Origin of the sequence: Rhizobium sp. CCGE531, from assembly GCF_003627795.1 — a bacterium.
Classification (GTDB): domain Bacteria; phylum Pseudomonadota; class Alphaproteobacteria; order Rhizobiales; family Rhizobiaceae; genus Rhizobium.
In genome coordinates, this window is record NZ_CP032684.1 from 1,797,923 (window position 1) to 1,855,593 (window position 57,671).

Below are 57,671 nucleotides of genomic sequence, written 5' to 3' on the forward strand. Positions count from 1 at the left end.
CTTTGACGGCGATCTTGAAGGTTTTGCAGCGGGCCCAAAACGGTACACGCTCCGAGCGACTGCGGCTGGCGATAAACGACGAGCAGATAGACTTCGCTTTTGAGGAGGTCGAGACTGGCCTTGCGGCGATTGATAGCGAACTCGGCCAAGTGGGCAAAGAGCGGCCAAAAAGGGAGGCGCGGCCTCGCAAAGGTTTTGCCGCCCATCTCGAACGCATCGAGGAAGTGATTGAGCCGGAGATCCCCGACGACTGCCAAGGCTTGGAAAAGGTTCTGATCGGTGAAGACCGATCCGAGCGGCTCGACGTCATACCGCCGAAGTTCAGGGTCATCGTCACACGCCGCCCGAAATATGCGTTCCGCGAACGTGACGGCGTGCTGCAGGCTTTGGCACCCCCGCATATCATCGAAGGTGGGCTGCCGAGCGAACGGTTGCTGGCTTATATTGCTGTGTCGAAATATGCCGACGGCCTTCCGCTCTACCGGCAGGAGGCGATCTATCTGCGCGACAGCGTGGTTCTCAGCCGCTCTTTGATGGCCCAATGGATGGGGCATCTGGGCTTCGAGCTGCGGATCTTGGCGGATTACATCTTGGAGCGTATCAAAGCCAGTGAGAGGATATTTGCAGACGAGACGACCTTGCCGACGCTGGCTCCCGGCTCTGGTAGAACGATGAAGGCGTGGTTATGGGCCTACGCTTGCGATGACCGACCGTTTGGCGGGTCTGGCCCGCCGATGGTTGCCTATCGCTTCGAAGACAGCAGGGGTGGCAAGTGTGTCGCGCGTCATCTCGCCGGGTTTAGTGGCATCCTGCAAGTGGATGGGTACTCGGCTTATACCAGCATGCTCAAGGAGCGCGGCAAGTCCGGCAGCAATGAAACGATCAAGCTGGCCGGATGCTGGGCACATTTACGCCGAAAGTTCTACGAGCTGCATGTCGGCGGCATTAATGACGCTGCAACGGCGTCGATCACAGCGATGACGGGGCTTTGGAAGGTTGAAGACGAGATCCGCGGCAGTGATGCCGAAACGCGCGCGAGGCGCCGTCAGGAGACGTCCGCTGGCATCGTCGCCGATCTCTTCCACTTGTGGGAGAAGGAACTCTCCAAAGTCTCCGGAAAGTCCAAGACTGCTGAGGCGATACGCTACGCCCTGACACGCCGGGAGGCGCTGGAGCACTTCTTGACGGACGGTCGCGTCGAAATCGACTCCAACATCGTCGAGCGTGCCATCCGGCCCCAAACCATTACGAGGAAGAATAGCCTCTTTGCCGGTAGCGAGGGAGGCGGAGAGACATGGGCGACGATCGCCACACTTCTACAGACGGCAAAAATGAACAACGTCGATCCGCTTGCCTGGCTATCTCAAACGCTCACCCGCATCGCAAATCGCTGGCCAGCCGCTGATATTGAGCTGCTCATGCCATGGAACTTCAACGCCAACGCTACCGGCTAACCGCTTACATTGCCTCAGCCACAGCCCGCGCTTTAAAATCATCGGACCAGCGGCGCCGAAATTGCCGTGGGGCGCCCTCAAGCCGTTCCGGAACAGCCTCGATCATATGGAAGTTTCTAGTTCCAGAGCTAGGCGCAGACATAGAAGCTCACAGTTTGTGAATCGTCTGTCCGCAATACAGCGGCCAACGCTACTGACGCCAGATGGGGTCAGCTTGTCGCTTACACACAGACGTTCGCCCGAGAGGGTGATCCGGATCGTTCCCGTGGGAACGTTAGCAAGGCGATCTCGTTAGCTGGCACGATCCTGGGCGAATTCTCCGAGGTCGTTCAACAGATTGAGATGCCTCGCTCTCCTAACCCCATCATGCGGCGGCTGCGCGCCGACCGCGAAGAGAGCGAGTGGCCCGCGGGGCGACGTGATCCGGATGACAGGAAAAGCTTAACCTCATCGACCCCAATCAGAGAAGCCTGCTAGCGTCCCTACCGCGACCACTGGGTATCGCTAGCTCGCTGGTGCAACGCCAGCCGGTCGAATGGGGACACGGAAACTCCAAAGACTGAGAAGCGAGGATTGCTGCTTGGCAAGTGATACAAGCGTCGGAGTGTTGGATATCCAACGCTAATTCCGAATGCCTCCCGTGCTTCGATCGAGGCTGGCGCGGCATCTATAAGCAGTCTCGGCCTGTGAAACTCTGTTCCTTGCTCTCGCAATATCTCGCTTACCAGCCTGTGGCCGAACTCGTCAACAGCCTTGTCAGTCAAGGAAAGCGGCATAAAGGAAGTATCAAGCATGATGGGCGTTCCGTCGGCTGATATGATTGTTCGTAAACAAAGCATTGCTCCACATGGAGGTTTGAACACACTCAAGGCAGGAATTCTAATTCTCTCTCTTGTTACTGAAATCAACTGAATCCTAGGTTTTAGCCGCACGCGCTGAGGTTCAGTGAGTTCGCTGAGGAAGAAGTCGAGGTTGCAAAGCATCCTACAGCTCTCTCGCACAAAGGTTCCGAGCCCTGGACTCGTTCGCAATATTCCAGCTCGCTGAAGGTCTTGGAGCGCTCGCTTGATAGTTATGGCACTTACTTTGAAATCTCTCGCCAACTCAGCAGTAGATGGCAGCTGCTGCCCTGTCTTATAGTGGTTTGCGAAGACGCGCTGCATGATCTCTTCTCGGATCTTCTCGTGTAGCGGCCTATGGACACTCCGCGGCATTCGGCAAGCTCCCAAAAGTTGCGTGAATCTGACCCTGGTCTGGTTTCTGAGCAACACCATGTTTGCGACAGCTAAACGCGCCTGCGACGTAAAGCTCGCCTCCCGTAAGGCTGGTACTCACCAGTGCCAGCAAGACACACGGTCGGGAAACACGATGCGCTCGTTTAGAGCTCACGTTCATTTCCCTAAACCAATTCTAGTTCGAAGATGTTTTGAGTCCCTGCCGGGCCCTGATAAGTAACGTCTGTATCTCGAAAGCCCGCATTGAGATATACGAGCCTGGCAGTCACGTTGCGGACATTGACGCCCAGCATGAGTCGTTTGATGGACGGCCGATTCGCCAAAATCCATTGCGCGGCAAGTTGAGCGGCCGCCCTGCCATACCCATTGCCCTGGTATGCCCGGCCCACCCGGAGACTGTGCAGAGTGAAAACCTGCGGCGGCGCCCATTCCGGAACGGCCGCTCCCTCGCGGAGGATAAAAAAGCCAACAGTTTCATCGCGGGCCACTATAGCGAAAGCGTGATGCAGCCCAGGTGTCGAGGCATTTCGAAGCTCTAAAAAGGATGCTTCTAGAGGATCGACAAATTGTTCTTGCTCGGCCTCCAACTGTAGATGGGCAACTTTCGAATGGTCAAAGGGAGATAGCTCCTGCAACGTCGTTACCGGATGGGCGTCAGCCGCTTCGGCGCTAAGTGGGAGCGTGTCGGATTCGAGAGTGAGTCGATTGACCGGTTGTCGGTGTGGGCTCACTGATTGGCTAGATAAACGTTCGATGCTGCCCGAGAGTACATCACGGAGTGTTCGTCTCCCCCAAGGATAGGAGGACCAAGCCGTCAATTCTTCTGTGGGAGCCGCGACTTCAACTGGTTGTTGCCGCAGGCTCCCAGACCAGTTAGGAACAGTTGAGAGCCACTCTTCATCATATACAGTTTCGACGTACCTGTGACCTTCATCAGGAAAGATAGCAACGACTTTCTTTTCGGGATTCTTGCGAGACCACCAATCGGCGACCTTATATGCCGCACCGCTTGTCGGGCCCATGTATAGCGAGTGATCCCGAAGAAGCTCGTGAGTTGCATCAAAAACCTCGGCGGGCGTTACCCAATGAACTTCATTGAAGTGGCTGTGATTAACATTAGACGGAATGATCTCACCCCCTAGCCCGCTAAGATCTTCTTGCGTACCGATTGGTTGCCCAAACAGAACGGAATTTGGAGTATCAACTCCAACGACATGCAAATCGGGGAAGGGGACCCTCAGGAACTTGGACGTGCCGCACATGGAGCCCCCCGAGCCTACGGGACCAACCAAGCAGTCGATCTTTCCCAGTCGGTGGATAAGCTGTTCGGCGAATTTGGCGTATGAGAGCGGGTTATCCGGGTTGGAGTATTGGGAAGGCCAATAGCTATTGGGTGTCATTTTTAGGAATTCCGCGAGTCGGTTCAACCGCGCCTGTTGAATTCCACCGGTGAGCGCGGGCTCCTTGACAATTTCTACGTGTGCGCCAAGCCGCATAAGCCGCCTATGAAGGTGTCGGTCGAGCCCCCAGTCGCTAACCAGTATACATTTGTAACCATGCTGTACCGCAAGCATAGCCAACGCAAGACCGAAAGTGCCGGACGAGGACTCGCAGATTGTGGCGCCTGGTTTCAGTAATCCTCGCTCCACTGCTCGCTCAAGGATGAACCGCGCAGGGAGCAGTTTCATAAGAAAGAAGCTGGCGCCATACAGACCATCGCTTAACTTAGCGATTCGGGGATTCTCGAAATCCTCAAGATTCCGCATTAAAGTTCGGTTCGACACATCTGTTCTCCAAAGGTTGGATTTCAGTGAGGGATGATTGAGGACTCAAAACCCGAGATTCTCAGGTCATGCCTTGCAAGCTCTACGTTTCCCGCGCTCTTCTCTTTCGTTGGGTCGAACATCAGGCCAACAACTGTTCCGCTGTGTGCGACCTGTATACCAACTGCACCATGACGAGCGCCGATCGCTTCGATCTCGTGCAGCCTCGGTTTTCTCAGGAACCTCTCATTGATCCGGGCGCTTGCCGTGGCAACTCGGCCAAGCAGATCGAGATCGGAAGCTTCGAGCGCTTTCCGCAGGGCACTCCGCAGCGGGCGGAAGAGTTCAATCTCGGAGGAGCTATATCGCGCAGACTTGAATGCCAACGTATCAATGGTTTGGCCGGCTGCCGTATCGACGCTGATCAGGTCTATGGGAGGGAGCGGGTTCCTGAATGCCTCGATCACCTTGCCCTCGCGTTGCGCGAAGAGCACAGCCACCTGCGAAAACAATGTAGAATCGCATGCCATTTCGGCACGCACCGCGATTTCCATCACAATGTCGGGCGTTGGCGGGCTGTGCAGAGAATCAAAAACTGCCAAGATGCTGGCTAGTACATCAGCAGTGGACGAACCCATGCCGCGTCCAATGGGAATGTTGCTGGCAATGGCCAGGTGCCCACCGGTCCCGCCTCTCCCAAGCGTTTCGAGCGAGAGTTCTACGGCCAGCTTTGACTTTTTGCGATGTATGGGCGTGACCGACACTCCGGCTTCATCCCGCGGCCTAAATTCTGCCTTCGAGTTGAGGTGGCGGCATGGCAACGAAATGAGACCTCGGTGCAGGTTTCCTTCCCAGTCCTCAAAAACGCCCTGGATGAGCTCGCCATGGTGTCCGATAGCCTCACCGTGTCCTTCCACAATACGCATGATTGGTCTTCCCAACAGCTAGGCGCTCAATCTTCTGGTCCAGGGTAAATGAACGTGGCGATCAAAAAGCACTGGGCGCTATTATTCGTGGAACACGGTACTGCAAATGTCGTGCCAACTATGAGTGTAGAGCTGAGGAGGGGCCGAGATGATAATCTTCAATGGTTAGAGTAGGAGCGAGAACACCAGTGATAACCACAGTGTCGCATAGTCGACAAATCGGACGTTGGTGTCAGTTGCTTTTGTTTCCCAGGAGTTCCACGAAATCCATTCGTGAGGATGCGTTAGCGCGAGCTTGAAGGCCTTCCGATGGAAGTTTCGGTGGAGCTGTTGAGGCACGATCGACCTTCCGTCGAAACTTTCCGTTGTGTCGACTAAATCGCCGCCTGCCACGCATCTGCGAACGCGCATACGGCAGCGCAAGTATTTTTACGAGCGCTTACGCCAGGCTACGACGCGCTCGATTATCTTGTTGCTGATCGCATATTTCTACCTTTCTTGATTGTCCCCGTCGCGATCCGCCGCCTGGCCGATCGCCGGAAGCGGGGACATCATGTCGGGACACCATCACCAGAACCAGGAAGCGATGTCGCGCGGCGCGCGCATGCTGCGCACCGCGCTCGGGACGTCGATCGCCCGTCACCTCGAAGACCCTGCCGTCGTCGAGGTAATGCTCAATCCGGACGGCCGGCTCTGGATCGACCGTCTAAGGGATGGGCTTGCTGACACCGGCGAGACATTGCTCGCCGCCGACGGAGAACGCATCGTCCGTCTTGTCGCCCACCACGTTGGCGCCGAGGTGCATCCCGGGAACCCACGTGTCTCGGCGGAGCTTCCGGAAACCGGCGAGCGCTTTGAAGGCTTGCTTCCTCCCGTCGTTTCGGCAGCCACCTTCGCCATCCGCAAACCGGCGGTCGCCGTCTTCACGCTCTCCGACTATGTCGATGCCGGGATCATGACCGAGGCCCAGGCAGATGTGCTGCGCCTCGCGGTCGAACGGCGCAAGAACATCCTCGTCGCCGGCGGCACCTCCACCGGCAAGACGACGCTCACCAATGCGCTGCTCGCCGAAGTCGCCAAGTCTTCCGATCGGGTGGTGCTGATCGAGGACACGCGCGAGCTGCAATGCGCCTCGCCGAACCTCGTGTCGCTCCGAACCAAGGACGGCGTCGCCTCGCTGTCCGATCTGGTCAAATCGTCCTTGCGCCTCAGGCCCGACCGCATTCCGATCGGCGAGGTGCGTGGCGCCGAAGCGCTCGATCTCCTGAAAGCCTGGGGCACAGGCCATCCGGGTGGCATCGGCACCATTCACGCCAATTCCGCAATCGGTGCGCTGCGGCGGCTAGAACAACTGGTTCAGGAAGCGGTCGTCACGGTGCCCCGGGCGGTGATCGCCGACACCATCGACCTCATTGCCGTGCTCTCCGGCCGCGGCGTTGCCCGCCGGCTTGCCGAGATCGCGTTTGTCGACGGGCTCGATCCGGTGACCGGCGACTACCGCACCCTCAACGCCCACCTTCCTCCCGATCACCAACCGCTCCCGAAAGGAGAAGACACATGACCTTGCCCGCAGCTTTTCTATTTGAGAGAGCCCGCCGACGTCTCATTTTGGCGACCACGCTGGCCTCCATCACGTTGATGACTGCGCTGCCCGCGCATGCCTCCGGTTCGTCCATGCCCTGGGAGGAACCACTCGAAAAAATCCTCGAAAGCATCGAGGGGCCAGTCGCCAAGATCGTCGCGGTGATCATCATCATCGCCACGGGCCTCGCACTTGCGTTCGGCGATACCTCCGGCGGCTTCCGCCGGCTGATCCAGATCGTTTTCGGCCTGTCGATCGCTTTTGCGGCGTCGAGCTTCTTCCTCTCCTTCTTCTCCTTCGGCGGCGGGGCTTTGGTCTGATGGCGGCGTTCGGCTCTGAACATGATGAGATCCGCGGCTATTACGCACCGGTCCGCCGCGCGCTGACTGAGCAAATCCTGCTTGGCGGTGCGCCGCGGGCGGTCGCGATCGTCAACGGCACACTCGCCGGCGCCGTCGGTCTCGGGCTTCGCCTCTGGCTTGCCGGACTGGCAATCTGGGCGATCGGCCATTTCGCGGCGGTCTGGGCGGCGAGGCGCGACGCGCAGTTCGTCGATGTCGGCCGCCGGCACCTGCGCTATCCGGCGCATCTTGGCGTGTGAGGTCCGACGATGTTGAACCTTGCCGAATACCGAAAGAAGAATGCCGGCCTCGCCGATTTCCTGCCCTGGGCGGCGCTCATTGCCCCCGGCGTCGTCCTCAACAAGGATGGCTCGTTCCAACGGACCGCGCGATTTCGCGGGCCCGACCTCGATAGCGCCACGCCAGCAGAACTCGTGGCAACGACTGCACGCCTCAACAACGCGCTCCGCCGTCTCGGCTCCGGTTGGGCCGTCTTCGTCGAGGCGCAGCGCAATCCCGCCAATGACTATCCCGAGAGCCTGTTTGCCGACGCGGCCTCCGCCCTGGTCGATGTCGAGCGGCGTGAGCAGTTCGAGGAAAGCGGCTTGTTGTTCGAGAGCAGCTATTTCCTCAACTTCGTCTGGCTGCCGCCGGCCGAAGAAGCCTCACGCATGGAGGCCTTGCTCTATGAAGGGCGCGAACGCTCCGGTGTCGATCCATGGGAGCTGTTGAAAGGTTTTGTCGACCGCACCGACCGGGTGCTGCATCTCTTCGAAGGCTTCGTGCCGGAAGCCGGCTGGCTCGGAGATGAGGAGACGCTGACCTACCTGCATTCGACCGTTTCGGTATCACGCCACCGCGTGCGGGTGCCAGAAACGCCCATGCATCTCGATGCGCTGCTCGCCGACCAGCCGCTGGCCGGCGGTTTGGAGCCGCGGCTCGGCGACGTCCATCTGCGCACGCTGACGGTGATCGGATTTCCGACCATCACCTTTCCCGGCATTCTCGATGATCTCAACCGGCTCGCCTTCTCCTACCGCTGGTCGACACGCGCAATCATGCTCGACAAGACGGACGCGACGCGCCTTGTCACCAAGATCCGGCGGCAGTGGTTCGCCAAGCGCAAATCGATTGCTGCGATCCTAAAAGAGGTGCTCACCAACGAACAGTCTGTACTCGTCGATTCCGATGCCGCGAACAAAGCGAACGAGGCCGATGCCGCGCTGCAGGACCTTGGTACCGACCAGATCAGCGAAGCCTACGTTACCGCCACCGTCACTGTCTGGGACGCCGATGCGCGCATCGCCGAGGAAAAGCTGCGGCTCGTCGAGAAGATCGTCCAGTCCCACGATTTCACCTGCATCGCAGAAACCGTCAATGCGATCGAGGCCTGGCTCGGCAGCCTTCCCGGCCATGTCTACGCCAATGTCCGCCAGCCGCCGATCTCGACGCTGAACCTCGCCCATATGATCCCGCTCTCGGCGGTCTGGGCCGGGCCGGAGCGCGATGAGCATCTCGATGCGCCGCCGCTCTTCTACGCCAAAACCGAAGGGGCGACGCCGTTCCGCTTTTCGCTGCATGTCGGTGATGTCGGCCATACGATGGTGGTCGGTCCGACCGGTGCCGGCAAATCCGTGCTCCTGGCGCTGATGGCGCTGCAGTTCCGTCGCTATAAGCATAGCCAGGTCTTCGCCTTCGACTTCGGCGGTTCAATCCGGGCGGCGACACTCGCCATGGGTGGCGACTGGCAGGATCTCGGCGGTTCGATCTCGGATGGTACATCGTTTCTCAACATGGTGGCGCTGCAGCCGCTCGCCGGCATCCATGACACGCCGGAACGCGCCTGGACGGCCGACTGGCTGGTCGACATCTTGATCCGCGAAGGTGTGCCGATCACACCGGAGGTCAAGGAGCATCTCTGGACCGCACTGACCTCGCTTGCCTCCGCGCCTGTTGCCGAGCGCACCATCACCGGCCTGACCGTGCTGTTGCAGTCGACGACGCTCAAGCAGGCGCTTCGGCCCTATTGCATCGGCGGTCCTTATGGCCGTCTGCTCGATGCGGAGATGGAATGGCTCGGCAATGCCTCCGTCCAGGCATTCGAAACCGAAGGCCTGATCGGGACGGGGGCAGCCTCTGCTGTGCTCGCCTATCTTTTCCATCGCATCGAGGCGCGCTTCGATGGTCGCCCGTCGCTGCTCATTATCGACGAGGGTTGGCGGGCGCTCGACGACGGCGGCTTTGCCCAGAAGATCAAGGAATGGCTGAAGACGCTGCGCAAGAAGAATGTCAGCGTGGTGTTCTCTTCCCAGTCGCTTGCCGACATCGAAGCCTCACCGATCGCACCGGTGCTGGTCGAAAGCTGCCCGACACGCATCTTCCTCGCCAACGAGCGCGCTGTCGAACCCCAGATCACGCACGTCTACCGTCAGTTTGGCCTCAACGACCGGCAGATCGAGATCGTCGCCCGTGCGACGCCGAAGCGTGACTATTACTGCCAGTCCCGGCGCGGCAACCGGCTCTTCGAGCTGGGCTTGGGCGCGGTGGCGCTGGCGCTGTGCGCCGCCTCCGATAAGGCCGCCCATGCGGCGATGAATAACCTCGTCGAAGACGGCGAACGGCCCCGCTTCCTGGAAGTCTGGCTTGCTGCCCGCGGCCTCTCCTGGGCCGCCGGTCTCGTGCCAGTCCTCGCCAATGTCGCCGTGCCCGCTGAAACCGATGCCGGTGACCAAATTCCAATCCAGCCATCCCCTGAAGAGGAGACCATTCGATGACCCGATCTGTTTTCCGCACCGGCCATGCCGGCCGCACACTCGCCATTGCGTTTGCCACCACGATGCTGGCGCCCATAGTTGCCGTCACGGCTCTGCCGAGGCCGGCCCATGCGCTGATCGTCTTCGATCCGAAGAACTATACGGAAAACCTGCTGTCGGCTGCACGCGCGCTGGAGCAGATCAACAACCAGATCACCTCACTCCAGAACGAAGCGCAGATGCTGATCAACCAGGCCCGCAATCTGACCAGCCTGCCGACGTCGATGCTTTCTCAGATCGAGGGCAATTTCTCCGAGATGAAAAGCCTGCTCGATCAGGCCGAGCAGCTTGCCTACAACGTCCAAAACATCGATCAGCAGTTCAGCACTACCTACGAGACCTTCGCCACCAGTAAGAACAACGACCAGCTTGTGACGTCGGCGCGCGAACGCTGGCAGCAGTCGGTCACGGCCTTCGAGGATTCCCTGAAGACGGGCGCCGTCGCCGTCAATGGCATCGCCAGCACCCAGGCGCAGACTTCTACCTTGGTCACCGCCAGCCAGTCCGCCGTCGGCGTTCTGCAGGCGGCTCAGGCCGGCAACCAGCTGCTCGCGGTGCAGGCGAAGCAAATGTCCGATCTCACCGCCATGCTGGCTGCGCAGGGCAGGGCGGAAGCGCTCGAGAAGGCGCGCGAAGCCGCTGCCCAGGAGCAGGCGCGCGAGCAGTTCAGCCGCTTCATGACCGGCACCGCCTATAGCCCGTCCAGCGTCCAGATGTTCCATCAGTAGGGAGCTTCCGACCATGGATCTCAAGATCGCCGCCCGGATGACCGCTGTGCTTGCCATTGGAGCAGGACTGACCGCGACGCTCATGGCGATGAGCCAACGACAGGGACCGGAAGAGACCCCCGTCTTCCGGTCGCTGGATCCGGGCGGCGAGCCTCAGATCGACGGGACCCGACAGGAACTGCTGCGCTGCCGTGACCTCGGTCCCGAAGCGCTCAAGGACAAAGCCTGCCTGAAAGCCTGGATGGAAAGCCGCCGCCGCTTCCTGAAACCTGCAGAGTCCGACCGGCCGACGGCGCCGGCATCGAGTGCCGGTGGCACGGTGAAGCCATGAACAATGTCGGCATCATCGATCGCTTCCTGGAGACCTTCACCTCCTATATCGATTCCGGCTTCGGCCTGCTCGGCAGCGAAGTCACGTTCCTCTCTTCGACGCTGATCGCGATCGACATTGTGCTGGCCGGCCTCTTCTGGGCGTGGGGTGCGGATGAAGATGTCATCCAGCGTCTCGTGAGGAAGACCCTCTATATCGGCTTCTTCGCCTACATCGTCGGCAACTTCAACAATCTCGCGCGGATCGTTTTCGAGAGCTTTTCCGGTCTTGGTCTGAAGGCGGCTGGCGCCTCGCTCTCGAGCACCGAGCTCCTGCAGCCCGGCCGCGTTGCCCAGGTCGGTATCGATGCCGGCAATCCGATCCTGCAGGCCGCCGGTGACCTGATGGGGTATGTCAGCTTCTTCGAGAACTTTGTGCAGATCTTCGTGCTCTTGACCGCTTGGGTGATTGTGCTTGTCGCCTTCTTCATCCTGGCAGTCCAGATCTTCGTCACGCTGATCGAGTTCAAGCTCACCACGCTTGCCGGCTTCGTGCTGATCCCCTTCGCGTTCTTCAACAAGACCGCGTTCCTCGCCGAGAAGGTGCTCGGCAATATCGTCGCCTCCGGCGTCAAGATCCTCGTGCTCGCCATCATCGTCGGCATCGGCTCGCGTCTCTTCAGTGAATTCACCGCCGGGTTTTCCGATCAGCCGACGATCTCCGAGGCGCTGTCGCTGGTGCTCGGCGCGCTAGCGCTGATGGGCCTGTCGATCTTCGGACCAGGGATTGCCACTGGCCTCGTCTCCGGCGCACCGCAGCTTGGCGCGGGGGCAGCGGTCGGAACCGGTCTTGCGGCCGCGGGGCTTGGTGCCGCCGGCTATGTCGGCGCCCGCGCGGGCATCGGTGCGGCGGCCGGCGCCGTCGGTGGGGCGATGCGGGGAGGGGCTGCCGTCGCCGGTGGCGCCAGCACCGCCTACGGCCTCGCCAGCGCCTCCTCCGATGCTGGCAGCGCCGGGCGCGCCGCGGCAGGTTTCGCTGGTATGGCCAAGGCCGGCGCCGGCTTTGTGATGAGCAAGGCGAAAGAAGCCACCGGCCGGTCCAGCGAAACGCTGCGGTCGAGCTACGGGGCAGGGCAGTCGGCCGCCTGGAAGGCCACGGGCGGCGGCAACGATGTCGGTGCCGGCGTGGCAGGTGCTGCGGGCGAGAGTGCAGGCGGAGCCGCGCAATCCGCGTCGCCACCGGCCTGGGCCGAGCGCATGCAGCGCAAACAAGCCTTCCAGCATGGTGTCAGCACTGCCGCCCACTCCGTCCGCTCCGGCGATCACGGCGGCGGTTCCATGTCCGTTTCCCTCAATCAGGATGACCACAGATGAACCCGTTCAAACGCGCCTCCGTGCGCTATGCCCGAGCGCCAGAGCCCGAAACACCCTACAGACGAGCCGCCCAAGTCTGGGACGAGCGGATCGGCTCCGCCCGCGTCCAGGCGAGAAACTGGCGGCTGATGGCTTTCGGCTCGCTGCTGCTCGCCGGCGGTTTTGCCGCGGCGCTGATCTGGCAATCGACACGCGGAACCGTCGTTCCGTGGGTCGTGCAGATCGACAGGATTGGCGAGGCACAGGCGGTGGCGCCGGCAATCGCCGACTATCACCCGACCGATCCGCAGATCGCCTGGCATCTCGCCCGCTTCATCGAAAACGTCCGCTCGATCCCGGCCGATGCCGTGATCGTGCGGCAGAACTGGCTCAGCGCCTACGAGTTCACGACCGATCGCGGCGCCGTGGCGCTCAACGACTACGCCCGCGCCAACGACCCGTTCACCAAGGTCGGCAAGGTGCAGGTCGCCGTCGATGTCTCCTCCGTCATCCGCGCCTCGCCCGAGAGCTTTCGCGTCGCCTGGGTCGAGCGCCGCTACGAGAACGGGCAACTGTCCACCACCGAGCGCTGGACCGCCATCCTCACCGTCGTGATCGAACTGCCGCGCACCGCCGACAAGCTGCGCGCCAATCCGCTCGGTGTCTACGTCAACGCCATCAACTGGTCGAAGGAGCTTTCGCAATGAAGGGGGCAATCAGAAAATCCATGAACAAGACCCGATCCGGCCGCGCCACGCTGTTCGCAACAATGCTGCTCGCTTCTACGGCGCTCGCCGGCTGCGCAAAGAAATACATCCCGCCCGAGATCGACTATGACGATGCCGCACCGGCGGTGAAACTTGCCGATCCGGTCGGTCCAGTGAAGGTGGTCGAGGTGGCAAAGCCGCTACCGCTACCCGGGCAGTTGAAACCGATCGAGGAGGTCAGGAAGAAGCCGGAACCGTCCGATCCGAAGGCGCGGATCGCCGCGGCCAACGAGGCGGCGCGCATGCAGCCAGTCCGTGAGGGCTTCATCAACGCGGTGCAGGTCTATCCCTTCGCCATCGGCGCGCTCTATCAGGTCTATGCCGCGCCTGGCCAGGTCACCGACGTCGCGCTGCAGCCGGGTGAAGAGCTTGTCGGCGCCGGCCCTGTGGCTGCCGGCGACACCGTGCGCTGGATCATCGGCGATACCGAAAGTGGCTCAGGCGCGGCCAAACAGGTCCACATCCTCGTCAAGCCGACCCGATCGGAGCTCCAGACCAATCTCGTCATTAACACCAACCTGCGCACCTATCATCTCGAACTGCGCTCGACGGAAAAGACCTATATGGCCTCTGTCTCCTGGCAATATCCGGCCGATCAGCTGATCGCGCTTCGCCGCCAGAACACCCGCGCCGCCGAAACTCAGGCGGTGGCGGCGGGCATCGACATCTCAAAGCTCAACTTCCGCTACCGCATCGAAGGCGATGGCGCGCCCTGGCGGCCGCTACGGGCCTTCGATGACGGATCTAAGGTCTACATCGAATTCCCCTCCGGAATTGCCCAGGGCGAAATGCCGCCGCTCTTCGTCATCGGCGCCTCCGGCAATTCCGAGCTCGTGAACTACCGTGCGCGGCAGAACTACTATGTCGTCGATCGGCTGTTCGCCGCCGCCGAACTCCGGCTCGGCGACAAGGACAGCCAGCGCCGGGTGCGCATCGTGCGCACCGACGGCCGCCGGATTGCCAATCGCACGGCACTGTTCTCCTCGGAGAAAAGCCGATGACAGGTCCGTCCGATCTTAAGGCGGAGTTCCGGCTGCGGCCGGAGCCGGCGCGCGTCACCCGCCTGTCGCGAAAGGTGCTGATCGGTCTCGGCGCCGTATCGAGCCTCGCTATCGCTGCGGCCCTGTTTTTTGCGCTCGACACCGGCCGGCGTGGCAATCAGACGCCGGATGAACTCTACAACACCGAAAACCGTACGCCGGCAGACGGGCTCGCCAATCTGCCGAAAGACTATACCGGCATCCCGAAACTGGGACCGGCGCTCCCCGGCGACCTCGGCCGCCCGATCCTCAAGGCGCAAGAGGAAGGCAAGCCCGTCGTTGTACCAACCATCCAGACGCCGCGCGTCGATCCGGAGGAGCAGCGGCGCTTGGCCGAAATCGAAGCCGCGCGTCTCGCCAAGCTGTTTACCGACAGCCGTGGCGAGAACGCCGACAATCAGGCGCTCGATACGCGCAAGAGCGCGACCGACCCCAATGCTGTGCTGACGCAGCCTGATGCCACGCCGCCGCTCGACGCGGGCTCAGCCCAGAACATGCAGGACCGCAAGCTCGCCTTCGTCAATGCCGAAGCCGACCGGCAAACTGTCAGTCCGGATCGCGTTCAGGAAAAATCCTCTCCCTTTATTTTGCAGGCCGGATCTGTGATTGCCGCTGCCCTGATCACCGGCATCAAGTCCGATCTGCCGGGCTCGATCACCGCTCAGGTCACGGAAAACGTCTATGACAGCCCAACCGGCGCGCACCTGCTTATTCCGCAGGGCGCGAGACTGATCGGTCAGTATGACAGCCAGGTCGCCTTCGGGCAGTCGCGCGTGCTGCTCGTCTGGAACCGCGTCGTCATGCCGGATGGCACGTCCATCGTGCTCGAGCGCCTGCAGGGGGCTGATCCGCAAGGCTTCTCCGGGCTCGAGGACGAGGTCGATTATCATTGGGCGCAGCTGTTCAAGGCGGCTGTGCTTTCAACCCTGCTCGGTGTCGGCACGCAGATCGGCAGCGACGACCAGGAAAGCGAAATCGCGCAGGCGATACGGGAAAGCGCGCAGGGGACGGCGTCGAATGTCGGCCAGCAAATCGTCAGCCGGCAACTCAATATCCAGCCGACGCTCACGATCCGGCCAGGTTTTCCGGTCCGCGTTATCGTGAATCGCGATCTTGTGATGCAGCCCTATGGAGCCGCGAAGGTGCCGACATGACCAAGTTGAAGCTCTCCACCATTCCGGATGATAAGCCCGTGAAGCTAACCGTAGAACTGCCAGCGGCGGTGTTTCGGGATCTGCAGGCCTATGCGGCGATTTTGGCGAAGGCAAACGGGGAGGCCACCGCACCGGAGCCAGCTAAACTGATTGTGCCGATGATCGATCGGTTTATGTCCAGTGATCGGGATTTTAGAAAAGCGAAGCGAAGTTACCCCATCCAGCCGAAGAACAGAGCTCCCGCAACATGATGGTCGCGATTGCCTTTTGGCCGCGGCTTTCCTCGCGCAAAAAAACCGACATAGAAAGGGACTTGGCCAATCAACTATCAGCGAACTGAGCGGTTAGATTCGATTCAGCCGCTGGCTTGAGTGAAATCTGTAGGTCGGCTAATTCTGTAACCACATCATACTCGAAGCCTGAAAACAAGTTGATCAATTCATCTTGGCGGGGCTGACCGAATGCCAATCGATAGGTCGCCAGTGATTTCTTCAAGCTGTCGTAGCGCTCGACCTCTCTGCTGAAAGGGGGGATGAGTACAACGCGTTGAATTTTTTCTTCGCCGGGGTACAGCCAGAAAGGCACGATATCGCCAGCGTGGCCCTCGGAGATCTCTAGCTTCCGGGCGGCCTCGAACATGCCCTCCCACGGTGCGATATGACCATCCTCGCTCAGGGCGAAATCGCCGAACCTGGCAGCAATGTTGCGCCGGACAGCATGGTTTTTGAACCGATGAACCCGACCTTCCCGCTGCTCGATGTCGACGGGATTACGCGGCAGGTTCCAGTGGACGATCCTGGCACAATAGGGGTGGAAATCCAGCCCCTCTTGGCCAATGGAAGTCGTCGCCAGAACAAACGGACGAAAAGGCGATTTGAACGCAGCCTGCACGAGCGTCGTGCGGCGAACGCCCTTCTCATCCTCTGCTTTTGTCGCAAATCGCATCGCAAAACGCGCACGCACCTCGAATGTCTTGTCGTGCAAGCGGGAGCGCCCAGCGGTCCAGTGATCAAGCGTTATCTGAGCCGGCCGCAAGGCAACGACTTCGACGAGCTTCGTAGCAATCAGGGCTGCTCGTTTGTCCGCTACCAGTTCGACGCCACGCTCAGCTTCAAGTACGAGTTGGAGATACTCATCCAAGACTGCCGATAAGTCGTGCCCTGCGGCATGCGCAATGATCTGGCGCCAATAATTCAGGGGCGAAGTTTCCTCCAACAATGCCCGGCTTTCTGCCTGATTATACAGTGTCCGGAAGCCGAGAGCGATCGAGACTGACGCTTCGAGAAGAGCAGGATGGTCTAGTGGTAGTTCCGGACATAGACGGCCAAGTGCTCGAAGAGCACAGGTTGCCGGTGATCCAAGGGCAAAGTCCGCGAGTTTGTGATAGATATCTCGGACATCGTGATCGTCCGAGTGATCTTCGGCTTCGAGCGCGTTCGTGAGCACCTCAATGGTGCGTGCCATAGCCCCGTGTTCCTCGTGACCATCGTGCTCAATAGCACCCACCCTGCTCCAGTCCACGCTCCTTCCCAGATTGTCTTCCAAATTGAGGGGGAGGAGTCGGTCGGATTTCCCGGATAGACGCGATAGTTGCTCCTCGTCGATGCGCTCGGTAAGCACTCCAACCGCCTGGCGGCGCAGCTCATCATAGCTTGTCGCACGTCCAAGCTGGCGTTCCATTGCCAAGGGGTCTACCCAAGCCGCCAGAGTAGGGGACGGGCATAGCATTGGCATCATCTCCTCGATGCCAATTGGGCGGCTGGTGCGGCTAACGAGATCGCCTGTCATGCCCATGCGACGGCTTGCTTCATGCGACAGAAGCGCAGCGATCGCGTCTGGAACCATGGACCAGTCTGAAAATATGAGCGACTTCGTTGCCGGGACCTGCTCTCCGTATGATGGGCGAGACGGTGGAAGCCACAACGCGCGATCAAGTCCATGCTCGAAGGCTGTGTCGGCCACCACGCGCATCCTCGCGTTTCTCAGCGGAACCTCTGCATAAGTCTCAACCTGCTCCTTGCTGATGAGGAACGGAGCAGCCGCCTTGATCGCGCTGCGCAGTTCGCTGGAGGGCTGCAGTTTCAGCGCCTGCAGTTTCTGACGAAGCTTGTAGTCGCGCATGAAATTGAGCAGGTATGGCGACGACTTCCAATACTCGACGATACCCGGCGCGCTGACGATGGCCGCCACCTGGCCAATAGCCTTCGCCTCCTTGAGATCCTCCGTCTCGATTGTCAGTTCTGGTTTGGTTTCCTTGACCAGAGCGTTGCGGTCGTCGGTGGAATCCACGCGCTCGGTCCGGGCGATGACCTCGCCCAGAATGTGCTGGACCCGGTCGCGCTGGACACGGGCGTGAACCCTCGTCTCGGGCATTGCCTGCAACGCACGGCGGAAGCCTTTAAGCTCCCGTTCGAGTTCTTTAATCCGCACCTCACCATCTTCCTCCCCGAACAGGAAGCGCATGGTACGCAAGAAATCACCGTAGTGATCGCCCTCTTCCGGATCGTCACTGTTCAATGTCAGCATGCGGTATGGTGTAGCTGATAGCAGCAACAGGCGCGCTTTCGAGCCGTCAGCGCCGGAGTAGGAAAAGAGAGCACGAGCGAGCTCCGCCGCGGCGGCCTTTTCGGGCGCCGACTGCTCATCGTGCTCGTGCAGCAGGTCGGCAAACCGCTGAAATTCGTCAAGGATTATCAAATCCGGACTCAAGGCATCAACACAAATCCGAGCCAGGATACGGCGCAACTCTCCGATCATGACCGCCGGCCGCTGATCAGGAGGATAAATTGGACTCTTTTTGCTCCTAGCCAATTCCGAGGCGGCACGAATTCGCATTATGAAATCGTCTGCGACAGCCACGTTGAAAATCCTGGCGATTTCTTCAGATATTTTCTGACCACGCATCCAGTCGGTCCAGCCTGGCCAGTTTTCGGCATCGACACCGCCGCGGAAAACCCGCTGTATGCCCTTGTGTCGAATGCCGATCCTCTTCCTCAGCATCTCGTAAATGAGTGCGCGCTCCTTTGCGGTACCGAGCGATGACTTCAGATCAAGTGCGGTTCCCGGGGTGAGACTGATCAGATTTATGGGTCGGGAGGCAATTCCGCCGTCCTTCTCGATTTCCAGTGGCAGCAAGGTTAGGCGGGTGTTCAACGGTTTTGTCGCCGAACCGATGACGTTGAGCGACTTGATGTTCTGCTCGGCGATCGCCTGGTTTGAGCAAATGTAGACGACGTCGATACGATCAACCTTGCCGGTCAGCTCTTCAATCGCCTTCGCAATGACGCCTCGGGCCACCATGGTCTTGCCTAGACCAACCTCATCGGCCACGAGAAACTGCCTCGTCGTCCGCGGGTCGGTGAAAAGACGTCGAAACACATAGTTGACCGTGGCCCGCTGAAAGGGCTTGAGCAGCGTCAGATGCTCGTCTGCTTGATAGGTCATTTTCGGGTGCCCTTGGTCGTCGCGAGCGGCGCAAAGCTGGCCCACAACTTTAGAAAATCTTCGGGGACGATGCTCTTGCCCGTGTCGGGGTCTCTCAGGTGTTCAATAAGCTGATCGATCTCAGCAAGCTCGTCACCAGCGAGCGCCAGAGCCCGCACCATTGGCTCCAGCAGCGCGTTTCCACCTTGACCAAGGCGTCGAAGCCACTGACCCTCGCCTGCCTTATCGCTCTCCAGGAAACTGCCTTCACCCAAACTTCCGAGAAGCATGCTCAGATAGCGGAAGAAGTTCTCGACATTGGCTATGTGCGCGCGCAGCACTGCAGCGTCCCGTCCGTCGGGCAGGCCAATGAGCCGGGCGCCCAGAGTGAATGCAATCGACACACCCGTTTCCTCGTCCCGGAGCCGCATCCCCAGCCAACGCGTGACATAGCTCAACGGAACAGAGCTGACAGCCATCCTCGCGGCTGTACCACAGAGCAGCGGCGCTACGTCGTAGCCCTGTTCATTGGCAACCGTGATTGGCCGAATGAAACATTTCACGCCCGCTGGAATTTCAATCGGCGCTGTGTTGCCGGCAACGGCCAGTTCAAGGCCAACCCCTTCAGCCAATTGTGTACAGTGGAGATCGAGCGGCAGGGCTGAGATCTTGGTGCGTAATTTCTCGAGGACCTTTTCAGCAAGGGCAGTAGCGTCCTGCTCGACTGGCGCTGACGGCACGTAGGGCGTCAAAAGGCGCTGAAACCCGTCCGAGAATAGTGTCTCTGCAATGGAACCCATTCGGCTTTTGGGACCATCAAGGGTCGCCATGACTTCCACGTTTTGCGTCCGACCGCCCTGGGCAGGCACCAGTGCAGCAGATGTTGCGTTGGCAGAGCCAAGGTGGATATGCAGACGGGAGCCACGTTCGACGATGTACACCTTGGCATGCAGACCTTCGAGATCGGTGGCCCCTGGGTCGTCACGATCTTCTTCCTCATATCGTGTCGCCCGGTCATCTAGCGTCTGTATCTCAAAATGCTTGCGAACGTCAGGCTTGATGCAGTCTAGCTCCTCAGCGCGAGCGACAAGCTGACAGGCGGAGGGTTGGTCGTAACCCTGGGAGAGGCGTGTAAGCGCGTTACCGCTGACGAAAGGCGACAGGATAGCAAGGCGATCACCCTTTTGCGGAGCCCATACGCTTGAATTCAGACCATTGACAGCAAAGCTAACCTTGGTCGCCCCCGCAGGGAGATCCTCCCAGGTGCAGCGCTCTAGGTCGCGCAATAGCGATGGAAGAAATTTTGGCGCCGCCGGACGAGTGGCCGAATTTGCCAGGCCCGGAAGGGCACGAAGAAGCTGCGCAATCGGTTCATTGTCATCATTGACATGTTCTTGAACCTTGCCATCGAGGCAAAGAGCCAAATCCCAGCACCTGTCATTCGTCAGATTTCGGGAAAGAACCGCAAGCCGTATACGCGTAGGCTGCCCCTCGCGCTCAGGTTTGAAACGAATGCACCAAAGTTTGGGATGGAAAGCACCGCCGCCTGGAGCCGAAACCTCGATGATCGTCTTCTCGTACAGTGCCGTCAGCCGTGCTGCATTCGGGCGAGCCTCCTTAATGCGGCCCCGATCACAGTAAATAGCCATTTTGCCGGCCATTCGCTCTACGCTTTGCAGCAAAGCCAGCGGGCTTCGCATCATCTCGTCGCGGTTTTCGGCATCTCGAAAAACGATTGTGATTGGAATGGTGAGGGCAGTTTCGAAATCGAGAGAGTAGGTCGTCGCTACGGCGTTGTCGAACTGGTATTGATCGGGCGCCCGCATGAGTGCCGTGTAGAGCTGACGATTTTCAGGGTGAAAGGCGGGTTCAGCCGGCATCGGCGAGTTCTCCAAGATAGTTTTTGGAAATTCCCCACCTGAAATCGAGACGCGCGTCGCCGGAGGCGCCCGACCACCTCTCCAGCGGTGCATCATGCAAAAGCCGCGCCTTCAATCGCTTGAGGCTTTGTTCTCGAAGCTTCAAGAGGTCGATGGCGGAACTATCGGTTTCCAGGTACCTTGCCCCCTCTCGGGCTATCGATACCCATGCTCGGATAAAGTCTCGGGACGGTTTCGTCAGAGTGTGGCTGGTCGTTCCAATCAGGCTAAAGAGATCGTCTAGATCCCAGCTGTTCAAGTCGAGGAATTCGAGGTTGGTCTTCCAATCGTCGAGACGCGAGCGGTAATGCTCTATCAGCGCCGGTGCATCACCGTGCTTCTTCGCGTGCGGTCGCTCTGCGGCACGCAGCGCTAGCAAGAGATTGTAGAGCAAGCTTGCGCCATACATCACGCCGGAAAATCTCTCCGCGTGGCGCAATAGCGCGCGATTGGGCTTTGAGATGGTGCTCTCGCTCACCTGCCATGGCCAATCCTGGCTGAAGGACTTGCCCGTCGCAGCCAGTTCATTCAGCAGGCTCGGCTTCGCGTTACTGGCGATGCGGTCGCGCAGGAAGTCCGCTTCCTTCGGCGTCAAAGCGAATGTTGCCTCCTCAAACAGATTTGCAGGCGCCTTTGGCAGGCTTGATGACCAAAGCTTAAGGTCGTGATCCTTGAAAATTTCAGGACCATAGGACAGGAAGGTTGCCTGCGAACCCATCATGGTGCGGATACCAAGACTGTTCAGACCCGCCCAGTACACACTTGAGGCAAGTCGCTTGAGGTCTCGGCCGGCATCACGGCCGATCACACCGACAGTCTCACCGCCGCGAAGCAACGCTTCGCTCAGCCGAAATTCAAGATCGCGCGCAATATTCGTCCGTTCTGCCTGCGTTGCCTTGCGGCTTTGCGCCTCGCAATAGGTCCACGGAATGAACAGCATATAGCGCAGCCGTGTCTGGATGGTGCTGGTCCCTGGAAAAAGAAGATCGGCAAGGCCATCGCGCACGGTTCCTAAACCCAACTCGTCGCGAGCTTCCGGTTGTTTGAAGAGATCGATGAGCGTTTGAGCGCGTCGACGTTCCTCCGGGTCGAAATCAATCCAAGCAAGGTAGGACATGTGCATCCGTCTGGGCAGTAAGTTAAAATCGGCGGCTCGCTCCTGCGGCGGTGTTGTCACCGCTAAGAAACCAGCCGAACAGGCATTCCGCAGGCTGCGGTGATCTCGTCGTCAAGATGGCGGCAGGGGCGCCTTTGGGGGATTAACGGCGATTACGGTCGCGCTCGTCATCAGCACGATCAGGCCCAGCTCGGCACCTGTCATTTCGAGATAGGCATGAACCTGGTCCCGGTACTGGTCCAGTGTCTTTGCATCTGGATCCACATCGCTCTTCCAATCGACCACCACGACAGGGCGACCTTCGTGGTTGACCGTAAGAGCATCCGCGATGCCTGCCGTTGCGACAATTTCATTGTCTTCTGCACGGAGGGCATAAACGGGAAACTCGGCAAGCAGACTTGACCGCAGGGGCGCGATTTCCGGCAGCGCCAGCGTCCGGCTAACGCAGCCGCCCAGTTCTTCCGGCACGAGTCCGGCGGCCGAATTGGCGACCGGAACCTTGCCGAGCGCGCGGATAAGTTCTTCGGCGCGCGTGGCGAGCGCCGCGGGCCCGTCGTCGGTTTCGCCGGTCAAGACTTCTTCCATCAGCTTATGCAGGATAAGCCCGCGCTCGCGACCACCCTGCGGGGAGGCGGGTGTTTCGAGCTCGGTCGGCGCACCTTGGTCTGATCCGCTCCAGATATCCGGTTCCTCTTCCTGCAGTATCGCCCCGGCCGCATTCTCGTCGCGGCTTGGCGCAAGCCATGTCAAGCGCATTTGCCGATCGGCGATCGCGCCGGCCTCGGCGGCGAAGGCCTCGCGCGTCTGGTCGTTGCTCGGGCCGCCACTGACCACAACGGGATCCGGCGGCAGGTGCGACGCGTCCAGCGCGGCGAGCGCTGCGATCGACAAGTCGACGAGACTGATCCATGCCGATTTTGAAGGCGTCACGTCGAGTCGCGGAAGAACCAGTAACTCTCTGGCACGCGTCGCGGCGACATACCAGAGACGTACGCGTTCACGGTCGAGCTCGTCCTTTTCTGCCTGCCGCGCGGTCTCATAGCCGGTCGGCGGGACCCCGAGAATTGGGCAGTAGAACGTATCGTTCTGCCGGTCGATCACCGCGCTGTCCGGCGGCATCACACCGGTCATTGTGTTGATGGGAATGACGATCGGCCATTCGAGGCCCTTGGCCGCGTGCATGGTGAAGAGCGCGACGGCTTCTTCCTGAGCGTCTGGCCGGCCCTCGACGGCGCGGGCCTCGTCGGTCCAAGCCGCGGTCATCGCCTCGGAGAATGCCCGCAAGCCGCGGACCGGATAGTTCGTCGACAGATTGAGATAGAGATCGACATTGGCGAGCGCGCGCTCGGCCTGGCCGCGGTGTCGTTCGAGGAGGATAGGACGCACGCGCAATACATCTATGGCCTGCGAAAGAAGCGCGTGTGGTGTTGTGCCGTTGCTACGCCGATGAAGCGCCTGCAGCTTTTGAAGCACGTCGCGAGCTACAAGATGACCGATATCCGCCGGATCGACGCCAAGATCGAGACGAGGAATCCGGTTGGGTTCGTCCTTCGAGCGCGGCAAGGTCCAGCTGATGTCCAGCAGCTCTTCTTCACTCAGCCCGACAAGTGGGCCGCGCAATAGCGCACCCAGTGCCAGGGTGTCACGGCGATCTGCCAGCACGCGGGTCAGCGCAATGAGATCCTGAATCTCCTGCCGGCGGAAAAGGCCCTTGCCAGCCTGTGTCGCCACCGGAATGCCCCGCCGCTCCAGCGCCTCTTCATAGCGCCACAGGTCCGCGCCGGTCGGGGCAAGGAGAGCGATATCGCCAGGCTGACACAGCCGGTCCTCACTACTTTTTCGGTCGAAAATGTGGTGGCTGCCGATTAAGCGGGCGCACAGTTCGGCCACGGCATCGGCTTCCGCGTCACGCTGCTGTTCGGCGCTGGCCTTGCCGTCTGCGTCCGCGACTGCAATGTCGAGGGCGGCGACGCAAAGGCCTTCGCCGCGATCGTTGTGGAAAGGGTCGAGCGCCGTGAAGCCGGGTTGTCCATCCGCTGACAGGATCGCCTCGAAGCGCTCGTTGACGAATGTGAGGATCGAGGCGCAGGAGCGGAAATTGGTCGAGATTGACACCAGGCCGTCTGCATCCCGTGCCGCGAAGGCCGCGCGCGCCTGGACATAGGCCCCGACGTCTGCGCCGCGAAAGCGATAAATTGCTTGCTTCGGGTCGCCAACAACGAAGAGCGCGCCGGGACGAATCCGAAAGCTGGTCCAATCCTGAGCCTCGTCTGCAGCATCGCCACACAGGCGCCAGAAGATTTCCGCCTGCAGGGGGTCTGTATCCTGAAACTCATCCACGAGAACGCGGGCGTAGCGCTGTCCAAGCGCCTGCCGTACCGCCTCGTGGTCTCGGAGCAGATCACGGGCAGCGTATATGAGGTCATCAAAATCGAGCTGGGCGCTGGCGCGCTTGCGCTCTCGGTAGCGTTCCAGGATTGGTCTTGCCTCATCGATAAGCGTCGCGAGCACCTGGCCGGACGCGGCCTGTAGAAGCGCGGTCCAGGCGGCGCAGCAGGCATCAAAAAGGCTCTCTGCAGCATCATTCAGCCGGTCGCCGTCGGCCTTGGAAAGCCCTGCCTGCTTCGCCGCGGCCACCCATTTGCCCTTCTTGCGATAAGATGAAAAGCCGCCAGCCTTGGTGCACAGATCGGGATGGGGGCGTGAGACTAACAGTCCGACGAGACCTGCAGGCGTTGATGCATCAGCTGAATTTGGCAAGCGCGTCGCCATTTCGGAAAAGCGAGCCGCGTAGACCTCGGTCTCCGGCTCGGTGACGCCGGCTGCCCGCATGAAGGCAGAGAGGCTATCGGCCGTTTGGCGAAATGCCTGCAAATGCTGGGCAAGTGCTGTTACCGCTGGCGCGACGAGGCTCCTGCGTCGGCGCAAAGCTTCGGCGATCTTATGCATGAGCGCCACGGTCTCGCCAGGACTGTGCAACACCATTTCGGCGAGGATCCCACTCTGATTGCCCGACAAGCGTTCTCGCAGCCAGTCATCGACAATTTCGAGAAAGGTGAGATCCGCCTGGTTGCGGTCCATGACGGTTGCACCGGGATCGATATCCGCCTCGGCAGGGTAGGGCTTGATTAAACGCTGACAGAAGCCGTGGATGGTCGAGCAGGTGATCTCGTCGATGGCCGCGCTCGCGACGATGAGGTTCTCGCGCTGCGCTTGCGACAGTCCGTTCGGCAGCCCGACGCGGAGTTCGGGCGCAATGCGACCTGCGGCGAGATCGGTGACGAAGTCCCGCACGCGGGAAAGGAGTTCACTCGCGGCGAGTTCCGTGAACGTAACTGCCGCGATAGCGCGCGGTGCAACACCCTGCGCCAGCATGACTGCGATGCGCCCTGCCATGACCGCGGTCTTGCCCGAACCCGCGCCGGCTTCAACCAGGATCGAACGGTCGTGTCCGCTGATGGCATCGCGCCTGGCGTCATCGTCCTTGAGAATTCTCTGCATGGTATCCATTATTCCGCCTCCCACACCAGAGCGACTTCGCCAAGCCGCTGGGTCGCGGCGGATTGCTTGCGTTTGCAGTAGGTGGCGCTGGCATTGGCCGGCAGAGCGAAAGCTAGATCGTCATAATCGCTGCCCGTATCCGGACCGGGCAAGGCGGCGCCACTCGCAAATGCACTTCGCGCCGCCCGCAGATGCTGGACAATTTCCGTCAGCGTGGCTTCTGGATCATCGAGCTGAAGGTCGATCGCTTCGCGCGGATAAAGCAGTGATGCGCTGATCGCTACATGATCGCCCAACAGCGCCTTCACAGCGAAAGCGTAGAGGCAGCGCTGGAGTTCGCGTCCGCCGTTCAGCCGAATTTCGCCTTTGGGAAGCTTTCCGGTCTTATAGTCGCGAACCAGCGCCCGGCTTCCGTCGCCGGCAATATCGAGCCGATCGATGTAGCCGGCGATGCAAAACCCAGTGTCTGGAATTGCCACGGGCAAGGTGGCATCCCAAGGTAGCTCTGCCGTCGACTTGGGTTCTGACCCACCAAAGGGCACTTCGCCATAGGAACGGCTGCCCGGCAGATGCACGTCGCCATAGGCAAGCGCCTGACCAGCCAGAAGGCGAACGTCAGCAAGTGTTCGGCCCCATATGACATTGGGGGGAACGGGGCGTTCGCTTTCCCAGTCGATCGCGACCGCGTCCACAGCCTCGGCCACGGCTCTCTCGATGGCGGACGCATTGGCGGAAGCCAGACCACCGGCCATTTCAAGAGCCCGCAATGCGCGATCAAGCACCAAGTGAATGAGGTCGCCGGCCGCAAGCGCATCAAGCACCAGCGGTTCAGCGCTGCTTTGCGGCGACTTCCAGCCGAACGCGTAGCGCCAAAGAAAACCGAGCGGGCTGCGCAGCAGGGTTTTCAGCGAACTGGCCGACTGGGTCCGCGCGAGAATAGCGAGAATGAGTGGATGATCAGGCTGGACGAGGCCATCATGAGCGGTGATGTCGGCCGTGCGCCAGTCCCGCCAGCAGCTGCGGGCGCCGATCGCCTGAGGATCAGCGGCAAACTCCCGCGGGCGAGCCATCAGTCGGTCGGTTTCGCTGAAGGCATGCTCAGGAATTGCGTTGCGGCGCAGATAAGCTTCATCGCCGTAGGCGGCAAACAACGGGCTGCGGCCGAGTAAACGGCCGTCGCTGTCACGACGGGCGCGGGAAAGCACCACCTCACGGGAGGTGGTCGCAAGGATCGTTTCGAAATCCCTGCGATCGGCGAGGCTGACGGGAAGAGGGTCAAGGTCGCCAGTCGGGATGATGTGATCGGGTATCAGCCTGTCTTCAGCAATCCCGCGCGGCCAACGCGAAGAGTTGAGCCCGATCAGCCGAACGAAGCGTCGAGGCGATGCGGCAAGCGCGCTTGCCGGCATCCACGCGACCGACACGCAGGCCTGCAGCCCGTCGTCCTGCTTCAATGCATCAAGGGTGGCGTCAACGGACGTGGCAGGCCCGGCAAGCAGCGCCTTGCGCCAGATGGACAGCGCCCTGCCTTTGAGGAAAACCTCGCCTATCTCCTTTGCGGCATCTGGTCCCTTGGCCAGTAACTCAACCACTGCCCGCAACGCTGATACGTGATCCGTGCCATCGGGCCAATCTTCCGGCTTGAGTCGTGCGAGCAGACGATTCCACGCGGCAGCTGTCGATAAGGGCGCATCGCTCGGCAGCACTCGCAGCCATCCGTCGGGAAGACCAGACAGCGGCGTCGATTCTCGGCACAGCGAAGCCAAGCGGCGCAGACGTGATTGCGTGAGCCCGCGCACGACGACGTCGGCAAGTGCCGCAGCCGCCTGTCCCTCGCGCGTCGCGACGGCGCCAACGCCGTGAACGAAATGCAGGTCGAGATTGGCGTCGGCGCGCAAGGCCAGGAAGTGGTCGTCATAATCGGCCGGAGAAGCCGTCGCGATGGCGATTTCGGAAGGCGAGATGCCCGCGGCGAGCAAGGCACGCGCCCAGCGCATCGCCTCAATAGCTTCGTGGTAGGCGGTCGCGCAACTAATGGAACGGACAGCCGGCTCTTCGATCCTACCATGGGCGACGGTCACGCCGCAATCGCCGAGCCAGGCCGGAACGGAGCGCGGTCCGGCCGTCCATCGCACCGGGATGCGCTCGGCAAGCTGCTTGACCAGCGGACGCCAGCACGGAGACAGTTCCGTCAGACCGACGATTTCGAGGTCGCCGAAAATCGCCGGTGCGTGAGCAATGCGGCTGCTTGCAATGCCGACGATGTCGACGGGGCGCATCATTCCGTCCGGAAGTTGCGCAAGGACCGCAGCCTCCAGTCCAGCCATGGCGCCAAGACGCGGATGGTCGCCTGCCCGAGCTGCGAGTTCGATGCCTGCGCGCCATGCCTTGTGCAGCGAGTCGGCCGCCGCGCCAATCATGCCCGGCAGCATCTTGATGCTTTCGAGTTCGCCCATCGACGTTTCTGGCAAAACCACCTGGATGGCCGTGCGCAGGCTTTCCTCGTCAATCGGCCGGGCGAAGCCGCCTGCAAGTCGCACAGCGGCTTGCTCAAAAGACATGATCTGGAGGCCGTGACGACCGTCTCGCGCCGCCGCAAGCCGGGCTTCCCGCATAGCGAGGCGGCCATGGACGACAAGTGTTGACCGACTTACAGTGGTCATGATGTTTCCTTTCCTCATCAACCCGTTTCCCGGTCGGTTTCGCTGTGCCGTCGGACCGCGCGAACGCCCGCTTTTCAGGCCGCACGGTCCTTCTTACGAGGTACAAGCAACGGTTTGGAAGTAGACTTTGGCGCGATATGCTTGCGCCGCAATGTAACTCACAGGTTTATTGCTTAGGTGCTGATATCCACGTCCAAATCCGTTGCCAGATACCGCGCTGGGGCGTTGCCGGAGCGGTATGGGCAGGAGGTTCGACCTTTGCCGGCTGGCCGTAGAAACGCTCCTTAGCGGCGCGATCGCGACGACGCTCAGCTTCGACCTGTTCCTCGCTCCACGGGCCTGCTTCGATAATCTTGCTTCGATCGATCACATAATGTGACCGGCACTTCAGCGTCCAATTACCGATCGACGGACGAAGGGAGATGGTTTCGCCGTCGAATGTCATCTTCCAGTCCGTCGGTGTGAAGGGGACGATCACTTCCTCGCCGCAGCCGCAGCAACAACTATGGGCTGACGTCGCATAGTCCATCGACACGTAGAGGACACCAGCCTGCAGACGCTCGGGAATATGTTCGACGAAGCGGTGCTCAAGTCGTTGGTACCGGATCATGCGAGGTCTCCGTTGATCAGCATGTTGCCGTCGGTCGTGTAGGTGCAGTGGTGTTCCTGCTCCAGATCGCGATAGAAGCCGCGGATCTTCTTCCACTTCACCACCGCGAGAACGGCATTGAGTGCGTTGAGGTCGGCCACCTGGATGTTGGAGGCGTAGATGTCCTTGGCGCCGCCGCCCACAAAGGAAATGCGCTGCGGCACGTGATCCCGCTTTTCGGGCGTGCTGGCGGTCACCCGCAGGATGCCACCCAGCGAGCCTTCATCAAGCTCAAGACCCATCCCGACATCGATGAAACCGGCGCCGATTGCCTGGAGTTTCTCCACGATCGACTGCTTGGCCTCACCCGCATCAAGGGAAAGGAACGCGAAGGTCACGCCGTCGAGAAGGTGGAGGTTGTCAGCGTTCAGAGCGACATCGTTCGCTACGATGTTGCGGTGCATGCGACTGTAAATGCGCTTGAGATATTCGACCTTCTTGGGCGCGTCCCGGAGCTCGTCCAGGCTGGGAGCACCTGGCGCGCGGAACGCATTGTGGGTGAGAAATTCATCGCTGTCGAAGATCCGGATTTCGCAAACCGGTGTTTTCGCGACAAGGTCGAGAATGTAGCCGCCCGTGCCGCCGAGCCCGATAATGGCGATGCGCTCGCCCACGAGCCGTCCTGTCAACGCGCCGATACCAACGCGGTCGGAGGCGGTCTCGACGTAGTTGAACACGCTCTCTTCCTCCTGTTCGGGCTCGCGAAAGGTGCGTGCGGTCGAACCGGGCTTCAGCACTGCCGCCGGCCCCGCGATGATGTTCGCGTAGCTTGTCATCTTATGGTGATAGTCCGCATAGCCGCCTTCCGGCTTGCTTGAGAAGCTGTGCGTTGCCTTCAAACCATGGCCAAGGTTGAAGGCGCCGCTCACGTGCGAAATCCCTTCAATTCGAACGCCATCGGCATGGCAAGGGAAATCACCGTCCCAGTGAACGACATGCGTGTCCGGCGTACGTGTCTGATCTCCGGCCAATGTAAGGCTGGAGATTAAGGTGCCGATGCGCAGCTGTCGGCGCTCGTCGACATAAGGGATCTCGCGCATTACGAGATAGCCGCCCTGCTGCTGGACGAAGTAGCCTTCGTCCAGCAGGCGCTTGAGGTCTGGATTACGATTGAACAGTGCGCGTGACATTAAATACCGTACCCTTCTTCTTGACATCGACAGAGCCGCCGGCTCCGAGTTCTCCGGCATGGGGGGCCGACGCCGCGTGCCGATAAGTCATCGAGAAGACGACATTCGGCTCGTGCTGACCCGGAAAGGCGAGCTGGACGACCTGCTCGAACGCCACCGTCCGAGCGTCCACCGTGCGGCGGCGCGAATTGACGATGATCTCAAAGGTCACGGGCGGCTTGGGCGCGGTGATGAAACGCTCGATGCCAGCGACCGTCAGGTCGTCCAGCTCGTTCTGTTCGATCAAGCGATCTTCGCCGCCCGGAACTTCGAGGAATACCGCCTCGTTGTCTCCCGGCTTGGCCAGTCCATAAAGGACCGCACCGCTGATGACGGGCTTGCCCCAGCGCATTTCGTCGTCGTTGAGGGTCAGCTTGAATTCGCGATCCGACTGGAAAGCAATGAAGCGCTCAGCCCCGCGCTCGCGCAGGTCAAAGGGTTCATTCAAGCGTACATCCTCGAATTCGCCCGACGGCAAGATCGCAAAGAGGCTGTAGCCGTGCCGAGCATCGAGAGACGCGGCCTCCAGCACCTGCCGGCCGAGCGGCACGGGATCGCTCACATGACGCTGTTGAAAATTGAGGTCGCCCTCAGCAAGGAGAAACCGATATCCCCGCGCCGGTCGAAGCGCCCGGCCTTCGCGCAGGGCGTCTCCGACATCGTCATATTCAAGAAGTTCTTCCGTAGTCATACGTTGGGTCCTTATGTTTTCGCCGCGGCGACGCCGCGGCTCTAAGGATCCAATCGGAGCGACATTCGCCGACCGGTAAGGTCAGGCAAACTTTTTTTTCAGCGGCCCTTGCGGGGTCGAACCACAGATGAAGAAAGCGGGACAGTTCGGGCATGTGAATGAGGAAACCGTGGCAGGAAACCGCCCCCCGCGAATTTCGCCTAGAAACTTTGCAAGCTTGTCTCTACGCCCCGACAATTCACGATCGGACAGGGATAGGGGATGCGCTTCAATGTCCGAAAGGTGGACCAACTCTGCGACGGCGCCCGGGAAGGCCTGCTTGACGGCGAGGATTAGGGCCGCGGCCCCGACATCCTTGCCCTCGGTGGATCGCATGTGACCTGTTCCAATGCGGCGAACCGCGCGGACTCCATCGGGTCGCACCAGCACCTCGTCCGGCTCGACGAGGATTTCCTCACCTCCAACTATGAGACTGACTGCGGTGCGCACCTCGAAGACCGCTCCCGCGCGGCTGGACAAAAAGAAGCGCAGCATCGCCATGGCGAGATCGAGGAATTCCGCACGATAACCATGATCGGAAAGCCCTTGGCTGACGAAGGCTGCTTCCGCTCGATCTTGCAGCTCCCGCTCCGAAAGAGACAAGCCGGACGCGACCACCGCCCCAACCACCGAGCGGACTGCCTCATGCAGCTGCATGAAGGCAGTCGTGGTTCGACGTCCACCGACCTGAAGGACATGCGTGTAGAAAAAGCGACGTGGACATGACTCATAAAGAGCGATTTGCGGTCCGCTAAAGCGAAGCCGCCCGTCGACGATCATTTCAACGCTCTGCGCGTCTGGGGCCGGGGGAAGGGGGCGAGCTGGCATGATCGTGCGGCGCATCAACGTGGTCCCGAGGCGGTCGAGGAACGGCGAGAGTGGCCGATTGTGCCCATTGCTTTTCTCTGTCGGTGCATAGAGGAACAGGCGGTTGCGAGCGCGTGACAACGCAACATAGAAGAGGCATTCCTGCTCCTCAGCTTGGCCGGCCCGGAATGCATCCAGGGCGCTGCCGTCCGCGCCAGTGATCATGCCCGTCGGCGCCGGGCACGGTGGAGCCTGCGGCGTCCGTGGGATTGTATCGCTGTTAAGTCCAAGGATATGCACAGCTTCGAATTCCAGGCCCTTGGCGCCGTGGATCGTCATCAGTCGCACGCCGTCGAGATGCTGTGCTGCTGCCGGCAGCTGTCGCAGGTCGCGGTCGTCGCCCAGGCGCACCAGTCTGCGCACGCGGTCGAGCAGGCGCGTGACAGGCAGCCCGCGTCCCGAGGGTTGTACGCGCACGAAATTCAGGAACTGCCAGATCGCAATACCGCGTGTGCGATCGCCGAGGTCCGACGATGCTCCGAGACGTGCCGTAATCTGCGTGCGATCGAGAAGCAGCGTCGCGAGTATTGTCCACGGCGAGGCGGCGTCGCCGAATCCATCCAGAGCAACAGCCAAGTTCCCCAGCGCCCGACGGCCTGCCTCGCTCAATTCTGGGATGGAGGCGAGACTCTGCAGCCAACTTGCCGGAGCGGGATCTGTTGCTCTCAAATAGGCGAACACAGCCGCGACGTCCGCGAAAGACATAGCGAAATCCGGCCAGCATGCGATGCGAACAAGGCCCATGGCGCGCCGGTCGACGAGTATCGAGAGGAGTGCAAGCAGGTCCTTGACCTCCCCTCGCTCGAACAGGCTGCCAAGGAAGAGAACCGGCACACCGAGCCGCTCAAGATCTTGCCCTATCCTGGACAGCTTTTCATTGCCCGTGCACAAGACCACCTGATCGCGATAGGCATGCCCCTCGCGTCGCAGTTCCTCGATCACCTCTGCCAGAGCGACCTGCTGTTCTTCGGCTCGCCGAACCGTGTGCAGTTCCGGCGGATGACCATTGACGCCTCGCTCCGCATCAAGGCCGCTATCTGCATCACCAGCTCGCATCTTCATGGCGAAATTGGAAAAGCTGGTCGTGATCTCTGGTACCGAGCGATAGTTGCGCTTCAATCGACCGCGTTTGCCCCCGGCGAAGTCTTCCTTCCCGAAGCGTGTCATGTTGAACGATGACGCTCCCCGAAACCGATAGATCGACTGCTTGGCGTCGCCGACCACCCAGAGATTATCGCCATCGGGGCGTATCGCGCTCAGCAATCTCACGCTGCTGCGATTGACGTCCTGATATTCGTCGACAAGGACGTGATCGTACTGCGCCTGGAGTGTCGCGCGGATAGGCGCATCCTTCTCGAGCAGTTGAACCGGTAGCGCGACAAGGTCGCCAAAGTCGACACAGTTCGAATTGCGCTTGAGCTGCTCATAGGCCGCGTAGACGCGCGCGACTTCGACGGCGCGCTCTGCCGCTTCGCGTGCCTCCGGATCACTCGCCTTTGACAGCATGGCGTCGGCGAGCACTGCATAGGTGTCGGCATCGACCACCTCATCCTTGGCTCTCGACACGGCAACCAGCATATCGGCGATGATCTGGGTGGGATCATAAAGATTGCGATAGTGAGAAAGCCTCAGGCGCGGAAACTCCTCCTCAAGGAGCTCGACCGCTTCGGTTCGATCCATCATCCGCGGGTCTTTCGGCAGGCCGAGTTCCGCATAAAACCGACGAATGATATCGAGGCCGAAGGCGTGAAAGGTACCGATCCACATTGCGGCGGCTGCCTCGGGCCGCTTGCGTGCGATCCTTTCGGCCATTTCCCCCGCCGCCTTGTTCGAGAAGGTCAGGAGCAAGATACGCCTCGGATCAACGCCGTCTTCCAGAAGGCCTTCGACGCGCGCAACCAAGGTTTGGGTCTTGCCCGTGCCGGGGCCCGCTTCGAGCAGGTAAGCTTCGCCGCGATGTGCCGCTGCCGCCGCTTGCAGAGGATTCAACGACCGTGCCGCATGCGCTGCCTCGGTCGTTGACGGCACCGGCGGCAGGAGCAAGGCATCGAATAGCTGTTGCGCGACGACCTCGAATGGTGCGCCGAGCTTCGTGGAAATCTCGGCCGCCGACAGGCCCTCGTCGATATGAAGTGCCCGCGCGACGTTGCGCGGGAGCAGCAGCTCGCGAGCGAACAAATCCATCTGAACTTCGCGGCGCTGTTTTCGCCCATAGTCGACAACCCGATCAATGCCGACCGGTGACGGCTCGGCGGGGCGAGCTGGATCGATTGCCGGCACAGGCGCATCATCTGGATCGTCGCCAAGTTCGACATGTCCAATCTCGTGCGCAACAAGGAAAGCTCTTTCGAACAAAGAACCAACGTTCTCATGAAGGATCAGGTCGTCGGCGGCTATGAGGGTCGCGCGACCGCCGTTGAGCACAGCCGCACCTGCCGCAGTAGGCTCAATGTCGATCCCCCGTCGCTTTGCCTCGGCGACAACCAAGTCATATGGTGACCAGGGATCGACTCCGGATTCGACCAGATGAGCGTGAAGCTCGGCGGCGACTTGCCTGGCAAGCTCCACGCTTTCCATATCACTCGGCCTGTATCAGAAGCTCGGCCCGCTTCTCATCGGAGACGCCAGCGTCGATCAGAACTCTCTCGAAGGATACTTGCTCGCCCGCGCTCGGCTTGCCATCCGCCTTATAGCTGCGAGCTGCGGACAACGGTGCCGTTCCCCAGGACATCTGCAGTTGGGAAAGTGAGCAGCGCATCGCCTCTGCCAGCCTCCCGAGGAACCTATTCGGAATACTCAGCAGTGACACCCGCCGTTCACGCAACGCGGTGATGACCTGGCGCGGGACATCCAGGTGGTGAGCAACAGCGCGCCAATCGTCGGCTGTCAGAGCCGCAAAAGGATCTGGTCCGGCCGCTGGCGCTGGTAAAGCCTTCGCGTGTTGCGACCAGGCGGCGTCGATCAGCTCCTTATCCGCGGCGGAGAGCGGTGCGTCATCTTCCGAAGTTTCACGGCTCAACTCGCGCGACAAGTCAACGAGTTCGGCGGCGTGTTCCGGATAAAGCCGCAGGTAGCGCTCGAGGGTCGAGCGATCTGGCTCGCTTTCGACTGCGAATGCATCAAGCACGGCCTCACGAGAGGGGCGTTCGCCAGCCGGGCTCATTGCTGTTCCCCGTCAGTCAGAGCCAACCGCAATGCTGCAATCGCTTTGTCGCGATAAGTCCGGATCGTCTTTTCGGAGCGGCCCAATGCTTTGGAGATGGTCATGACGTCTGGCTCCTTGGAATCTATGGGAAAGCCCTCTTTCAGCATGTGTATGATCCTGATTTGTTCTGGTGGTAGAGCTTCAATCGCCGCATCCAGACGCGACCGGTAAAACGGCTCGTCGATTTCCGGTGCGGCAAAAGGATCATAGACGCCGGCGGCTCTTTCCACCTCCGCGGTCGGTTCACCGCTCTCCTCGTCGTATTCGATAGATTGGGATCTGTTCTCGTCTCGCCAAGCCTGTTCCTGAGCATCGCGTCGCAAGCTAGCAACAGCGCCATCGAACCGGACTTCGAAATAGTCGAGTTGGTCGACATATGATGCGCGGTCCGCAGAAAGCATTTCTACGAAGCGGCTGAAGACTTTGTCACGGACCACGCTGCGCGTCAGCGATTCAGTCTTTCCGTCGGAGCTTTCCGATTTAGGCACGCTGCGAAGCACCCGCTCCATGAGAATACGATAGAGCCCCTCGAACCAGGTCTCGTTATTGTCGTGACGGCTTGCGCGAATGAAATGCACAAGGCACTCGCTCGGAACGTAGCCTGGGTCGGAGCGCTTCGTGATTGCGGCTCGGCTGATGAGCTCGCTGCGCGGGAGGACCGCCAGTTCGCCGATGAAGGCCTCTATCTTCGGGTCCCTTTTGTAGAGTTCGCCGTTGAGACTTCGTTTGCGTAGTGGGACCACGACTGCCTCCGCAGCCCCGCATGCCTCGTGTACCATATCGGGAGCTTTCTCCAGCTGGTTCATCGTGCCGCCCCGCACGCTCTCGTTCCGGCGCGCGTGTGGGTGCGTGCATCATCGAGCATTGCGTCCCCATGAGGAGGATTGTGAAAGATCATGCCATGCACTGTTTTATCCTCCAACGCATCGCTCAGGTGCTAGCCGCCAATCACATCTACGAGCGCGGCAGATTGCCCTGGCTTACCATGAAGCCAAACCTCGACACGTGGCCTCACTTCCAACCGGTCAGCAATTTCCCGTACGAGTCGCTCAGGATATAAGCCATAGAACAAATACAACCCGCGTTCATAGCCAACTTCGGTCTGGAATACTGAGAGCGTGACCAGATCCTTTGCGATCCCGCGCGGATTTTTTACCGCGTTGTCCCCCGGCTTCACTTCAATCACAGCATGGTTTCGCCCCATGTATCCCGGGACGTGCACAAGCAGGTCAGGAATCGACATGTCTGCACCAAGTCTATGAAGTATAGGGTGGCCGCGCTTGTCTACTTCGCCATTAAGTACGAAATCGGTTTGGTCCTGCGTCGGCCACTGTATTCTGAGCTGGTGGTAAAGTTCGTAGCAGTAAACGCGCTCTCCGTAGATTGGCCCCCCGCCGTCAACTGGCAAGCTGAAGAAGTGCGATTCGATTCGTCCAGTGGCTGTGGCAATTATTTCATCAAGTTGCTGCATATGGTTTCACCAAAAGCCGTCGTCGGTTCTTGGAGTTACGCATAGCTGACAACTAGGGACAGTCCGTTGCAACTCCAAGGACGCAAAAAGCAAGCTACCGTCCGCCACCGGATTGCGAAAAAGTATGAAGGTGCTGCATTGCGTCCGCGCTCGATCGGAAGGCGTTGAGCGAACCTCAGAATTTCGGCTTGCACCCGGATAAGCGGGGGATAGCACCGGATAAGGATCAATAAGGCGCGCACGAATCCTTCACTTAGGCTATCGATTATCGAGCAGAAGATTGATTGGGCAGAAGAGTTAATGATCGAAAGTGTCTTTCAGGGCAGTCTTTTTACCAGCGATTTTCTTACGCAGTCGATTGTCGGTAATGCGGACTGGAAAAGTGTCAATGATCATGACGTAGACGCGTTGGCGGCAGACTTAGTTGCCGCTTTCTCGTCCTTTCCAATTGGGCAGACGCCTAACGAAACCCGAACTGAAGACGATTTGATCTGGCCCATTCTCCGGCGGTTGGGCTGGAGTCACGCTATGCGCCAGCAAAACCTGACCGTCAAAGGCAGGGATGATGTGCCGGATGGCCTGCTGTTTGCCGATGCGGCAACGAAGACCCAAGCAGATCGCTTTCCCGAAGAGTGGAGGCGTTATCAATTTGGCCTCGCAATAGTTGAATCGAAACGCTGGCGCCGACCGCTCGATCGCCAATCGGGCCGGCGGGGTGAGGAGCTTGCGCCATCAACACAGATGCTCCGCTACCTGCGGCGTGTTGACGATTTGACAACTGGCAACCTACGGTGGGGCATTCTCACGAACGGCGGAAGGTGGCGACTTTATTACTCCGGCGCCCGATCGGTCTCCGAGCAGTTCTTCGAAATTGACCTTGCTGCCCTTCTTGGAATCCCAGGGTCTGGCGACAACCCTGTCGTGCTTGATAGCGAATTACGCCGGCATGCTCTTCGAGTTTTCGCTTTGGTGTTTCGAAGGGAAGCGTTTCTGCCTTCCGCGACCGATCCGCGGACTTTCCATTTTCGCGCCCTCGAAGAAGGCAAATTCTACGAAGAGCGCGTCGCTGCCGACCTGTCGAACCTGGTATTCGACCATATCTATCCATTGTTGGCGCGTTCAATAGCCAACAGCGCAGCGGATGCCCCGCTGCAGGATGTACGAGAAGCGGCACTGATCCTTCTCTATCGGCTGCTATTTATCCTCTATGCGGAGGACCGTAACCTGCTCCCTGTAAACGATCGTCGATATGACGACTATGGATTGCGCGATCGTGTTCGGCTCGATGTCGGCGACCGCAAAGACAGGGGTGACACCTTCTCGACGACGGCAGCACGCTACTGGTCCGTGCTCGACGATTTGTGCCGCGCTATTGATGAAGGTGACTCGTCAATCGGGCTACCACCATACAATGGCGGCCTATTCGATTCCGAACGCACTCCACTGTTACGCCGGGTGCGCCTTTCCGATTCCATAATTGCGGAGGTGATCGACAAGCTCTCCTTCGAGAGAACTGACGGCGCCCGCAAGTATATCAACTATCGTGACTTAACGGTGCAACAGCTCGGCTCGATTTACGAACGGCTCCTCGAACATGAGGTCATCAGGGACGGCGACGTCGTCAATATCCGCCCCAACATATTCGCACGTAAGAGTTCAGGCAGCTACTACACGCCAGATGATCTTGTTGCTCTCATTATCCGCGAGACCCTGGAGCCGTTGATCGAAGCGCGTCTGACCGCGTTTCGGGAGAAGGCCCAAGAGTTGGCAGCAACGGACCAGGACGAAGGACGCAAGCTGGGCATCCTAAGGCGGTTCGACCCGGCTGAGAAATTGCTCGATCTCAAAATCTGCGATCCGGCCATGGGCTCAGGGCACTTTCTGGTGAGCCTTGTCGACTACATGGCCGATCAGGTCATCACCGCCATGGCCGAGACCGAAACTATCGTCGAGTGGGCAGACTATATCTCACCGCTCGCCGACCGGATCGAAGGCATCCGCAGCACGATTCTCGGCCACGCGGAAGAGCGTAGATGGACCGTCAATCCTGAACAGCTCGATGATCGTCACATCATCCGCCGCATGGTCCTCAAGCGGAGTGTCTACGGTGTCGACAAGAACCAGATGGCCGTAGAGCTTGCTAAGGTCGCACTTTGGCTGCACAGCTTCACGGTAGGCGCGCCGCTGTCGTTCCTCGACCACCATCTTCGCTGCGGCGATAGCCTTTTCGGTTCTTGGGTCAAAACCGGCATCGAAAAAGCCAAGGCGTATGGTAGCCCGCTACTGCTTCATGAGCCGGTTAAGACGGCGCTTGGGTCAGCGGCCTCGATGCAGACCATCGAAGGCCTACCGGATGCGGAGATCGCAGAAGCGCACCGCTCGCAGGAAATCTTCGAAGGCGTCCAGGTGATGACGGCGCCGCTGAACGCGTTCCTTTCGTTGCTTCATGCGATTGAATGGCAGGACTTGAAAGGGAAGGACAACGCGAAGGCAATCCAAGGCTTTTTCGACGGCTCTTTCGGAGACCCCGTTGAGATAGCGCTTGGCAGACGAAAGCCGCAGGTCCGCGACGACTATGGTCGGCGATTCGTCGAGATACTTGCCGCAGCTCGCGAACTGATCACCGAAGAACGCTTTCTCCACTGGCAAGTAGCGTTTCCGGGCGTATGGGGAGACTGGGCAAACGACGGTCTAGCTGGCGGGTTCGACGCGATTATCGGGAATCCGCCGTGGGACCGAATGAAATTGCAGCAGGTCGAGTGGTTTGCCGCACGTCGACGCGAAGTCGCGCTGGCTCAGAAGGCGGCAGACCGTAAGAAAATGGTTGCGGAGCTGGAAGGCACCGGTGATCCGCTTACGGCAGACTTCAAGAAAGCCAGTGCGCGTGCTGAGATGGCTGTCAAGATCGCTCGTAAGTCAGGTAACTATCCACTATTGTCAGGCGGCGACGTGAATATTTATTCGTTGTTCGTTGAACGGGCTCTGTCGCTCGTCAAAGACAGCGGGATGGTGGGCCTTCTCACGCCTATCGGAATTGGAGCGGACAAGACCGCTGCAGAATTTTTCTCATTTATAAGTGAATCTAAGCGAGTCAAAGCGTTTTTGTCATTTGAGAACAAGAGTGGGTGGTTGTTTCGGGATGTACACCACGAAGATCAGCCTACAATAATAGTATTGAGCGGCGGCGAGCGATTATTCGAGAAATTCAAATACGCTGTCAAATTGACGGAGTTGCCAGAGGATGGGTCTTCTCGCCTTTCATATATTGATAGTGAAGACTGCCGCCGCGTAAATCCGAACACTGGTACCGTGCCGATTTATCGTGCTTCTCAATCGGGCGATCTGCTTAGTCAAATTTATGCTCGCCTTCCGATTCTGGTTGAGCGTGAGGGCAATACGGAAATCAAAGTCTGGCCAGTGAAATATGCCACGATGTTTCACATGACTAGCGCTTCAGGTCTGTTTCGCACAAAGCAGGAATTGATTGAGAATGAAGGCGGCTATCCCTTAGGCGGGCAAGTTTACGGAACCTCTTCAGGTAAATGGTTGCCTCTGTTCGAGGGGAAAATGATATCAAATTTCAATCACCGCTACGCCGGTGTGCGGGCAAACAGCGGCAGCGTCAGCGGACAGGGCGTGGCTGTTCACTCAAGCGTGAAGGAATTGCAAGATCCTGATTTTGTCCCGGAGCCGCGATACTGGGTTGCCGAGTCCAAGATGAAATTTGCGGAAGAGTATGTTCTAGCGTTCAATGATGTATGCAATACCAACAACAAAAGGAGCCTAATTGCCGCTCTCGTGCCGCGCAGCGGATATGGGAATAAGCTGCCGATTTTGGCGCCAGTCGGAGATTTTGGTGCTTCTGACGCTGCGCTACTCCTGGGAAATCTTTGTTCAATAGTATGCGACTTCACAGCTCGCCAGAAAATTCAAAGTAGGAATCTTAACAAGTATATTCTTGAACAACTTCCTGTTGTTCCCTCCCCTTGGTATCAAGACGTGATGTTCGGCGATAAAACCGCGGGGCAGATTGTGCGGGAAGCTGTATTAGAATTAACCTACACAGCGTACAATATGGCGTCATTCGCTCGTGACTTAGGGCATGTCAATGAGTCCGGCGAAACGCAGCGGCCGTTCGCATGGAACGAGGAAAGACGGCTTAAGCTAAGGGCGAAGTTAGATGCCGTTTTCTTCCACCTATATGGCATCAAGGACCGTGATGATGTTCGTTACATCTATTCCACCTTTCCAACGCTGGAACGCGCGGAGAAGGAGGCTTATCAGGGCCGATATCGATCTCGCGAACTTTGCTTGGCTTACATGAACGCGCTCGTCGCCGGCGACCCAGATGCGGACATAGCGCTATGAGCAAGCCAATAAAGGCGAGAGCCTTCAATGCGCTGAAGTCGAAACGACCATCTGTCGTCGATCCAACTACCGTCAAGACTATTGATGCCTGATCGCGGCATCGATGAGCCTGCCAACGCTGGCCGATTACGCCGCGAGTCTTGCCAAACGCAGTTCGACCAAACACAGGGATCGTTGGTTGCGAGCCATCGCAACCAACGATCCCTGTGAGCCCTTCGAAGCACCCGCCACGGAGGCTTGCTTTTTCGGAGCCGTTCTTCAGCGATTGGTATGCGGCGTCCACGCCCCATCGATTTTTCAGTTGCAGTGATCTGAGGTTGATCTACGGGCCGTCAAATGAGCTCACCGAAGAGTACCTGACGAGCTCATTGTGAGGCCTTGATGCGGGCGGCGTAGGCCCAGGGCATGAGGGCATCGATGTCTTTTGCTAGGTGGCCGTTTGCGAGGCTGACGAAGAGATCGCACAGATAGGCGTAGGGTTCAACGCTGTTCATTTTACAAGTGCCGATCAGGCTGGCAAACCGGGCCCAGTTGCGGCCCCCTTCATCGTGCCCCGCAAAGAGCGCATTGCGGCGATTCATGGCTGGTCGGCGGATCGCGTTTTCCACCAGGTTGGAGTCGATATCGACGTGGCCGTCGTCCAGAAACAGCCGGAATCCGTCCTGCCGCGTCAGCATATAGGCCAGGGCTTTTCCGAGGTCGGACTTGCGTGAGACGCGCTGGGCTTGCGCTGCGAGCCAGGTGAAGAATTCGTCCACCAGCGGGAGGGACAGGTCCTGTCGAACTGCCCGGCGATGTTCGGGATCTGAGCCCCGGATACTGCCTTCGATCTTGTAGAGCGCGGCGATCCGCACCAGCGCCTCGTCGACGATGGGCGATCCACTCTTTGGCGCGGCCTTGATCAGCTTTCTGCGCCCGTGCGCCCAACAGAAAGCCAGCTTCAAGGGATCACCGCCCATCCGGTCCGACGTGGCGAGGTGAGAGTAACCACCGTAGGCATCCACCTGGATTGTCCCGTTGAACCCGTCGAGGATTTCAGCGGCATATTCGCCTTTACGCCCGGGCCGATAATGGAACACCACGCCCGGCGGCGCAGAACCGTTCCAGCCGCGGTCGTCACGCAACACGGCCCAGAGATAACCGGTCTTCGTCTTGCCTCGCCCCGGATCCAACACCGGAGCCGTGGTCTCGTCGACATAGAGCCGCGTGCTTTCAAACAGCAGCCGTTTTGCCATGTAGTCGACCACCGGTGCGATTTCGCTGCCCGTGCGCCCCATCCAATCGGAAAGGACCGTGCGGTCTATCGGCACCCCATGTCGCGCCATGACCTCGGCCTGCCGGTTGAGCGGCATATGTTCGGAATGCTTGGAGACGGCAATCTCAGCCAGAAGGGCTTCCGTCGGCCAGCTCCCTTCCAGCAGATACGCCGGCGCTCTGGCCTGGACGACGCCCGTTCGACCCTTGGGGCAGGCGTATTTCGGGCGGATCGTGACGATCACCTCGTAGCGTGCCGGAATCCGGTCGAGCCGTTCCGTCCGGTCTTCACCGATCCGGACCATGTTGCCGCAACCACAGGGGCAGACAATACTGTCGGGCTCGATCACCTTCTCGACCCGCGGCAGGTGTTCGGGCAATGCACGGGCCTTACGCTCCTTGCGAGGGGCGGCCTTGTCCGGATCGGATGCGCCGGCTTCGATCTTTTTCTCGACGGCGGCGATCCGCGCCTGTGTTTCGGCAATCGCCGTTTCAAGGTCTTCCAGCGCCAGTTCCATCTGCGCCGGATCGAGCTTTTCCGATTTCGGCCCGAACTTCGTGCGCCGATAGTCGTGAACCTGCCCCTCAAGCTTCTCGACCAGTTCCTTCAGCTCGGCGATGAACGCGTCCTTTTCGGCAACCACAGCCTGCTCATGTTGACGTGCAGCACGCTCGACCGACAGTTCGAACTCCATCGCCGCAAAGGCTTTGACAACCTCTGGCGGAAGGTCCGGAAACAGGCTGAGATCAAGGGGCGATGACATGCGGCCTTATAGCAAGGCAGCACAAAAAAGCCAAATAAAACAATGCAAAGGCGGCCGGATATTTACCCTGCCGCGGACGGCGCGGTCACCCGTTGCGCCATGACCCGTCGCCAGTCAAGACCTTCGAACAAAGCCTCATATTGAGCCCTGGAAAGACGCATGGTCCCATCCTGAACCTTGGGCCAGGCAAAGTTTCCATGTTCAAGAATTTTGTAGGTTAGCACCATTCCGGTGCCATCCCACACCAGGATCTTCAGGCGATCGCCGCGCTTCGACCGGAAGATCACCGTCACCCCGGAATGCGGATCGAGCTTCAACTCGGTCTGCACCATCAGAGCCAGCGCCTGATGCCCACAGCGGAAGTCAACCGGCCGCGTTGCAATCAGGATCGGCAGGCGTTGGCCCGCGACGATCATGCCGTCCCTCGCATGGCTCGCACCAGAGCCGCCACACGTTCAACCGGCACATCGCCGGGAACCCGCATCACAACGTCCGGGCCGATCTCCAATGTCAAGACCGACGAAACCGTCGCCGGCAGCGGCGGCGCCAAAACACTCACAGCCTCGCTCGGCTCTGCCGCAATCGCCAAAGGCACAAATGCAGGCTCGGCATCGCCGCTCTCCGACTGGCCCGACATAGTCTCAAAAGGCAACGCCAGAATGCCCTCGCGCACTTGCCGGCGCCACAAGGAAAGCTGGTGCGCAACAACGTCATGACGGCGCGCGACATCAACAACACGAACGCCAGGCTCAAGGCTTTCCGCCACGATCCGCGCCTTCACATCGTCCGGCCAACGCCGGTTTCCGCGGCGCGGCTCGACAACTTCGTAACGCCCAACAAATCCATCATCTGCCATGCAAATCTCCAGATAGTCCTGGAAACCTTCTCGCACACCCGGCAAGCCTCAAAATATAGCCAATTCAATGGGGCGGAGACGGCGCTTACAGCGATTGGGTGGTGCGCTTCGCCGCGTTTGCGGTGTCAGTGAACCCGGCAGCGCTGACCGCTATCGCTCGATCGGCACCGATGGCTCTCTTCTTGGTGGCAAGTTGTTCGCTCCAGGTTACATCCTGGACTGAACCTCGCCGTCGGCACTCAACGGTAATGAGAACGTCGGTTGTGCCAATCCGGCTTCCGATACCTACATAACCTCTGGCAGGCCGGTGACTTTGCAACGGATCCGATCTGGAGAAGTTACTACTATTCCTCGATAACCGGCGTCGGCTTCAATTCGCGCGACCAAGAGCTGGAGCTCGCGCCATTCTGGATCTTTGCGGCGCCGACTGCTCACTTCTAATCGCTTCTGGGCTAGGTTCCCGCGTTTAGGAACATGGGAAAGAAGCTTCGTTGCGTCTTCAACTTGATGACGTCATTGATCGCGATCGTGTTTGCCTTACGTCTCTCGCCACCTGCTGGCGTGATGACCTCCAGGTCCGGGTTGTCGATGATCGCCGCATGCACGTCATCGGCATGAGCCGGGGTGATGTTGTAGATGCTCCCGTAGAAGTCCATGACAGACATGGCGTCGCCGGATTCCATGACGAGGCGCGGAATATCTCCCAACAACTGGTTCTTCGCCGAGGCGCGGCCCCTGTCATCAAACAGGTAGAGAATCCCCTCATCGTGCCTCGGATCATAGGACAGCATGTTCAGGCCAGAGCGGCCAAAATGAGCCTGCAGGCTCGCATTGTCATGGAGAATATTGTTGTAGACTTGTCTGGCCCGATAGGCGTTGGCAAAATGAATTAGCCAATACCGCCATCCACCTGGATTATTTATCGAAAATGGGCTGACGTATGGAGCGCAAAGCCGAAAGGTATCGAACACTATCTTCTCGGCTGTCCCCAGCCAATCATTCCTGCTCATTAGCCCATTGAGTGCGTCGATATTTGCACTTGTGAGACCGAGATGAGCGAGACGCGACTTCAATTGCTCCGGCTGGTTTTTCTGAAGGAACGCCAAGAGGGAACTGATCATAAAGGTGTAGAAAATCTCGGCGGCCGGATAGGAGCGCATAATGTCAAGGAGCGTATCTCTCTCGACGTGACTATCCCCGCACTGATCCAAATTGAAGATCACGCTCTTGTAGCGCCCTTGCTCCAGAAAGGTCTTGATCGTTGGATACGCGGCCTCGAAAAACTCATTCAGATATTGCACCCGCAAATGAAGCTTTGGACAAGTCGCGGTGACAGCAGCTTGCAGGGGAGCGACCTCCGTTTTGAGCAATTCAACGGCGTCGCGGCTGGAATCGTTGAAGATGAGAAGGCACTCTACCTCGATCGCACCGAGCCCCTGAACCGCGCGGTTTGTATTCACCGCGTCGACGGCACGCTTCAATTCTTCAATGAATATGAGCGGCGATCCAGGTGTACCACATTCGTATCGTCCGCCACCCGCGAAGCCATCGACAATCGCAAGGCGAAAGCGCTCCTGCTGCGGGAGGCGACACCGGACTGTCAGATAGTCGAAGACGTATTCGCGAAGGATTTTATGTTTGCGCTTTGAATGCTCTTCGAGCTTCGCGCCATCGGCCCATTCATATCGCTTTTCGACCACGTCGCCCCCAAGCCGTAGTTGTCTATTAAAGAGTGGCGCCGGGAACGGTGGGCATCTCATCCCAGGTCCGCCCCCTATATTCGCGTCCGTTCGCCTTTTTCGAGCGCTTCTTGTTGTCCTTGCCCCAGGTGCCCCACTGTTTGAAAAAGAAGGCTGTCCCGACCGATAGGCACTGCCCATAGATTTCGTCGATCCATTCCTCACGAATTGGTCGTGCTGCCTTCCCACTCTCTCCGCCGACGATCGCCCAGTGGATGTCCCGGAGATCGACGGCGCCAACAGATCCTATTAAGGGCTCGAAAGAAATGAACCGAATGGCTGCCGGCGCTTGGCGCAGGTGCTCGATACGACCAACTACGTCCGCGTTCTCGATGCTAGTGCCGAGCCAGACATTGGGCAGGACCTCCCCGATGAGGGTAGGGACCAACTTGGCCATGCGTTCGGGGCGTTTCGTGAGAATCTGATAGTTGTGGTGCGGTGTCTCGCGCATCACCTGCCAAACGTCGCGAATGAAGGCATCGCTAACGCTCTCGTGAAACAGGTCGCTCATCGAATTTACAAATATCTTGCGGGATTTGCGCCAGCGGAATGGGATCGAGAGCGCCTCACGATCCTCACGCACGATACCATTCCAAACAGTGCGTTTTCCGGTTCTGCGAGTTAGACCGGCATATTTCTGCACGCCCATGGCCTCAAGTCGTTTGGCCATTTCCATGGCATAGCAGTGTGTACAGCCGGACGTAACAATTGTGCACCCTGCGACGGGATTCCAAGTGGCATCTGTCCACTCGATCTGAGTTTCAGCCATCTTGTCCCTCATGCTGCTTTCTAATCGGCTGGTGCATTAGGCGGTTCCCGTCATCGGCCACCTGCGTGCTTTCGACGACGCGCCACAGTGCGAACTGGCGCGTTGCTCTCGACACCGACATCGCCGAGGCTGTGCAGCCGAAGCGCAGGACGCGCCGGGAGCTTGACCGTCAATTCAAGTTTCCCTCCGATCGCCTCGACATAACTGCGCAGTGTCGAGAGATACATATCCGCTTGCTTCTCGATCTTGGAGACCGAGGGCTGCTTGATCTTCAGTGCGCTCGCGACCTCTTCCTGGGCTTTTCCGGCGATCTGGCGCAACTCGCGGAGTCCTTCGACCTCCTGTCGGAGCTCGTCGTGGCGAGCCTCAATTTGCTCCTGCTGGTCGCGGGGCAGCGAAGTTATGACTTCATCTAGGCTCCGTCCCATAGGATCATTCCTCCTTTGCAGATTTCAGGTTTTCCAGATGGTCGGAAAACCGGCTATCCGCCTTTACGATAAGCTGCTTGTAGAAGCGCTTCTGGCTCGTGCCTGACTTGTCGCCCGCGACAAGGACGATGGCCTTCCGTTCGGGGTCAAATGCGAAGGCCGCGCGCCATTCACCATCGGCCGCCGAAAAACGCATCTCCTTCATGTTGGCGTGCTTCGAGCCATTGAGCGTGTCGACATACGGCCGACCAAGCTGCGGGCCGTATTCGGCAAGCAGCTTCGCGACGGCCAGCAACTCGGTCTGAACCCCGCGCTCGAAAGCCAGAAACTCTGCCTCGAAGGCGTCATGCAGACTGACATCCCAGTTCATATAGCTTCCAAGCTATGTCGCGTCAAGAGCGAACATGTGGGCATCAGTTGCCACAGGAGGTCTCCAATGCTGTCGGTGCCGATGCGGCAGCGCGCGATCACGCGGTCGAACGAGACGACGCGGCCGCTACGGCCACGCTCCGTCGTGCAAGTGACCTCGCGATGCAGGGTTATGCGCTCGAGGGTGGTCTTAGCCACCAGGCCACCGGGTTGGTGAAGCTCGGGCGCATCGAAATCAGCCAAGCGAACCTCCATCCATTCATTCGTGTCACTCGTGCTGCCGACGCATAATCCGTCTCCGTCGCCGACGTAACGAACGATGCCGGTGAACCGAACGCCTGCTTGGGCTGGCAGAGGCGCCTCGCATGGATCTGCAAAGGCGGAAGTGACCAAGCAGAGGAACGCAAGCACGCCGGCGAGAAGGAGAAGGCGATTGCTCACGCGGCAGCCTCCAACGTGCCTTCGCTTCTCCGCTTTTTCAGAAGCGCCCGAACGAACTTGTCCCAGCGCGCCATACCGGCGCGCTTCTCGGGCATGTAGTTCCAGCGGTCATAGTTTTTGGAACTTACGTCCTGTAGCGCGTGGTTCTGGATGCGGTCTCGTATCTCTTTCGGGACGCCCGCTTTGCCAGCCAGGGTCTTGAAGGTCCGCCGCAGATCGCGATTGGTGGCGAAGGGGATGACGCCGCGGTCTCGCTGTCGCCAGACGAAACTGTACAATGTCCCGTGGCTGACCGGCTTCGATGGATCCTTCGCCGAAGGGAAGTACCAGCCGAATTCGTTTGGTTTGATAGACTCGATGAGTTCCGCTGCAATCGGTGGGACCGGTACAGCGTGCGGCTGAAGGTTCTTCGTCTTCGACCAATCGATGATGCGTTCGGCCGCATCCCATTGATCCACATGCAGCCGTGCGATCTCTTCGACGCGCTGACCGGTCAGCATAATGAGCTGCACGGCGCGTGGATATGATGGATGGACAGGAGTGTCGGGGCATTCGAGCCAGCGGTAGAGTTTCACGAACTCGTCCTCGCTGAGCCAGCGTGTACCCTGGACTTTGGGCTCGGTGGGGATGTCGGAGGCCGGGTTAAAGGGAATCCGGAAGCGCCGAGGGGATATGTTTCGATAATCGTTGTCCGACTTCATTCCCCAGCTGAAGGCGGCATGAATATAGGAGCGCACGTGATCCGCCATTGATCGAGCGCCGCGCTCATAGATCGGCCTGATCAGCTCCACAATCTCTTCGGCCTCGATCTCGCGGGCGAGGCGGTTGCGTCCGAGAGTGTCGCCAATCTTGTTGAGCCCTTTCTCCGTCTCTTTCCAGGATGGTTTGCTCGCGGCTTTCAGTGCCGCTACATAGCCTTCGAAGAGATCTGCGACCGTTCCCGGTCGAGTGTCAGTCGCTAACTTGATACTGCGGCCCTTTTGGATGACGTCGGCGAAGTCGCGTTTGAAAATTTCTCGCGCTTGCGCGAGTGACATTGAGGGATACGAACCGAGTTTCTTCTTGGCACGTTTGCCGTCCCTCCATTGCTGCGCCATCCAGTCGGCCGTGACGCGCTTCGGCATCGGCCTGAGAACAAGCAAAAGCCTGCCGGTACCACGGCCTTCGCCATCGGCAAGGTTCTCTTGCTTTCTTGATCGCTCCACCCGCTTCATAGCTTGCCGGATAGCAGTGTCGCTGAGGCTCGGCATAGCGCTTCTCCTGTTCCGCAACTGGGATCACACGAGCGAAAACTGGGATCGGTGCTTGGGAGCTGGAAGCCGTTTTCTACTCACTCAACGGCCCCAGTTTTACAAAACCGCACCCTCTACGCAAGCAAAAAAATCCTTATGATTCAACGTTCTTGAACGTGATCCACCGTGATCTAAATGGGGCTAGTGGGGTGGTTGTGCGTCACGTTCAGTCACGCTCAGTCACGATGAATCACCACGGTGCCCGCTGGAGTATCTCTGGCCTGCGAGATCGTAACGAAGCATTCCGACCAGCAGGCCTAGGCGGCGTTCGACATGCAATTGTTGAAGGCCGCGATATCAGCGAACGGCGCGATGCGGGCGCTGGCCTTGGACCAGTTTCGTGGAGGCGAGCTGAGAATTGAACATTGGCATAACGGCTCTTGCTGGCCGTCCCAGGTGGATGAAACAATCACTATTCTGAAGCCCCCAAGTCCTACTTGCGGCGCTCGTTGAAGACATTCCTCACGTTTAGATTGTCTAAGAGCCTTCGGCTTCATCCGCTAAGGTGAATTGAAAATCCTCTAAACGCTTTGTCCCTGGAATCCTTAGCATGTCGGAAAGCTGCCGGCGCGTGACCGCAGGCGATAAGTGCGGCTAGGGAAGATACCACAAGCTAAGTCTATTTTCTTTATAAGTAATTATGCAATGAATACTTATAGCATCTTTTATGAGAGTTTGCCGCGCCGATATTCAATTGTAAAAATTTGTCGCCATACACTGGTAATATCAGGAATAATGTTGAGGCGTTCTAAAGTAACGATGTCTGTATAATTGAGTGACGGCTGCAATATCTTGATGACATAGTGATTTTTGTTATATTTCTGATATCATAGCGTTATCCACAAAAAGACTCGGTGAAGTCCGCAGCATTCGTCACTTCCCCACGTATAGTTCTTCAATCTACATATTTATGCTTGCATATTTTATATCGCTAATGCAATTCTCTCTTATTCCTATTTTGCCGTCGCCTTCGTCGCATTGGTCAAAACGAACTGAGGATCGAGATCGAAGACTGGGATAGAACAAAAGGGGAGGCGCGAGTGCCAAAGGGACAGAAAAAGACGGTATCTCGCCAGGCGGCTCCAAAGCTTGAGAGCGGAAGCAACGAAGCTAGGCTCGATGGATTGTCAATTGTCACGCAAGCCTTGCAGGCCCTGGAGGTCCTTTCCCGTCTTGAGTTGGCAGGAGGGGCCCCAGCAAACAGTGTGGCGTTGCGGCGAAAGCTTGAGGACGTATGCAATGCGTTCGTCAATGGGCGTATTGGTATCCTTGCGAAGACCCCAAGCGGGGCAAATTGGGTTAGTCAGTTTCCTGGAAGCACCTCGACTTCGGATCTGGATGCCACATTCCGGCCCGGAGTGGATTCGTTCATATCGGCCATGCGCTCCGCACGGGCGACGGTCTCAATAGGCACCACGCTTAGGCCGGTAGAGCGAGCCTATCTGATGCACTACTCTTGGCGCATCGCAAAGAAGGACATAGCCCCGGTGAACGTTCCCGCCCTCGCAGGCGTTGACATCGAGTGGGTACACGACACCCTTGAGGCGTCGCGGCAGGCCGCCCAGGACATGGTCGATGGTTATCAAATCGTCGCCAAGCCAGCGTATCCGACCAAGCATTCTGACGGTACGGCCATCGACATGACGATCAGTTGGTCCGGAACGCTAACGATTGTGGATAAGAGCGGTACTTCAGTTTCCATAACAACAACGCCGCGCACGGGCATGAATACCGACCTAGCCGTCGTCGGGGCGACCTACGGCGTCATCAAGGCAACATTCTCCGGCGATCCCCCGCACTGGTCGGATGACGGGACATAACGTTCGGCGCGTGCCTGGTCGAAATGTGGTGCTTGCATATCAAGAGAAACATCCTGTTGAGGTGGAAAATTCAGCGGCGCGGTGGTGGATAAAGGACAGGTAGTCCATTTGTAAATTGCAAGTCATGAGAGGTATTTTTTTCATCTCATGGCGCTCTATACTCTTGAGTTTTTGTATATCAAGCGATCTTAAAAGGACTTCAAGTGCAAATCAGATATTTCTTGCAATTTATTCTTGTGCATGCATAGATAGAAGAACTGAATCAATAATACCACTTTTAAATTATTTTCCGGCGGGCGGCGTTCGTCGGGCTGGGCGATCCTGCGTCTCGCCAGCGGGCATCACGGGACTGAGCAGGATGCGAGGGAGGTTGATATGGCGGAAATCCAACTCGTCCTCTTCAGCCAGACCGGCGTCGAGAGCGCTACGCAATACACCTTCGAGCTTGTCGGATTGGGTGTATTTCTTGAAACCGGCGGCCTGAGACTTTCTGGTCTCACGACGGCGGTGAAGTCGGCGATGACGACGTCGGTCACGACCGTCCAGTTGGAGTTGGACGACAAGCAGCCTCTATCGCTCTACATACCCGCCAATCTCCTGGTTTTGGACGGTGAGCGTTACCGCTTCCGCAAGGGCGACGAATTCGCGGACAAAGACGAATGGGCAGCGTTGAAAGACCGTGTACGCCGGCGGCTGGCGAGCCCGATCGAGGCCAACGTTGGCGCCGGCAGCGCCACAGGTTTGTTCGGCGTCAAGGCCATCGGCGAAGCTGAGCTCAAAGCGCGGATTTTCCTCAATCCGGCCCTTGTTGATGGCGTTATCAATGACCAGGATTGGGTGCTTCGGGCGGAAGCATCCGCCGACGTCAGCCTCACTTACCTCAACGTCAACGCGAAAGGGCTGGATCTCACGGGGCGGTTGCTCGCGACAGTATTGGTGAGGAAAGCAGCATTCAAAGACTGGGTCGCCTGGGACGAGATCGGCTTCGACATGCCGTATCTACCGGGTTTCAACCTGAGGCTGCCCAAGATTGCATTCGGCACCTCGTGGCTGGACGGCGCCATTCTGCATCTGCCATCGGTCGACCTCGACTTCCTGGATGCGCCGTCGCTGTTTTGCCTCGCCTTGCCTCCTTTTGTGGACAAACTCGACTTCAAATGGGCGCCTGCGCCCAAGCTCGCGGTCACGTTCGTCAATGGCACACTGCTGCTCTCAACCTCCGTTGCCGGCGCTGGGACGTTCAACGTGGACGGTCAAGCCTGGGTGAATGTCACCAACGTCAGCCTCAGCCTCGCCGACGCGAAATTCACCCTGACCAGCGAGCTCGATTGCAAAACGCCTCCGATCAGCGTTCCCGATAAGGAATTCAGCCCTCCCTTGTCGCCGTTCACAATCCGGTTGGCTGGCAGCACCCTCACACCCAGTTTCAACAACATCGACATCGGTGGCGGCGAGGTTCTGGCCAATGCCAGCCTCTCGATCAACTTCAAGGGCGACAGGGTCGTCGTCGCGGCCAAGGAGGATCCCTCGATCCTGATCGCCTTCGCAATCGAGGTCGACGTCAGCTATGACCCCGGTTCGCGGAAAACCAAGGCGACGCTCAAGGCGCTCAGCATCGTCGAGCCTTATCCGATCGAGCTGATCAGGCTGACCGGCGACGTGCTCGGCGAATTGATCCGGTTGATCGCCGCTGTTCCTGTGCCTAAGCCCACCGCGTCAAAGCCGCAGATGGACGGCTTTTTCGCCCTTTTGGAGCGCATCGGCCAGTTGTTGGCGACCGCCGGGAAGTGGCTTGCCAAGCAGGCTGGCAATGCCGCAGAGGCGCTTGCTGGACTAGTCGAGGCGGTTTTCGACGGGCTGATGCAACTGGGGCGCAAGCTCGCGCAGCTCGGGGGCGACGCGGTCAGCCACATCGCTGTCGAGGTTCGGCTTGATCCCAAGACATATCAGCTGCGCCAGATCGTTGTCATGCCGGCCGGCAAGGACGCCGATCTGCTAACAAAGACGCTGTCGCTCAGCGCTCTGGGCTTCGATTTCGACCTCGATGCGGCCCTGAGGCCCTCTCTGATCATTGACCTTGGCCCCTCAAGCTGGGTCGGCCTGGTGATCCAGCCGACCGCCGACAGCCACGCCGTGCTTGGCACCGATCTGTGGCTGGACAAGGAGACGACACCTCAGCAGGCGATGGGGAGCACCGATGAAACAGGTAAGGAGCATGGGCAGAGGCTGATCCAGCTCAAGGCCAGTCCATCTACTGAGGCGAGCGGGAACAGGGTTCAGGAGATTGTCGTTGCAGCGGTTCAGCGCGGGCGGCCGCGTTTTTTTCAAACCTTCGAGGACGGCAAGAATTTCACGGAGCTCCTCGACTTCAAGGACGGCAATGTTGCTGCGTCGCTGCGCGAAACCGGTGTTCTGAAGGACGCCGGCGTGCGGTTGACCACTCCGGCTGGACAGACCGTCGTCGGAAACCCGGTTATCGATATCACCTTCGAAGCCCAGGCGTTCAAAAACCGCTTACTGTCATTGCTGACCAGCGCAAATCCCGCAGCACAGAAAAGCGATTTCCTCGACAAACTGAAACAGAAGGTCGAGGTCACTGGTGTCAGCTACAAAGCGGGCTCGGATCGTTTCTCGATCGAGGTCAAGCTCGAGGTCACGGTCCACATCGACGATAATTTCGCACCGCAGACGGACCTGATCATTTCAGCCTCCCTGCGTGACCTGTCGATGAGGATTACCGGCGGCGACAAGATCTATATCAACAGCAAGCCGGGCCAGCAGACGGCAAGTTACCAACCGCTGGGACTGGACCTCACCATTCTACCGATAGATCCCACAAAGGATCCCTACAAACAGTTCTTCATCGATCTGTCTCGGGGCGGAGAAAGCCTCGGCCTAGCTGACGAAGCCAAGGCGTTGCTTTCCTATGGCAAGGTGTCGAGCGCGGGCAAGGGCTTGCAATTCGACGTCTCGACATTTCGCATCGGTCGCTCTGGCTTCGATTTGGAGGCGGCGATCCTGCCCGAACCTGTCAGGCTCGGTGGTGTCGATATGCCCTTCCGCTTCACATCCGGCCAAGTGACGATCAAGGGATCGAAATTCGGTGGTGGGGCCTTGACCGGCACCGGCCAGTTGCCGCAGGCGCTCGTGGGCGAAGCCAACGCGACCGTTGCGCTTCAGCTTGGGGCTGGCGGCGATGGCGACGTCATCGTCAAAGGGGCGACGGCAAGGCTGGACAAGGCCGGCGACCCGATCCGCTGCAACGCAACCCGCTTCGAACTGACAATCACCGAATTGGGCTTCGACTTCGTCAATGCCGGCAGCTACCATTTCTATTTCCTGCTGACCGGCTCCGCCGTCTTCAAGCCCGGCAATTCCGAATATACGAGTGGACTTCTCAAGAACTTCAAGGACATCACTATCAAGCTCGACAAGGCGCCTCTGGCGGCTGACCCGCGCGTGCTAATGAGCGCCATCTCTTTCCAGGTAAAGGTAGACCCGCCTAAGAAAATATCGCTCTTCGATGTCTTCGACTTTGAACTGCGCGGCTTCGGCTATCATCCCGCCGTGCCGAAGTTCGACGGCGCGCCGGGGATGTCAGTTTCCGGCCAGGCGAGGCTCACGCCATTCGACAAGGATGGTCTGGGTGTCGAGTTTCATTCAATGTTGATCGGTCTGCCGATAGAGGGCTCCGCGATGCCGCGGGTGCGCTTCGACGGGCTGACTGTCGGGCTCAAGACCGGCGCCGTCAATGTCGAGGCGACCGCGATTGCCGTCGATGGTTCGATGCCAGACCTTTACGATCCCGGCGTGCTGCCGAAGGACGTCACGGCGCAAGGGTTCCTGGCCTCCGGTAAACTCGACATCGATGGCTGGGCTTCGATGTCAGGCGCCATGGGCTTTCTCGAGCTGCGTAAAAAGAACGATCCCTCTTCGAGGCCAAAGTACTCTTTCTTCATTTACGGACAGGAGGAAAAACTAGCCGAACCGATCGACACGCCGGTCGGCCAGATCTATCTGCGCGAGTTCGGCTTCGGCTTCGGATACAAATACACGCTCGCCGGCATTGCGCAGGCCGAGACGGCGACGTCGCCGCAACAGCTGACCCAGATGCTCGATGACGTATCGAAGTACCAGGGAAACCTGGCTACCTTCAAGGCGTGGCAACCCACCTATGAGAATGACGGCCTGACGCTCGCGTTGCGCGGGATGTTTGCACTATCGGCGGCTACACAGGGTTCGGCGGAATACAGGCCGAAGGAAGAAGCTGGCCTGCCCAATCCTCTGCTGTTCGATATCGTCGCCGCCTTTCGCACCGACTTCACTTTCCTCATCAATCTGCGCGCCTGGTTGAGCGTCAACTACAACGACTGGGTTTCTTCCGGCCTCAATGAGAGCTGGAAGTCGATGCCCACCATGCGCGGCTATCTGTATTTTTCGGTGCCACGCAAGGAGTTCCTTGGCCGCTTCATCGCAGACGGATCGGGATATGTTGGCGAGCACCCGAAACTGCCGGAACAATTGGTCAAGGCGATCAGGGCGACGAAGTTCTCGGCCACGCTTTATATCAGACCCGGCCTATTCCATGCTGAACTCGGTTGGCCCTACGAACTTAGCTTCACGCTTGGAGCGCCGAACGACAAGTTCTACCTCGACCTCAAGGGCGGGTTGATCCACCGCATCGAGGATCTTTCCGTGCTGAACGGCATCGCCTTCAAAGCGCAAGGCTCCGTCTACCTGGAGGGTAGGGTAGGAGGCAGCAGCCTCGGGGCTGCAGCCGTGGCCCGCGCCAACTTTGCCATCGAGGCGCGGGTGCTTTCATATCTATCCCTCAAGGACATCGGCGACTCATTCTACTATGGCTATATGCGCATCGACGTTTCGGTTGGGGTCGGCGTCGAGGTCTGGCTCAGTTTCTCGGTGTTTGGCGGCCGCATTACCCTCTCGGCGAGCTTCTCGCTCACTCTTGCCGTCTCAATCGCGCTGGAGGCGGTGATCGGACCGTCGCTGCTTGGCGGGCGGGCGGATGTATCGATCGGCGTGCGCGCCTTCGGCCGCTCGCTCTCGGTGCGCATCGCACTATCCTTCAACAACGACAAACTGGCGATTGCCAGGGCCAAAGTCGCCCGCTTCATGGACATGGGGCTGGCCGCGCCGATACCCGATAAAACCCGAGACGGACAAAGGATCGAAAAGAACCCGCAACCTGATCCGCCCCGTGGTGAAACCGCAGGGCAGGGCGACGCCGCCATCGAAGATCAAATCGGCGCCGAGCCGCTGCCGCCAGTCGCCCAAGACCAGTTCGCCAAGGGCAGGCCGATCGGTCCATCAGATTTCTGGGCGATCCTCTATCCGACCCGCGAGCCGACCTTCTCCGCTGATCTTGCAGGCGATGGTGACGACGTTGGCGAATGGTTCGTCATGCTGCTGCTGCCGCGCGACCACACCAGGATAGGTCCGGATCCGGAAATCACAACGCCGGAAGAGAAAGCGCGCGAAAACGCGCGCGCGACGTTCTACGCTTCGCCGAGAACGCCTGTGAAAGGCTTCGACGCCCCAGGTCACAAGTTGATCTTCAACGCTGACATTCCGACACCCAAGGGCACCCCTCATCTCTATCGCATCCCGGTAAACACCGGCATCACCGACGGCGATATCGCAGCCAACGGCGAATATACGAGCTACTACACGCAGCTTGGCACGGTCGTGGCGCGCGAAGAGGGAGGAGGTCGGGAGCTTCCGCTCGGAAAACTGCTGCAGTCGCTGTTTGCCGGCAAGCCGGACGAGGCCAGCTATGGCGGCGACTTGACCGAGCCCGCTGTCCGCAGCGTTGACGTTTCGTTGACAGCCATAGATCCCGACGCCAAGGCTTCCGCCAGCCAACTTGACAAAGCTGGACGTAGCCGTTCCAACCTTTCCGGCTACCAGAGGCGCGAGGCGGAGATCGAGGATACACGCTCGGCTGTCCTGTCTTCTCTGACAGAGACCGCGGCCTCACTTGCTGCGACCGGTGCGGACGCAAATGGTGTCTGGCCGGACCGGCTGTCACAGATCGATGCCCGCGACTTTGGCCTGACCTTCATCGTCAACCGGTCCGCGCTCGGCATGTTGTTTGATCTCGAAAGCGCCGCCATCACGCCGCCGGCGGCGCGGTTTGTCATCGTCAAGAGCGATGTCGCCTCGGGCGGCGGCTATGACCACAATGGCCGTGTTGCCTTGTTCAACCCCCCGGCCCGCATGTTCCGCGAGGCGCAGCCGAAGTTCACCCCGACGAGCACGATCGATGCCCAAGGCATCAAGCTGAATTGGGACCTGGAGCCGGCCTGGGGCGCCTCGCAGGGTGCCTATGACGACCCCGAATTCCACCTCAAGCATTACCGTATAAGACGCACGGTGCGCGGCATCCCGGGCAAGGAATTTCGCGCCGATTTCCTGGTCAAGGCAGGGTCCGCCATCAAGTACCAGATCGGCATCGATGAAAGTGGTGAGACGACCACCAAGGTCAGCTTCCTGCGTCCCGATTTTCAGTTCGTTGACAGCTTGCGCATACAGGACGACGGCTCGGCTGCAAGCACAGCCGAAACCATTCCGGACCTGCTGCGAAAGCTGCTGCTCGGCGAAGCGACAGCCATTGAGTGGGGGAAGGAGTATCTGGGAGTCAAGGACGTCGACGTGACACGCGTCATCAATCTTCTCTACGAGGTCGTGCCGGTCGACAATGCGGGCACTTCGGACTTCGGGCTGGCCTATGTCGTCGATGGCTTTGGACTCGTTGACACGGCGCCGATTTCACCTAGCGAAGTCACGCTACAGGTCTCCTATCCCGCCATGCCAAGCCATATTGCGGCGCCCGGTGGAGCCACAGCCGCTCCTTCGGCGAAGCTTTGCTTCCTGCTCAAGCCAGGCATGAAACAGGAGAAGCAGGGCCAGGAGATAGTGCTGCGCCCTCAATCGCCAGATGAGGTCGTCTATCTTCTGCGCATTGCGCCACAGCCGATCGCGCCCTCTGGCGGTTACGGCTCGGATGCGGTCGACGAGGCGCGGCGGCAGCCCGACCAGGACGCCATCAACCGGCTCAGTCCAACAGAGATCCAGCAATTCTACCTGCAGATGAAAGAGGTAAAGCGGAGCGAGGATTATGCGCTAGTCGCGGAATATCTTGAAGGGGGCAAGGAAGAGCCGGTCATCCGATACTTTGCCGCAACGGCCTATCGTGCTCCTGAAGGGCCAACTGAACTGCCGAAAAAGACCGACAGCGTTTCGGCGCTTGGCGATCTCGCCAAGGCCATCAATGCCGTCAATGCGCAGGCGCCCGATCGCTTGGGATACAGGCTTTTCCTGGCCTCTGTTGATCTGCGGGAGGCGGGATCGAACAAAATCGCCGTCGATCCC

Annotated in this window: 38 protein-coding genes (2 of these 38 running past the window's edge); 15 read left to right on the forward strand and 23 right to left on the reverse strand. The window is 59.3% G+C overall.

The window, feature by feature from the left end; genetic code table 11:
- A protein-coding gene (locus tag CCGE531_RS08850; protein ID WP_120663824.1) for an IS66 family transposase crosses the window boundary here: on the forward strand, positions 1-1,454 show its 3' portion. Its footprint begins 145 nt before the window's first position; 1,454 of the gene's 1,599 nt are visible here — the last part of the coding sequence; the start codon falls outside the window, past its left edge; it ends in the stop codon at positions 1,452-1,454.
- Positions 1,455-2,853: 1,399 nt separating this feature from the next.
- Here CCGE531_RS08850 and CCGE531_RS08865 read toward each other — a convergent pair.
- Positions 2,854-4,455, reverse strand: coding sequence for a pyridoxal-phosphate dependent enzyme (locus CCGE531_RS08865; RefSeq protein WP_205586994.1), 1,602 nt, complete (start codon positions 4,453-4,455; stop codon positions 2,854-2,856).
- Positions 4,456-4,496: 41 nt separating this feature from the next.
- Positions 4,497-5,378: a GHMP kinase gene (locus CCGE531_RS08870; protein WP_120663827.1), complete on the reverse strand. Its 882-nt coding sequence runs from the start codon at positions 5,376-5,378 to the stop codon at positions 4,497-4,499.
- Positions 5,379-5,931: 553 nt separating this feature from the next.
- Here CCGE531_RS08870 and trbB point away from each other — a divergent pair.
- The 11 genes from trbB to CCGE531_RS08925 all read left to right on the forward strand — a co-directional run bounded on the left by trbB (position 5,932) and on the right by CCGE531_RS08925 (position 15,716).
- Positions 5,932-6,939 (forward strand): P-type conjugative transfer ATPase TrbB, encoded by a 1,008-nt coding sequence (gene trbB / locus CCGE531_RS08875; protein WP_120663828.1) that lies wholly within the window; start codon positions 5,932-5,934, stop codon positions 6,937-6,939.
- Positions 6,936-7,280, forward strand: coding sequence for a TrbC/VirB2 family protein (locus CCGE531_RS08880; protein WP_120663829.1), 345 nt, complete (start codon positions 6,936-6,938; stop codon positions 7,278-7,280). Before trbB ends, CCGE531_RS08880 begins: the two co-directional genes overlap by 4 nt.
- Positions 7,280-7,561, forward strand: a complete 282-nt coding sequence (locus tag CCGE531_RS08885; protein WP_120663830.1) for a VirB3 family type IV secretion system protein — start codon at positions 7,280-7,282, stop codon at positions 7,559-7,561. Before CCGE531_RS08880 ends, CCGE531_RS08885 begins: the two co-directional genes overlap by 1 nt.
- A 9-nt stretch (positions 7,562-7,570) precedes the next feature.
- A complete protein-coding gene (gene trbE / locus CCGE531_RS08890) occupies positions 7,571-10,075 on the forward strand; it encodes a conjugal transfer protein TrbE (RefSeq protein ID WP_120663831.1) in 2,505 nt (834 codons plus the stop codon).
- A 62-nt stretch (positions 10,076-10,137) separates the two neighbouring features.
- Complete coding sequence (trbJ, locus tag CCGE531_RS08895) at positions 10,138-10,842, forward strand: P-type conjugative transfer protein TrbJ (RefSeq protein WP_245459113.1); 705 nt, start codon at positions 10,138-10,140, stop codon at positions 10,840-10,842.
- Positions 10,843-10,855: 13 nt separating this feature from the next.
- Positions 10,856-11,173 carry a putative entry exclusion protein TrbK-alt gene (gene trbK-alt / locus CCGE531_RS08900; protein ID WP_120663833.1) on the forward strand — a complete coding sequence of 106 codons (318 nt, stop codon included), beginning with the start codon at positions 10,856-10,858 and terminating at the stop codon, positions 11,171-11,173.
- On the forward strand, positions 11,170-12,525 hold the full coding sequence (gene trbL / locus CCGE531_RS08905) for a P-type conjugative transfer protein TrbL (protein ID WP_120663834.1): 1,356 nt from the start codon (positions 11,170-11,172) through the stop codon (positions 12,523-12,525). The genes trbK-alt and trbL overlap by 4 nt, the downstream gene beginning before the upstream one ends.
- Positions 12,522-13,211, forward strand: coding sequence for a conjugal transfer protein TrbF (gene trbF, locus CCGE531_RS08910; RefSeq protein ID WP_120663835.1), 690 nt, complete (start codon positions 12,522-12,524; stop codon positions 13,209-13,211). Before trbL ends, trbF begins: the two co-directional genes overlap by 4 nt.
- Before the next feature lie 20 nt (positions 13,212-13,231).
- Positions 13,232-14,272, forward strand: a complete 1,041-nt coding sequence (trbG, locus tag CCGE531_RS08915; protein ID WP_120666649.1) for a P-type conjugative transfer protein TrbG — start codon at positions 13,232-13,234, stop codon at positions 14,270-14,272.
- Positions 14,269-15,465, forward strand: a complete 1,197-nt coding sequence (locus CCGE531_RS08920; protein WP_120663836.1) for a TrbI/VirB10 family protein — start codon at positions 14,269-14,271, stop codon at positions 15,463-15,465. The genes trbG and CCGE531_RS08920 overlap by 4 nt, the downstream gene beginning before the upstream one ends.
- Complete coding sequence (locus CCGE531_RS08925; protein ID WP_120663837.1) at positions 15,462-15,716, forward strand: DUF2274 domain-containing protein; 255 nt, start codon at positions 15,462-15,464, stop codon at positions 15,714-15,716. The genes CCGE531_RS08920 and CCGE531_RS08925 overlap by 4 nt, the downstream gene beginning before the upstream one ends.
- A 70-nt stretch (positions 15,717-15,786) precedes the next feature.
- Here CCGE531_RS08925 and CCGE531_RS08930 read toward each other — a convergent pair whose 3' ends face one another.
- From CCGE531_RS08930 to CCGE531_RS08985, 12 genes are all read right to left on the reverse strand, one after another.
- Positions 15,787-18,909 (reverse strand): helicase-related protein, encoded by a 3,123-nt coding sequence (locus CCGE531_RS08930; protein ID WP_120666651.1) that lies wholly within the window; start codon positions 18,907-18,909, stop codon positions 15,787-15,789.
- Complete coding sequence (locus CCGE531_RS08935; RefSeq protein WP_120663838.1) at positions 18,906-20,768, reverse strand: phospholipase D family protein; 1,863 nt, start codon at positions 20,766-20,768, stop codon at positions 18,906-18,908. The genes CCGE531_RS08930 and CCGE531_RS08935 overlap by 4 nt, the downstream gene beginning before the upstream one ends.
- Positions 20,758-21,924 (reverse strand): DUF6361 family protein, encoded by a 1,167-nt coding sequence (locus CCGE531_RS08940; protein ID WP_120666653.1) that lies wholly within the window; start codon positions 21,922-21,924, stop codon positions 20,758-20,760. Before CCGE531_RS08940 ends, CCGE531_RS08935 begins: the two co-directional genes overlap by 11 nt.
- Positions 21,925-22,035: 111 nt before the next feature.
- Positions 22,036-25,434, reverse strand: a complete 3,399-nt coding sequence (locus tag CCGE531_RS08945; protein WP_120663839.1) for a UvrD-helicase domain-containing protein — start codon at positions 25,432-25,434, stop codon at positions 22,036-22,038.
- The gene (locus tag CCGE531_RS08950) at positions 25,434-28,088 is read right to left on the reverse strand and encodes a PD-(D/E)XK nuclease family protein (RefSeq protein WP_120666655.1); all 2,655 of its coding nucleotides are present in this window, start codon (positions 28,086-28,088) and stop codon (positions 25,434-25,436) included. Before CCGE531_RS08950 ends, CCGE531_RS08945 begins: the two co-directional genes overlap by 1 nt.
- A 166-nt stretch (positions 28,089-28,254) precedes the next feature.
- The gene (locus CCGE531_RS08955) at positions 28,255-28,698 is read right to left on the reverse strand and encodes a DUF6527 family protein (RefSeq protein WP_120663840.1); all 444 of its coding nucleotides are present in this window, start codon (positions 28,696-28,698) and stop codon (positions 28,255-28,257) included.
- On the reverse strand, positions 28,695-29,867 hold the full coding sequence (locus CCGE531_RS08960) for a ThiF family adenylyltransferase (protein ID WP_120663841.1): 1,173 nt from the start codon (positions 29,865-29,867) through the stop codon (positions 28,695-28,697). Before CCGE531_RS08960 ends, CCGE531_RS08955 begins: the two co-directional genes overlap by 4 nt.
- A complete protein-coding gene (locus tag CCGE531_RS08965; protein WP_120663842.1) occupies positions 29,842-30,597 on the reverse strand; it encodes a multiubiquitin domain-containing protein in 756 nt (251 codons plus the stop codon). Before CCGE531_RS08965 ends, CCGE531_RS08960 begins: the two co-directional genes overlap by 26 nt.
- A gap of 81 nt (positions 30,598-30,678) precedes the next feature.
- Positions 30,679-34,080 carry a UvrD-helicase domain-containing protein gene (locus CCGE531_RS08970; protein ID WP_120663843.1) on the reverse strand — a complete coding sequence of 1,134 codons (3,402 nt, stop codon included), beginning with the start codon at positions 34,078-34,080 and terminating at the stop codon, positions 30,679-30,681.
- A 1-nt stretch (position 34,081) separates the two neighbouring features.
- Entirely contained in the window at positions 34,082-34,666 is a 585-nt protein-coding gene (locus CCGE531_RS08975; protein WP_120663844.1) for a hypothetical protein, read from the reverse strand.
- A complete protein-coding gene (locus tag CCGE531_RS08980; protein ID WP_120663845.1) occupies positions 34,663-35,514 on the reverse strand; it encodes a DNA-binding response regulator in 852 nt (283 codons plus the stop codon). Before CCGE531_RS08980 ends, CCGE531_RS08975 begins: the two co-directional genes overlap by 4 nt.
- 131 nt (positions 35,515-35,645) lie before the next feature.
- Entirely contained in the window at positions 35,646-36,179 is a 534-nt protein-coding gene (locus CCGE531_RS08985; RefSeq protein WP_120663846.1) for a methionyl-tRNA formyltransferase-like protein, read from the reverse strand.
- Between the two features lie 300 nt (positions 36,180-36,479).
- Between CCGE531_RS08985 and CCGE531_RS08990 the strand changes: the two genes are divergently transcribed.
- Positions 36,480-40,547, forward strand: a complete 4,068-nt coding sequence (locus CCGE531_RS08990) for a restriction endonuclease (protein ID WP_120663847.1) — start codon at positions 36,480-36,482, stop codon at positions 40,545-40,547.
- 365 nt (positions 40,548-40,912) lie between these two features.
- Here the strand turns inward: CCGE531_RS08990 and CCGE531_RS08995 are convergent, their stop codons facing one another.
- From CCGE531_RS08995 to CCGE531_RS09040, 9 genes are all read right to left on the reverse strand, one after another.
- On the reverse strand, positions 40,913-42,565 hold the full coding sequence (locus CCGE531_RS08995) for an IS66 family transposase (protein ID WP_120663848.1): 1,653 nt from the start codon (positions 42,563-42,565) through the stop codon (positions 40,913-40,915).
- Positions 42,566-42,627: 62 nt separating this feature from the next.
- Positions 42,628-42,981: an IS66 family insertion sequence element accessory protein TnpB gene (tnpB, locus tag CCGE531_RS09000; RefSeq protein WP_120663849.1), complete on the reverse strand. Its 354-nt coding sequence runs from the start codon at positions 42,979-42,981 to the stop codon at positions 42,628-42,630.
- Positions 42,978-43,421 carry a transposase gene (locus CCGE531_RS09005; RefSeq protein WP_015341991.1) on the reverse strand — a complete coding sequence of 148 codons (444 nt, stop codon included), beginning with the start codon at positions 43,419-43,421 and terminating at the stop codon, positions 42,978-42,980. The genes tnpB and CCGE531_RS09005 overlap by 4 nt, the downstream gene beginning before the upstream one ends.
- A gap of 452 nt (positions 43,422-43,873) precedes the next feature.
- Positions 43,874-45,121: a three-Cys-motif partner protein TcmP gene (locus CCGE531_RS09015; RefSeq protein ID WP_120663851.1), complete on the reverse strand. Its 1,248-nt coding sequence runs from the start codon at positions 45,119-45,121 to the stop codon at positions 43,874-43,876.
- 25 nt (positions 45,122-45,146) lie between these two features.
- Positions 45,147-45,929, reverse strand: coding sequence for a DUF5131 family protein (locus CCGE531_RS09020; RefSeq protein WP_120666657.1), 783 nt, complete (start codon positions 45,927-45,929; stop codon positions 45,147-45,149).
- Positions 45,930-45,979: 50 nt separating this feature from the next.
- On the reverse strand, positions 45,980-46,357 hold the full coding sequence (locus CCGE531_RS09025) for an XRE family transcriptional regulator (RefSeq protein WP_120663852.1): 378 nt from the start codon (positions 46,355-46,357) through the stop codon (positions 45,980-45,982).
- A gap of 4 nt (positions 46,358-46,361) precedes the next feature.
- Positions 46,362-46,727, reverse strand: a complete 366-nt coding sequence (locus CCGE531_RS09030; RefSeq protein ID WP_120663853.1) for a type II toxin-antitoxin system RelE/ParE family toxin — start codon at positions 46,725-46,727, stop codon at positions 46,362-46,364.
- Complete coding sequence (locus CCGE531_RS09035; RefSeq protein WP_120663854.1) at positions 46,724-47,167, reverse strand: nuclease; 444 nt, start codon at positions 47,165-47,167, stop codon at positions 46,724-46,726. The genes CCGE531_RS09030 and CCGE531_RS09035 overlap by 4 nt, the downstream gene beginning before the upstream one ends.
- On the reverse strand, positions 47,164-48,417 hold the full coding sequence (locus CCGE531_RS09040) for a site-specific integrase (protein WP_120663855.1): 1,254 nt from the start codon (positions 48,415-48,417) through the stop codon (positions 47,164-47,166). Before CCGE531_RS09040 ends, CCGE531_RS09035 begins: the two co-directional genes overlap by 4 nt.
- Positions 48,418-49,499: 1,082 nt before the next feature.
- Here CCGE531_RS09040 and CCGE531_RS09045 point away from each other — a divergent pair.
- Positions 49,500-50,279: a hypothetical protein gene (locus CCGE531_RS09045; protein WP_205586995.1), complete on the forward strand. Its 780-nt coding sequence runs from the start codon at positions 49,500-49,502 to the stop codon at positions 50,277-50,279.
- A gap of 375 nt (positions 50,280-50,654) precedes the next feature.
- A protein-coding gene (locus tag CCGE531_RS09050; protein WP_120663856.1) for a hypothetical protein crosses the window boundary here: on the forward strand, positions 50,655-57,671 show its 5' portion. 4,305 nt of this gene lie beyond the right edge of the window; 7,017 of the gene's 11,322 nt are visible here — the first part of the coding sequence; its start codon is at positions 50,655-50,657; the stop codon falls past the right edge of the window.

Coding starts and splice junctions, on each gene's coding strand:
- CCGE531_RS08865 (WP_205586994.1), bottom strand. CDS start 4,455: ATGCGGAATCTTGAGGATTTCGAGAATCCCCGAATCGCTAAGTTAAGC.
- CCGE531_RS08870 (WP_120663827.1), bottom strand. CDS start 5,378: ATGCGTATTGTGGAAGGACACGGTGAGGCTATCGGACACCATGGCGAG.
- trbB (WP_120663828.1), top strand. CDS start 5,932: ATGTCGGGACACCATCACCAGAACCAGGAAGCGATGTCGCGCGGCGCG.
- CCGE531_RS08880 (WP_120663829.1), top strand. CDS start 6,936: ATGACCTTGCCCGCAGCTTTTCTATTTGAGAGAGCCCGCCGACGTCTC.
- CCGE531_RS08885 (WP_120663830.1), top strand. CDS start 7,280: ATGGCGGCGTTCGGCTCTGAACATGATGAGATCCGCGGCTATTACGCA.
- trbE (WP_120663831.1), top strand. CDS start 7,571: ATGTTGAACCTTGCCGAATACCGAAAGAAGAATGCCGGCCTCGCCGAT.
- trbJ (WP_245459113.1), top strand. CDS start 10,138: ATGCTGGCGCCCATAGTTGCCGTCACGGCTCTGCCGAGGCCGGCCCAT.
- trbK-alt (WP_120663833.1), top strand. CDS start 10,856: ATGGATCTCAAGATCGCCGCCCGGATGACCGCTGTGCTTGCCATTGGA.
- trbL (WP_120663834.1), top strand. CDS start 11,170: ATGAACAATGTCGGCATCATCGATCGCTTCCTGGAGACCTTCACCTCC.
- trbF (WP_120663835.1), top strand. CDS start 12,522: ATGAACCCGTTCAAACGCGCCTCCGTGCGCTATGCCCGAGCGCCAGAG.
- trbG (WP_120666649.1), top strand. CDS start 13,232: ATGAACAAGACCCGATCCGGCCGCGCCACGCTGTTCGCAACAATGCTG.
- CCGE531_RS08920 (WP_120663836.1), top strand. CDS start 14,269: ATGACAGGTCCGTCCGATCTTAAGGCGGAGTTCCGGCTGCGGCCGGAG.
- CCGE531_RS08925 (WP_120663837.1), top strand. CDS start 15,462: ATGACCAAGTTGAAGCTCTCCACCATTCCGGATGATAAGCCCGTGAAG.
- CCGE531_RS08930 (WP_120666651.1), bottom strand. CDS start 18,909: ATGACCTATCAAGCAGACGAGCATCTGACGCTGCTCAAGCCCTTTCAG.
- CCGE531_RS08935 (WP_120663838.1), bottom strand. CDS start 20,768: ATGCCGGCTGAACCCGCCTTTCACCCTGAAAATCGTCAGCTCTACACG.
- CCGE531_RS08940 (WP_120666653.1), bottom strand. CDS start 21,924: ATGTCCTACCTTGCTTGGATTGATTTCGACCCGGAGGAACGTCGACGC.
- CCGE531_RS08945 (WP_120663839.1), bottom strand. CDS start 25,434: ATGGATACCATGCAGAGAATTCTCAAGGACGATGACGCCAGGCGCGAT.
- CCGE531_RS08950 (WP_120666655.1), bottom strand. CDS start 28,088: ATGACCACTGTAAGTCGGTCAACACTTGTCGTCCATGGCCGCCTCGCT.
- CCGE531_RS08955 (WP_120663840.1), bottom strand. CDS start 28,698: ATGATCCGGTACCAACGACTTGAGCACCGCTTCGTCGAACATATTCCC.
- CCGE531_RS08960 (WP_120663841.1), bottom strand. CDS start 29,867: ATGTCACGCGCACTGTTCAATCGTAATCCAGACCTCAAGCGCCTGCTG.
- CCGE531_RS08965 (WP_120663842.1), bottom strand. CDS start 30,597: ATGACTACGGAAGAACTTCTTGAATATGACGATGTCGGAGACGCCCTG.
- CCGE531_RS08970 (WP_120663843.1), bottom strand. CDS start 34,080: ATGGAAAGCGTGGAGCTTGCCAGGCAAGTCGCCGCCGAGCTTCACGCT.
- CCGE531_RS08975 (WP_120663844.1), bottom strand. CDS start 34,666: ATGAGCCCGGCTGGCGAACGCCCCTCTCGTGAGGCCGTGCTTGATGCA.
- CCGE531_RS08980 (WP_120663845.1), bottom strand. CDS start 35,514: ATGAACCAGCTGGAGAAAGCTCCCGATATGGTACACGAGGCATGCGGG.
- CCGE531_RS08985 (WP_120663846.1), bottom strand. CDS start 36,179: ATGCAGCAACTTGATGAAATAATTGCCACAGCCACTGGACGAATCGAA.
- CCGE531_RS08990 (WP_120663847.1), top strand. CDS start 36,480: ATGATCGAAAGTGTCTTTCAGGGCAGTCTTTTTACCAGCGATTTTCTT.
- CCGE531_RS08995 (WP_120663848.1), bottom strand. CDS start 42,565: ATGTCATCGCCCCTTGATCTCAGCCTGTTTCCGGACCTTCCGCCAGAG.
- tnpB (WP_120663849.1), bottom strand. CDS start 42,981: ATGATCGTCGCGGGCCAACGCCTGCCGATCCTGATTGCAACGCGGCCG.
- CCGE531_RS09005 (WP_015341991.1), bottom strand. CDS start 43,421: ATGGCAGATGATGGATTTGTTGGGCGTTACGAAGTTGTCGAGCCGCGC.
- CCGE531_RS09020 (WP_120666657.1), bottom strand. CDS start 45,929: ATGGCTGAAACTCAGATCGAGTGGACAGATGCCACTTGGAATCCCGTC.
- CCGE531_RS09025 (WP_120663852.1), bottom strand. CDS start 46,357: ATGGGACGGAGCCTAGATGAAGTCATAACTTCGCTGCCCCGCGACCAG.
- CCGE531_RS09030 (WP_120663853.1), bottom strand. CDS start 46,727: ATGAACTGGGATGTCAGTCTGCATGACGCCTTCGAGGCAGAGTTTCTG.
- CCGE531_RS09040 (WP_120663855.1), bottom strand. CDS start 48,417: ATGCCGAGCCTCAGCGACACTGCTATCCGGCAAGCTATGAAGCGGGTG.